Source organism: Affinundibacterium baiyunense, from assembly GCF_018139645.1.
GTDB classification, from domain to species: Bacteria; Pseudomonadota; Gammaproteobacteria; order Burkholderiales; family Burkholderiaceae_D; genus Undibacterium; species Undibacterium baiyunense.
On the sequence record NZ_JAGSPM010000007.1, the window covers coordinates 115344 to 169631 of the forward strand.

Annotated in this window: 67 protein-coding genes (2 of these 67 running past the window's edge); 40 read left to right on the forward strand and 27 right to left on the reverse strand. The window is 46.0% G+C overall.

What is annotated here, in order from left to right; all coding sequences use genetic code 11:
• Positions 1–385, reverse strand: partial view of a DUF2785 domain-containing protein gene (locus KDM92_RS12425; protein ID WP_212684782.1) — the 5' end (the start) only. The gene continues 524 nt to the left of window position 1, outside the view; the window shows 385 of its 909 coding nt (coding positions 1–385); it begins with the start codon at positions 383–385; its stop codon lies off the left edge, out of view.
• A 104-nt stretch (positions 386–489) separates the two neighbouring features.
• Entirely contained in the window at positions 490–1764 is a 1275-nt protein-coding gene (waaA, locus tag KDM92_RS12430) for a lipid IV(A) 3-deoxy-D-manno-octulosonic acid transferase (protein ID WP_212684783.1), read from the reverse strand.
• 627 nt (positions 1765–2391) lie between these two features.
• Here waaA and KDM92_RS12435 point away from each other — a divergent pair.
• From KDM92_RS12435 to KDM92_RS12470, 8 genes are all read left to right on the forward strand, one after another.
• Positions 2392–4050, forward strand: coding sequence for an AMP-binding protein (locus KDM92_RS12435; protein ID WP_212684784.1), 1659 nt, complete (start codon positions 2392–2394; stop codon positions 4048–4050).
• Positions 4051–4052: 2 nt separating this feature from the next.
• Entirely contained in the window at positions 4053–6446 is a 2394-nt protein-coding gene (locus KDM92_RS12440) for a bifunctional salicylyl-CoA 5-hydroxylase/oxidoreductase (RefSeq protein ID WP_212684785.1), read from the forward strand.
• 1 nt (position 6447) lies between these two features.
• Positions 6448–7233 (forward strand): SDR family NAD(P)-dependent oxidoreductase, encoded by a 786-nt coding sequence (locus tag KDM92_RS12445; protein ID WP_212684786.1) that lies wholly within the window; start codon positions 6448–6450, stop codon positions 7231–7233.
• A complete protein-coding gene (locus tag KDM92_RS12450; protein WP_212684787.1) occupies positions 7233–7754 on the forward strand; it encodes a MarR family winged helix-turn-helix transcriptional regulator in 522 nt (173 codons plus the stop codon). Before KDM92_RS12445 ends, KDM92_RS12450 begins: the two co-directional genes overlap by 1 nt.
• A 15-nt stretch (positions 7755–7769) precedes the next feature.
• A complete protein-coding gene (locus KDM92_RS12455) occupies positions 7770–8624 on the forward strand; it encodes an enoyl-CoA hydratase family protein (protein ID WP_212684788.1) in 855 nt (284 codons plus the stop codon).
• A gap of 437 nt (positions 8625–9061) precedes the next feature.
• Positions 9062–10249, forward strand: coding sequence for an acyl-CoA dehydrogenase family protein (locus KDM92_RS12460; RefSeq protein ID WP_212684789.1), 1188 nt, complete (start codon positions 9062–9064; stop codon positions 10247–10249).
• Positions 10246–10665: an acyl-CoA thioesterase gene (locus KDM92_RS12465; protein ID WP_212684790.1), complete on the forward strand. Its 420-nt coding sequence runs from the start codon at positions 10246–10248 to the stop codon at positions 10663–10665. The genes KDM92_RS12460 and KDM92_RS12465 overlap by 4 nt, the downstream gene beginning before the upstream one ends.
• A 39-nt stretch (positions 10666–10704) precedes the next feature.
• Positions 10705–11097, forward strand: coding sequence for a RidA family protein (locus tag KDM92_RS12470; RefSeq protein ID WP_212684791.1), 393 nt, complete (start codon positions 10705–10707; stop codon positions 11095–11097).
• A 60-nt stretch (positions 11098–11157) separates the two neighbouring features.
• Here KDM92_RS12470 and KDM92_RS12475 read toward each other — a convergent pair whose 3' ends face one another.
• Entirely contained in the window at positions 11158–12606 is a 1449-nt protein-coding gene (locus tag KDM92_RS12475; protein ID WP_212684792.1) for a pyridoxal phosphate-dependent decarboxylase family protein, read from the reverse strand.
• Positions 12607–12681: 75 nt separating this feature from the next.
• Positions 12682–12945: a DUF2164 domain-containing protein gene (locus KDM92_RS12480; protein WP_212684793.1), complete on the reverse strand. Its 264-nt coding sequence runs from the start codon at positions 12943–12945 to the stop codon at positions 12682–12684.
• 325 nt (positions 12946–13270) lie between these two features.
• Here KDM92_RS12480 and KDM92_RS12485 point away from each other — a divergent pair, with 325 nt between their 5' ends.
• The 4 genes from KDM92_RS12485 to KDM92_RS12500 all read left to right on the forward strand — a co-directional run bounded on the left by KDM92_RS12485 (position 13271) and on the right by KDM92_RS12500 (position 17182).
• Entirely contained in the window at positions 13271–13672 is a 402-nt protein-coding gene (locus tag KDM92_RS12485; RefSeq protein ID WP_189344579.1) for a GntR family transcriptional regulator, read from the forward strand.
• Positions 13673–13855: 183 nt separating this feature from the next.
• Positions 13856–14806, forward strand: coding sequence for a TraB/GumN family protein (locus tag KDM92_RS12490; RefSeq protein ID WP_212684794.1), 951 nt, complete (start codon positions 13856–13858; stop codon positions 14804–14806).
• A gap of 46 nt (positions 14807–14852) precedes the next feature.
• Positions 14853–15719: an ABC transporter ATP-binding protein gene (locus tag KDM92_RS12495; protein WP_212684795.1), complete on the forward strand. Its 867-nt coding sequence runs from the start codon at positions 14853–14855 to the stop codon at positions 15717–15719.
• On the forward strand, positions 15716–17182 hold the full coding sequence (locus KDM92_RS12500) for a hypothetical protein (RefSeq protein ID WP_212684796.1): 1467 nt from the start codon (positions 15716–15718) through the stop codon (positions 17180–17182). The genes KDM92_RS12495 and KDM92_RS12500 overlap by 4 nt, the downstream gene beginning before the upstream one ends.
• Before the next feature lie 26 nt (positions 17183–17208).
• Here KDM92_RS12500 and recQ read toward each other — a convergent pair whose 3' ends face one another.
• The 3 genes from recQ to KDM92_RS12515 all read right to left on the reverse strand — a co-directional run bounded on the left by recQ (position 17209) and on the right by KDM92_RS12515 (position 20288).
• Positions 17209–19041, reverse strand: coding sequence for a DNA helicase RecQ (gene recQ / locus KDM92_RS12505; protein ID WP_212684797.1), 1833 nt, complete (start codon positions 19039–19041; stop codon positions 17209–17211).
• A 14-nt stretch (positions 19042–19055) separates the two neighbouring features.
• Entirely contained in the window at positions 19056–19895 is an 840-nt protein-coding gene (locus KDM92_RS12510) for an undecaprenyl-diphosphate phosphatase (RefSeq protein ID WP_212684798.1), read from the reverse strand.
• A gap of 117 nt (positions 19896–20012) precedes the next feature.
• Entirely contained in the window at positions 20013–20288 is a 276-nt protein-coding gene (locus tag KDM92_RS12515) for a YkgJ family cysteine cluster protein (RefSeq protein ID WP_212684799.1), read from the reverse strand.
• 161 nt (positions 20289–20449) lie between these two features.
• Between KDM92_RS12515 and KDM92_RS12520 the strand changes: the two genes are divergently transcribed.
• From KDM92_RS12520 to KDM92_RS12535, 4 genes are all read left to right on the forward strand, one after another.
• A complete protein-coding gene (locus KDM92_RS12520; protein WP_329603158.1) occupies positions 20450–21094 on the forward strand; it encodes a TetR/AcrR family transcriptional regulator in 645 nt (214 codons plus the stop codon).
• A gap of 266 nt (positions 21095–21360) precedes the next feature.
• Positions 21361–22011 carry a protein-L-isoaspartate O-methyltransferase family protein gene (locus KDM92_RS12525; protein ID WP_212684800.1) on the forward strand — a complete coding sequence of 217 codons (651 nt, stop codon included), beginning with the start codon at positions 21361–21363 and terminating at the stop codon, positions 22009–22011.
• Positions 22012–22035: 24 nt separating this feature from the next.
• Entirely contained in the window at positions 22036–22359 is a 324-nt protein-coding gene (locus tag KDM92_RS12530; RefSeq protein WP_212684801.1) for a rhodanese-like domain-containing protein, read from the forward strand.
• A gap of 127 nt (positions 22360–22486) precedes the next feature.
• Positions 22487–23806 carry a TolC family outer membrane protein gene (locus KDM92_RS12535; RefSeq protein WP_212684802.1) on the forward strand — a complete coding sequence of 440 codons (1320 nt, stop codon included), beginning with the start codon at positions 22487–22489 and terminating at the stop codon, positions 23804–23806.
• A 103-nt stretch (positions 23807–23909) separates the two neighbouring features.
• Here the strand turns inward: KDM92_RS12535 and KDM92_RS12540 are convergent, their stop codons facing one another.
• A complete protein-coding gene (locus KDM92_RS12540) occupies positions 23910–26399 on the reverse strand; it encodes an adenosylcobalamin-dependent ribonucleoside-diphosphate reductase (RefSeq protein ID WP_212684803.1) in 2490 nt (829 codons plus the stop codon).
• Positions 26400–26746: 347 nt separating this feature from the next.
• Here KDM92_RS12540 and KDM92_RS12545 point away from each other — a divergent pair, with 347 nt between their 5' ends.
• Entirely contained in the window at positions 26747–27100 is a 354-nt protein-coding gene (locus KDM92_RS12545) for a FeoA family protein (protein WP_212684804.1), read from the forward strand.
• Complete coding sequence (feoB, locus tag KDM92_RS12550; protein ID WP_212684805.1) at positions 27097–29004, forward strand: ferrous iron transporter B; 1908 nt, start codon at positions 27097–27099, stop codon at positions 29002–29004. Before KDM92_RS12545 ends, feoB begins: the two co-directional genes overlap by 4 nt.
• Before the next feature lie 251 nt (positions 29005–29255).
• On the opposite strand, the gene KDM92_RS12555 is transcribed toward feoB, so the two are convergent.
• The 18 genes from KDM92_RS12555 to KDM92_RS12640 all read right to left on the reverse strand — a co-directional run bounded on the left by KDM92_RS12555 (position 29256) and on the right by KDM92_RS12640 (position 41657).
• A complete protein-coding gene (locus tag KDM92_RS12555; RefSeq protein WP_212684806.1) occupies positions 29256–30464 on the reverse strand; it encodes an Arm DNA-binding domain-containing protein in 1209 nt (402 codons plus the stop codon).
• Positions 30421–30642, reverse strand: a complete 222-nt coding sequence (locus KDM92_RS12560; protein WP_212684807.1) for an excisionase — start codon at positions 30640–30642, stop codon at positions 30421–30423. Before KDM92_RS12560 ends, KDM92_RS12555 begins: the two co-directional genes overlap by 44 nt.
• 422 nt (positions 30643–31064) lie before the next feature.
• Positions 31065–31325: a hypothetical protein gene (locus KDM92_RS12565; RefSeq protein WP_212684808.1), complete on the reverse strand. Its 261-nt coding sequence runs from the start codon at positions 31323–31325 to the stop codon at positions 31065–31067.
• Complete coding sequence (locus KDM92_RS12570) at positions 31322–31651, reverse strand: hypothetical protein (RefSeq protein ID WP_212684809.1); 330 nt, start codon at positions 31649–31651, stop codon at positions 31322–31324. Before KDM92_RS12570 ends, KDM92_RS12565 begins: the two co-directional genes overlap by 4 nt.
• Positions 31644–32582, reverse strand: coding sequence for a hypothetical protein (locus tag KDM92_RS12575; protein WP_212684810.1), 939 nt, complete (start codon positions 32580–32582; stop codon positions 31644–31646). The genes KDM92_RS12570 and KDM92_RS12575 overlap by 8 nt, the downstream gene beginning before the upstream one ends.
• Positions 32579–32848 carry a hypothetical protein gene (locus KDM92_RS12580; protein WP_212684811.1) on the reverse strand — a complete coding sequence of 90 codons (270 nt, stop codon included), beginning with the start codon at positions 32846–32848 and terminating at the stop codon, positions 32579–32581. Before KDM92_RS12580 ends, KDM92_RS12575 begins: the two co-directional genes overlap by 4 nt.
• Positions 32845–33000, reverse strand: coding sequence for a hypothetical protein (locus KDM92_RS12585; RefSeq protein WP_212684812.1), 156 nt, complete (start codon positions 32998–33000; stop codon positions 32845–32847). The genes KDM92_RS12580 and KDM92_RS12585 overlap by 4 nt, the downstream gene beginning before the upstream one ends.
• Positions 32997–33611, reverse strand: coding sequence for an ASCH domain-containing protein (locus tag KDM92_RS12590; protein WP_212684813.1), 615 nt, complete (start codon positions 33609–33611; stop codon positions 32997–32999). The genes KDM92_RS12585 and KDM92_RS12590 overlap by 4 nt, the downstream gene beginning before the upstream one ends.
• Entirely contained in the window at positions 33608–34543 is a 936-nt protein-coding gene (locus tag KDM92_RS12595) for a recombination-associated protein RdgC (RefSeq protein ID WP_212684814.1), read from the reverse strand. The genes KDM92_RS12590 and KDM92_RS12595 overlap by 4 nt, the downstream gene beginning before the upstream one ends.
• Before the next feature lie 33 nt (positions 34544–34576).
• Positions 34577–36112, reverse strand: coding sequence for a YqaJ viral recombinase family protein (locus KDM92_RS12600; RefSeq protein ID WP_212684815.1), 1536 nt, complete (start codon positions 36110–36112; stop codon positions 34577–34579).
• 1 nt (position 36113) lies between these two features.
• On the reverse strand, positions 36114–37007 hold the full coding sequence (locus tag KDM92_RS12605) for a RecT family recombinase (protein WP_230408336.1): 894 nt from the start codon (positions 37005–37007) through the stop codon (positions 36114–36116).
• 100 nt (positions 37008–37107) lie between these two features.
• Complete coding sequence (locus KDM92_RS12610; RefSeq protein ID WP_212684816.1) at positions 37108–37245, reverse strand: hypothetical protein; 138 nt, start codon at positions 37243–37245, stop codon at positions 37108–37110.
• A 736-nt stretch (positions 37246–37981) separates the two neighbouring features.
• The gene (locus KDM92_RS12615; protein WP_212684817.1) at positions 37982–38662 is read right to left on the reverse strand and encodes a hypothetical protein; all 681 of its coding nucleotides are present in this window, start codon (positions 38660–38662) and stop codon (positions 37982–37984) included.
• On the reverse strand, positions 38652–39089 hold the full coding sequence (locus KDM92_RS12620) for a hypothetical protein (protein ID WP_212684818.1): 438 nt from the start codon (positions 39087–39089) through the stop codon (positions 38652–38654). The genes KDM92_RS12615 and KDM92_RS12620 overlap by 11 nt, the downstream gene beginning before the upstream one ends.
• 37 nt (positions 39090–39126) lie before the next feature.
• Positions 39127–39495, reverse strand: coding sequence for a thermonuclease family protein (locus KDM92_RS12625; RefSeq protein WP_230408337.1), 369 nt, complete (start codon positions 39493–39495; stop codon positions 39127–39129).
• 77 nt (positions 39496–39572) lie between these two features.
• Positions 39573–40415, reverse strand: a complete 843-nt coding sequence (locus tag KDM92_RS12630) for a DUF6414 family protein (RefSeq protein WP_212684820.1) — start codon at positions 40413–40415, stop codon at positions 39573–39575.
• Positions 40416–40682: 267 nt separating this feature from the next.
• The gene (locus tag KDM92_RS12635) at positions 40683–40892 is read right to left on the reverse strand and encodes a hypothetical protein (protein WP_212684821.1); all 210 of its coding nucleotides are present in this window, start codon (positions 40890–40892) and stop codon (positions 40683–40685) included.
• Between the two features lie 87 nt (positions 40893–40979).
• Positions 40980–41657: a LexA family protein gene (locus KDM92_RS12640; RefSeq protein ID WP_212684822.1), complete on the reverse strand. Its 678-nt coding sequence runs from the start codon at positions 41655–41657 to the stop codon at positions 40980–40982.
• Between the two features lie 72 nt (positions 41658–41729).
• On the opposite strand from KDM92_RS12640, the gene KDM92_RS12645 reads away from it, so the two are divergent.
• The 17 genes from KDM92_RS12645 (at position 41730) to KDM92_RS12725 (ending at position 49537) form a co-directional block, all read left to right on the forward strand.
• Positions 41730–41945 (forward strand): helix-turn-helix domain-containing protein, encoded by a 216-nt coding sequence (locus KDM92_RS12645; protein ID WP_212684823.1) that lies wholly within the window; start codon positions 41730–41732, stop codon positions 41943–41945.
• 124 nt (positions 41946–42069) lie between these two features.
• Positions 42070–42516, forward strand: a complete 447-nt coding sequence (locus KDM92_RS12650; RefSeq protein WP_212684824.1) for a phage regulatory CII family protein — start codon at positions 42070–42072, stop codon at positions 42514–42516.
• Entirely contained in the window at positions 42513–42824 is a 312-nt protein-coding gene (locus KDM92_RS12655; protein ID WP_212684825.1) for a hypothetical protein, read from the forward strand. Before KDM92_RS12650 ends, KDM92_RS12655 begins: the two co-directional genes overlap by 4 nt.
• The gene (locus KDM92_RS12660; RefSeq protein WP_212684826.1) at positions 42821–43360 is read left to right on the forward strand and encodes a hypothetical protein; all 540 of its coding nucleotides are present in this window, start codon (positions 42821–42823) and stop codon (positions 43358–43360) included. The genes KDM92_RS12655 and KDM92_RS12660 overlap by 4 nt, the downstream gene beginning before the upstream one ends.
• On the forward strand, positions 43357–44559 hold the full coding sequence (locus tag KDM92_RS12665) for a DNA cytosine methyltransferase (RefSeq protein WP_212684827.1): 1203 nt from the start codon (positions 43357–43359) through the stop codon (positions 44557–44559). Before KDM92_RS12660 ends, KDM92_RS12665 begins: the two co-directional genes overlap by 4 nt.
• On the forward strand, positions 44556–44852 hold the full coding sequence (locus tag KDM92_RS12670) for a Ref family recombination enhancement nuclease (protein WP_212684828.1): 297 nt from the start codon (positions 44556–44558) through the stop codon (positions 44850–44852). The genes KDM92_RS12665 and KDM92_RS12670 overlap by 4 nt, the downstream gene beginning before the upstream one ends.
• 65 nt (positions 44853–44917) lie before the next feature.
• Positions 44918–45601, forward strand: a complete 684-nt coding sequence (locus tag KDM92_RS12675; RefSeq protein WP_212684829.1) for a hypothetical protein — start codon at positions 44918–44920, stop codon at positions 45599–45601.
• Complete coding sequence (locus KDM92_RS12680; protein ID WP_212684830.1) at positions 45591–46232, forward strand: DUF6475 domain-containing protein; 642 nt, start codon at positions 45591–45593, stop codon at positions 46230–46232. The genes KDM92_RS12675 and KDM92_RS12680 overlap by 11 nt, the downstream gene beginning before the upstream one ends.
• 186 nt (positions 46233–46418) lie before the next feature.
• Complete coding sequence (locus KDM92_RS12685; RefSeq protein ID WP_212684831.1) at positions 46419–46715, forward strand: hypothetical protein; 297 nt, start codon at positions 46419–46421, stop codon at positions 46713–46715.
• Complete coding sequence (locus KDM92_RS12690; protein WP_212684832.1) at positions 46715–47038, forward strand: hypothetical protein; 324 nt, start codon at positions 46715–46717, stop codon at positions 47036–47038. Before KDM92_RS12685 ends, KDM92_RS12690 begins: the two co-directional genes overlap by 1 nt.
• 8 nt (positions 47039–47046) lie before the next feature.
• Positions 47047–47232: a hypothetical protein gene (locus tag KDM92_RS12695; RefSeq protein ID WP_212684833.1), complete on the forward strand. Its 186-nt coding sequence runs from the start codon at positions 47047–47049 to the stop codon at positions 47230–47232.
• Positions 47233–47236: 4 nt separating this feature from the next.
• A complete protein-coding gene (locus KDM92_RS12700) occupies positions 47237–47428 on the forward strand; it encodes a hypothetical protein (protein ID WP_212684834.1) in 192 nt (63 codons plus the stop codon).
• A gap of 179 nt (positions 47429–47607) precedes the next feature.
• The gene (locus KDM92_RS12705) at positions 47608–47919 is read left to right on the forward strand and encodes a hypothetical protein (RefSeq protein WP_212684835.1); all 312 of its coding nucleotides are present in this window, start codon (positions 47608–47610) and stop codon (positions 47917–47919) included.
• Positions 47916–48335, forward strand: a complete 420-nt coding sequence (locus KDM92_RS12710; protein ID WP_212684836.1) for a hypothetical protein — start codon at positions 47916–47918, stop codon at positions 48333–48335. Before KDM92_RS12705 ends, KDM92_RS12710 begins: the two co-directional genes overlap by 4 nt.
• Positions 48336–48345: 10 nt before the next feature.
• Complete coding sequence (locus KDM92_RS12715) at positions 48346–48522, forward strand: hypothetical protein (RefSeq protein WP_212684837.1); 177 nt, start codon at positions 48346–48348, stop codon at positions 48520–48522.
• The gene (locus tag KDM92_RS12720; protein ID WP_212684838.1) at positions 48519–48866 is read left to right on the forward strand and encodes a hypothetical protein; all 348 of its coding nucleotides are present in this window, start codon (positions 48519–48521) and stop codon (positions 48864–48866) included. The genes KDM92_RS12715 and KDM92_RS12720 overlap by 4 nt, the downstream gene beginning before the upstream one ends.
• 344 nt (positions 48867–49210) lie before the next feature.
• Entirely contained in the window at positions 49211–49537 is a 327-nt protein-coding gene (locus tag KDM92_RS12725; RefSeq protein WP_212684839.1) for an HNH endonuclease, read from the forward strand.
• A gap of 223 nt (positions 49538–49760) precedes the next feature.
• Here the strand turns inward: KDM92_RS12725 and KDM92_RS18970 are convergent, their stop codons facing one another.
• Positions 49761–49850, reverse strand: coding sequence for an SWIM zinc finger family protein (locus KDM92_RS18970; protein WP_212684942.1), 90 nt, complete (start codon positions 49848–49850; stop codon positions 49761–49763).
• On the opposite strand from KDM92_RS18970, the gene KDM92_RS12735 reads away from it, so the two are divergent.
• The 5 genes in view from KDM92_RS12735 to KDM92_RS12755 are tightly spaced (at most 11 nt apart) and all read left to right on the forward strand, a layout consistent with a single transcriptional unit that may run on beyond the window.
• Complete coding sequence (locus KDM92_RS12735) at positions 49814–50488, forward strand: HNH endonuclease (RefSeq protein ID WP_212684840.1); 675 nt, start codon at positions 49814–49816, stop codon at positions 50486–50488. The two genes, KDM92_RS18970 and KDM92_RS12735, sit on opposite strands and share 37 nt — an antisense overlap.
• A gap of 11 nt (positions 50489–50499) precedes the next feature.
• Positions 50500–50919, forward strand: coding sequence for a hypothetical protein (locus tag KDM92_RS12740; RefSeq protein WP_212684841.1), 420 nt, complete (start codon positions 50500–50502; stop codon positions 50917–50919).
• A complete protein-coding gene (locus tag KDM92_RS12745) occupies positions 50919–52574 on the forward strand; it encodes a terminase large subunit (protein ID WP_212684842.1) in 1656 nt (551 codons plus the stop codon). Before KDM92_RS12740 ends, KDM92_RS12745 begins: the two co-directional genes overlap by 1 nt.
• Before the next feature lies 1 nt (position 52575).
• Positions 52576–53808 (forward strand): phage portal protein, encoded by a 1233-nt coding sequence (locus tag KDM92_RS12750; RefSeq protein ID WP_212684843.1) that lies wholly within the window; start codon positions 52576–52578, stop codon positions 53806–53808.
• Positions 53774–54288: the 5' portion of an HK97 family phage prohead protease gene (locus KDM92_RS12755; RefSeq protein ID WP_230408338.1), read on the forward strand. 277 nt of this gene lie beyond the right edge of the window; only the first 515 of its 792 coding nucleotides appear in the window; its start codon is at positions 53774–53776; its stop codon lies beyond the right edge, outside the window. Before KDM92_RS12750 ends, KDM92_RS12755 begins: the two co-directional genes overlap by 35 nt.

Here is a 54288-nt window from a genome sequence, read left to right on the forward strand (position 1 = left end):
CTTCGGCAAGAGTCAAGGCCGCAAAAGGTTTAGCGAAACCATCCTCGTCAACGACGCTTTTGTCAACTATGCGCTTGAGCAGCTGTTCGCGAATTTGATGCACCGTTTCAAGCGAGAGAAGTTCGCTGCGCATCCAAAACGACAAAGCTTCAAACGCAATTTCATCACGAAGTTGTGGATGAGGATCGCTGAGGCAAGCGAGTAGTGCTAAGGCAGTTTGTTGGCGTTGAGTCGCTGCGTCGATTTGCCATTTTGCAGCTTTTAGATGTTCTAATGTGCTAAGAGATATGCCATTGGGCGGGCAGGCAGCGAAGCTATTGGCGCTAAGTAAGAAGGCGAGGCAAAGCAGAAATTTTTTGGTGATAATTTGATAGACCATTCGCATTTTTTCTCTCCTCGGTATAAATTGATGCCGCATGTGCTGTTGCCGATATTCAGAGCCGACATTCATAGTCGACATTCGCACCTGATCGATAAATTCACGCCAGACTAAGCGATGAATTTTTCAATAGCTCGCATGGTTCGATCCGTTGCCCCTTGATGTTGTAAGAAGAATGCGTGAGCTTGCGTGCCCATCGCTTGACGTTTGGCACTGTCGTCGAGCAACGCTTGTGCTCTTTGCATCACGTTATCTGCATCGCTCGCACGTTGGGCGCAATCAGCATCGATTGCTTGTTCCGTAATTTCAGAAAAATTAAATGTATGCGGTCCGGTGATGACAGGGCGGCTCATGGCAAAAGCCTCAATCAAATTATGGCCTCCTAGTGGAACCAAGCTACCACCGACAAACGCCAGATCACTAGCCGCGTAATACATATACATTTCTCCCATGCTGTCGCCTAAGAATACTTGGGTGTCAGGTGGAATAGGTAATTCTTCTTGGTTTAAATCTAGCGTAGAGCGGCGCACGAAACGCAATTGCTGCTGACTCAATAGTGAGGCAACTTGTTCAAAGCGTTGTGGGTGGCGGGGTGTAATGATTAACAAAGCGCGTGGCAGTTGCAGACGCATAAATGCATCGACAATCAAAGCTTCTTCGCCTTCACGCGTGCTGGCGCAAATAAAGACTGGTCGTTGTCCAAAATAAGCACGTAATTTCGCACCGCGTTCTGCCATTAATGGTGGTGGCGTGACATCAAATTTCATATTGCCAGTGACACATAACTCACGCACACCCAAAGCACGTAAACGCTCGGCATCGGGGCCCGACTGCGCAGCGACATAATCGATTGCTTGCGCGGCAGGTAAGATTAAGTGAGATAAGCGCAATGCTTTTTTTAGTGATCGATCCGATAAACGAGCATTCACCAGAGTGACAGGGATATTTGCCGCTTTACACTGCGCGATTAAATTCGGCCAGACTTCGGTCTCAATCAATACACAAATTGTCGGCTTAAAGTGACGAAGAAATCGCCGTATCATCCAATTGATATCGTAAGGAATAAAAGCTTGCGTGACACGATCAGCGACGTTAACAAACAAACTTTGGCCGGTGCTGCGACCAATTGGTGTCATGTGGGTCAGCAAAATATGATGTTGCGGATAGGCTTGTAATAGTGCTCGAATAATTGGTTCGGCAGCACGTGTTTCGCCAGCAGAAACCGCGTGAACCCAAATAAATTTTCGTGTATCGATCGCTTGATACCAACCAAGGCGCTCGCTGATATGTTGGCGGTAGCCGGGTTCTTGTTTGCCGCGTAGCCATAAACGCAGAATCACGAAGGGAAGTGCAAGAGACCAGGCAAGGGAGTATAAAAATCGCATTAAGGCAGGAAATGCAGCGCTTTTTATGCGTCTGCTGAATGATTAGTTAAATAGGTGCTGAATATACCTGAAAACTCCAAGTATGTTGGCTGCTAATTTCTGAAAATTGTAGTCTTCTAAGGCTAGGCTTGATAGGTTTATTAAATATCAAATCACTAAATAGTTTGAAAGTTGATAGCGAATAATAAATTGATAGTCGCTTTAGCGGACTTATTCCTTATCTGGTGGCTAGATGCTAATCTTCACAGCTTCGGTCTGTAGCTTGATTCTATTATTCTCACTAACGGCATTATAGAGTCCAAGGATATTAAGTAAGTTGCCATGAAGACGCCAACAAAAATACGTCGAATATGAGTTAATGCGGTTGGATTCGGTGGAAGTGCCGCAAGTATCCTCTTTACGGACGAATCATCCTTATAATTTGTTTAATGCCTAGACTCAGGTCTAGCCCACTTGCTCGGCTCAATGACGTGATTCGCGGCATAAAAATTTGAATTCAGTCATTTTACTTTACCTTTAAATAGTTTAGGTTTAAAGTAATTATTCAGCTATGCATTGTCTCTGCGATCTTCCTAAGAAAAGCATAAAAATAGAGAAATGCGCGAACTACCGTATGGAGACCGACTGATGTCCAAGCACTTCTTTCAATCTGCGCATGTCGACGCCTTCGCCGTTCAGCATCTGCCACCGCCAGATCAGTGGCCAGAACTTATATTCGATTTACCTGAGTTGCAGTATCCAGAACGTTTGAATTGCGCGAATGCTTTTTTAGAAGATATCGTCGCTCAAGGATTTGCCGACAAAGTCGCAATTCGAAGTTCCAGTGCTAGCGCTAGTGTGACGTGGACCTATGCCGAGCTGTGCGTCAAAGTTAATCAAATTGCCCACGTCATCGTAGATGAGATGGGACTAGTACCAGGCAATCGCGTGTTATTGCGTGGTGCAAATAATCCTATGATGGCCGCCTGCATTTTGGCGGTGTGGAAAGTCGGTTGTGTCGCAGTACCGACCATGCCTTTGCTGCGTGCGAAAGAGTTGAGTGTGATTATCGATAAAGCGCAAATTTCTGCTGCTTTGTGTTCGTCTGCTTTGCATGAAGAATTAGACTCAGCGCAGAAATTAAGCCCGGTCTTGCAGCAGATAAAATTTTTTAATTCTGAGGAGGTGGATTCTGTCGATCAATTAATGCAGGTTAAACCAACGAGCTTTACTGCCGTCGATACGCATGCTGAAGACGTTTGTCTGATTAGCTTTACCTCAGGCACAACAGGGATGCCTAAAGGCACCATGCATTTCCATCGCGATGTGTTGGCGATTTGTGATTGCTTTCCTCGTTCGATCTTGCAATCGCAGCCTAGCGATACGTTTATTGGCACACCACCATTAGCATTTACTTTTGGTCTAGGCGGCTTATTGTTGTTCCCTTTACGGATTGGCGCGACAGCGGTGTTATTAGAAAAACTCACGCCAGAAACGCTGCTCAAATCTATCGACGAATATCAAGCGACAGTCTGTTTTACGGCACCTACTTTCTATCGTCAAATGCTACCTATGGTACCGAATTTCTCTTTAAAGTCGCTGCAAAAAACGGTGTCAGCGGGAGAGACTTTGCCAGCCGCCACTCGTGAAGCTTGGCAAGCTGCGACGGGGCTCATCATGATAGACGGTATAGGCGCTACCGAGATGTTGCATATCTTTATTTCCGCAGCAGGTGAGGAGGCGCGCTCGGGTGCGACGGGCAAAGCCGTGCCTGGTTATCGAGCTTGTGTGCTGGATGAACAGGGCAATCCTGCACCGGTTGGCGTCACTGGCCGACTCGCGGTTAAAGGCCCAACTGGTTGCCGCTATCTGGCAGATGACAGACAGAAGAATTACGTATTGAACGGATGGAATTTGACCGGTGACGCCTATGAAATGGATGCCGAAGGCTATTTCCATTACCGCGCGCGTACCGACGACATGATTATCACCGCAGGTTACAACGTTGCAGGTCCCGAAGTCGAAGAAATCATTTTAAAACATCCCGCTGTCGCCGAATGTGCGGTGGTGGGTTTGCCTGATGAAGAGCGCGGACAAATCGTCAAAGCCTTTGTGGTCTTGCGTGACGCCATTAAGGTCAGTGATCCTTTGGCGAGTGAGGCCTTGGTTAGCGAGATTCAGCAATTCGTTAAAGCCAATGTCGCGCCGTATAAATATCCTCGCTGTATAGAATTCAAAGACGCTTTGCCGCGCACGGAGACCGGTAAAGTGCAGCGCTTTAAATTAAAAACGAATACGCCAAAATAATCATGAACATACTTTGCATAGGCGGCGGTCCCGCTGGTTTGTACTTTGCTTTGCTGATGAAGAAGCAAAATCCCGCACATCGTATCGTGGTGGTAGAACGTAATCGTCCTTACGATACTTTTGGTTGGGGCGTGGTGTTTTCGGATCAGACTTTAGGTAATTTGGTGAAAGCAGATGAACCCACTGCCAAGACCATACTGCAAGCTTTTAATCATTGGGATGACATTGACGTGCATTTCAAAGGCCAAGTCGTCACATCGGGCGGACATGGTTTTTGCGGTATTGGTCGCAAACGCTTACTGAATATTCTGCAAGAGCGCTGCGAACAGTTAGGTGTGGAATTGGTCTTTGAAACCGATGTACAAGATGATCAAGCTCTAGCGAAAACCTATGATGCTGATCTGGTGATTGCCAGCGATGGTTTAAATAGTCGAATTCGTACGCGTTATGAATCGACGTATCAGCCCGATATTGATACGCGAAAATGCCGTTTTGTTTGGCTAGGTACCAAAAAATTATTCTCCGCCTTCACCTTTGCATTTGAGGAAACCGAACATGGCTGGTTTCAAGCACACGCCTATCAATACGATGGTGACACCGCGACCTTCATCGTTGAAACACCGGAAGAGGTGTGGTTGAAAGCGGGTCTCGATCAAATGGATCAGGCGCAAGCGATCGCATTTTGCGAAAAGCTATTCGCCAAGTATTTGGATGGCAATGCCTTGATGAGCAATGCCAGCCATTTGCGGGGCTCAGCGAGTTGGATCAAATTTCCGCGCATTATTTGTCAGCGCTGGGTGCATCAGAATCAGATTAACGACAAAAATGTTCCGGTAGTCTTGATGGGTGACGCGGCACATACCGCGCATTTTTCTATCGGCTCGGGAACCAAGCTGGCACTGGAAGACGCGATAGAGCTTGCCAATTGTTTCGCGCAACATGGCGACAAGGGCATGCAAGCGGTGATGGACGCGTATCAAGACCTACGTGCGATTGAAGTGTTGAAGATACAAAGTGCAGCGCGTAATTCGATGGAGTGGTTTGAAAACGTGCAGCGATACACCGCAATGCAAGCACCGCAATTTGCCTATTCGATGTTGACGCGCAGTCAGCGTTTATCACACGAGAATTTGCGTCTGCGCGATGCAAATTATGTGTGTAGTTTTGAGGCTTGGATTGCCGAGCAAGCCTTTGCCAAAGCTGGCATTGACATGCCTAAAACCAAGCAAACGATTCCACCGATGTTCACACCATTTAAAGTGCGCGATGTGGTCTTAAAAAATCGTATCGTGGTGTCACCGATGGCGCAATATTCAGCAGTCGATGGCATCGCTGGCGATTATCATTTAGTGCATCTCGGCAGCCGTGCGATGGGTGGCGCTGGTCTGGTATTCGCCGAAATGACCTGCGTCTCGGCAGAAGGCAGAATTACACCCGCTTGCCCCGGTTTATATACACCAGAACATACGCAAGCATGGAAACGCATCGTTGATTTTGTACACGCCAATAGTGATGCCAAGATCGCTGTGCAACTCGGACATGCAGGTGCCAAAGGTTCTACCAAACGCGCTTGGGATGGTATCGATCAGCCTTTAGATGCTGGTAATTGGCCCTTGATCTCGGCGTCGGAACAACAATATTTGCCTGCGGTGTCGCAAGTCGCCCAAGCTGCGACGATAGCGCAAATGAGGCAAGTGTTGAATGAATTCGTCGCAGCGACCAATGCCGCCAATCAAGCGGGTTTTGATTGGTTGGAATTGCATTGTGCGCACGGTTATTTTCTGTCGAGTTTCATTTCTCCATTATCCAATCAGCGCAGTGATGAATACGGTGGTAGTTTGGAAAATCGTTGCCGATATCCTTTAGAAGTATTCGCAGCTATGCGCGCCGTTTGGCCAGCGCATAAGCCGATGTCCGTGCGTATTTCCGCCCACGATTGGGTGGAGGGCGGCATTACGCCAGATGATGCTGTGGTAATCGCTAAGCTGTTCAAACAGGCGGGTGCTGACATGATCGATTGCTCGTCAGGTCAAGTCAGTAAACAAGAAAAGCCCGTGTATGGCCGTATGTTTCAAACACCGTTCTCAGATCGTATCCGCAATGAAGCGCAGATTGCAACGATTGCGGTGGGTGCGATTTTTGAAGCCGATCACGTGAATAGCATTATCGCCGCAGGGCGTGCCGATCTGTGTGCTATTGCCAGACCGCACTTAGCTGATCCTGCGTGGACTTTGCATGAAGCAGCCAAGCTCGGTTTTACCGACATTAGTTGGCCGCAACAATACATCGCTGGCAAATTGCAATTGGAGCGTAATCTCGAACGCGAGCGCCAAGTGGCAGCGGCAAGTCGTGGCATGAGCCCACAAGAAATTGCAGAAAAATTATTGGAAGGTTGATATGAACTTCTTTCATCCAGCATTGGTTGGAAAACACGCTGTCGTGACTGGCGGTGCGACCGGCATAGGTTACGCGATTGCGCAGGCACTCTTAGCGCAAGGTGTGAAAGTCACGATCACCGGACGTACAGAAGCAAATCTATACACCGCGCAGCAGCAATTAAACGATGCTGGCGTGATCCAAACCGTTGTGATGGATGTCAGTGACAGCGCGTCTGTCAGCGCGGGTTTTGCGCAGGCTGTCGAGCGCTTTGGTACGGTCGATATCTTGATCAATAATGCGGGGCAAGCAAGTTCCGCTGCATTTTTAAAAACCAGCGAAGCGCAATGGCAGCAGATGTTGGCAGTTAATTTGACTGGCACTTTTCTGTGTACACAACAAGTCTTGCCCGCGATGCTGGCGCAATCTTGGGGACGTATCGTGAATGTGGCGAGTACGGCAGGGCTGAAAGCTTATGCGTATGTCGCAGCCTATGCCGCTGCTAAACATGGCGTAATCGGTTTAACCAAATCCCTCGCTTTAGAAGTGGCGCAAAAAGGTGTGACGGTGAACGCGGTGTGCCCGGGCTATACCGAAACAGACATTGTGCGCGATGCGATAGCTAATATCATGGCGAAGACCGGACGCAGCGAAGAACAAGCGCGCGCCGAACTCGCAGCGGCTAATCCACAACAACGCTTGATTCAACCCGAAGAAGTCGCCGATGCTGTGTTATGGCTGTGTTCGCCAGCGAGCGCATCGCAAAATGGTCAATCGATTGCAATCGCTGGTGGTGAGGTGATGTGATGCGTCAGCACGAAATCGCAAACGACACGATCGATCTGGAAACCCGCTTAACCCAAGATCATCATCAATCTTTAAAATTATGGCTGCGGATGTTATCGACCACAGTCATGATAGAAAATGAAATTCGCAATCGCTTGCGTGCCGAATTTGATATCACCTTACCGCGCTTTGATTTGATGGCACAGTTAGAACGTCATCCCGATGGTTTGCGTATGGGCGAGTTGTCCAAACGCATGATGGTCACCGGTGGCAATATTACGGGAATTACTGATCAGTTAGAGCAAGAAGGTTTGGTGATGCGTGTGACGGATAAACAAGACCGACGCGCCTACAGCGTGAAACTCACGCCAGCTGGACGTAAGGCGTTTAAGACCATGGCCAGCGTGCACGAAAGTTGGGTTGCTGAGCTATTTTCTGGATTAGATGCGGAGCAAAAAAGCCAAATGATTGGTTTGCTATCGAGCGTGAAATCAGACTTGAGCGCGAGTTTTAATGCTGGCAAACAGAATGAGCATGAATGAGAGAATAAAATTACTATGAATTACCTAACAGGAAAAACCAGTGACCTACCTGGCAATCATTTATCACTAGCGAATTATCAAGCCACACATTTTGCCTATCAAGTCAAAGATAAAGTCGCAACGATTACGCTGAATCGACCCGAGCGTAAGAATCCTTTGACCTTTGATTCTTATGCCGAGTTACGCGATCTGTTTCGTGCGATGTGCTATGCCGACGATATCAAAGCCATCGTGATGACAGGTGCAGGTGAGAATTTTTGTTCGGGTGGCGATGTGCATGAAATCATAGGCCCACTCACGCAACTCGACATGCCTGGCTTACTCCGCTTCACTCAAATGACGGGCGATTTAGTTAAAGCTATGCGAGCTTGTCCTCAACCGATTATTGCCGCTGTCGATGGGATTTGCGCAGGCGCAGGTGCAATCATTGCGATGGCATCGGATATTCGGATCGCTACTAGTCGCAGTAAAACAGCTTTCTTATTCACACGTGTCGGACTCGCCGGTTGCGATATGGGAGCCTGTGCAATCTTGCCTCGAATTATTGGACAAGGCCGCGCTTCTGATTTGTTATACAGCGGACGCAGCATGTCTGGCGAAGAGGGCGAGCGCTGGGGATTTTTTAATCAATTAGTCGAGTCAGATGAAGTGATTAGCGCGGCGCAAGCCTACGCCAGCAATCTCGCAAATGGCCCTACTTTTGCGCATGCGATGACCAAAAAAACGCTGCATGAAGAATGGGATATGAGTGTCGATCAAGCCATCGATGCAGAAGCCAAGGCGCAAGCGATTTGCATGATGACCAATGATTTTCATAGGGCTTATCATGCGTTTGTTAAAAAAGAGAAGCCAAAGTTTGAGGGTAATTAAAGATAAATCCAATTGCAGGGCGCATTCCGGCGTTGCAAATCCTTGGAATTGAATTTCTCTGCGCAGGTTGATGATGAACTTAAGATGTAGGGTGGGTGCAAGCCGCAACGCCTGAACGTAGAGCGCGACAGACTAATTTATATGCGGCGCGGGTTGCACCCGCCCTACGAAATTGCAATTGATTTTTATATTCGCGTTTTAAACTCCCTCTCTCGCAAGCGGGAGAGGGTTGGGGTGAGGGCGGTTCAGATTTGTAAGTTGAGCGTTTAGAATTAAAAAATGGATTATTGGAATTGAATGCACTTTGCGACTCGCTGAAGCACCCTCATCCCCGGCCCTTCTCCCGCTTGCGGGAGAAGGGAGATGAAAGCTAGAAACAGAATGAACGCGTAAATGATGTGAACTCATTGCTCGCTTAAACAAATAACAGGACACACATGTCAGATACTTCGTACCTAAGTTGGCCCTTCTTCAACGAAGAACACCGCCAATTACAAAGAAAATTAGACAACTGGGCGAGCCAGAATTTGCATCAAAGCCACGGTAAAGATGTCGATCAAGCTTGTCATGATTTAGTCAAACAACTAGGCGATGCCGGCTGGCTCAAACATGCAATCGGTGGCAAAGCCTACGGCGCGAGTCAAGACGTGATCGATACTCGTGCGATTTGCATCTTGCGTGAAACCTTAGCACGCTATTCTGGTTTAGCCGATTTTGCGTTTGCGATGCAGGGACTGGGAACGGGCGCGATTAGCTTATTTGGTAGCGAACAACAAAAAGCCACTTACTTAGAAAAAGTCGGACAAGGCAAATTAATCTCCGCCTTTGCCTTATCCGAACCGAACGCGGGTTCCGATGTCGCCGCCATGCAATGTAGCGCTACTTTGGTACACGATGCGCAAGGTGATTATTACGTATTGGAAGGTGAAAAAACTTGGATCTCTAACGGTGGTATCGCCGATTTTTATGTGGTGTTTGCGCGTACAGGCGAAGCGGCTGGCGCACGCGGTATCTCTGCATTCATCGTTGACGCGAACATCGAAGGATTTGAAATTGCTGAGCGTATTGATGTGATCGCACCGCATCCTTTAGCACGTTTGAAATTCAATCAATGTCGCGTGCCAGTCAATCAGCGCATCGGAGAGAGCGGACAAGGATTTAAAGTCGCGATGGCGACGCTTGATGTATTCCGCACCTCGGTTGCCGCTGCCGCTTTAGGCTTTGCGCGCCGTGCTTTGGACGAAGCGATGGAGCGAGCTACCAGTCGTCCAATGTTTGGACAAACGCTGGCAGATTTTCAATTAACGCAAGTCAAGTTGGCACAGATGGCAACTACGATTGATAGTGCGGCTTTGCTGGTGTATCGCGCTGCTTGGCAACGCGATCACGGACAGCGCGTCACTAAAGAAGCAGCGATGGCAAAAATGGTCGCGACCGAAGGTGCGCAACAAGTGATCGACGCCGCAGTACAAATGTTTGGCGGCATGGGCGTGATGAGCGAAGTACCAGTCGAAAGACTGTATCGCGAAATTCGTGCATTGCGCATTTACGAAGGCGCGACCGAAGTGCAGCAATTGATCATCGCCCGTGAAATGCTGAAAGACTATAAGGATGCCAAGATATGAGCTTAGTTTTTCGCACACCGATCAGCATACGATTTGCGCATTGTGATCCGGCCGGCATCGTGTTTTATCCGCGCTATTTTGAATTGATTAATGGCGTAGTCGAAGATTGGTGTGCGCAAGGCCTGGGCATGAGTTTTCATGAAATGCATATGGTGCAAGGCATAGGATTGCCGACCGTGCATATAGAAACGGACTTCGTTAAAACCAGCGTGATGGGTGATGAATTGATTGCTGAGTTACGCGTCATCAAACTAGGACGCGCATCAGCCACCGTAGAAATCCGTATGCTGGGGCAAGAACAAGATCTAAGACTCACAGCTCGGCTGGTATTGGTGATGGCGCAGGTACAAGAGCGCAAGGCGATTGCCTTACCCATCGCCTTACGTGAACAAATGCAAAACTATCTGGCGACTTAAATGCGCTAGCGCAAAGAATTTATTTTGAAAGGAATGACGATGGACTTTTTACAACCACCTGGCTGGGTTCGACCTCGCGGTTATTCGAATGGCGTTGCGGCTAAAGGTCGAACCATTTGTGTGGGCGGCATGATAGGTTGGGATGGACAGGAGCAATTTCATTGTGACGATATCGCTGGGCAAACGCGCCAAGCATTACAAAATATTGTCGAAGTCTTGGCCGAAGGTGGCGCCAAACCTGAGCATATCGTGCGTATGACGTGGTATGTGATTGATAAAAAAGAATATGTCGCTGCGTATAAAGAAATCGGTGCAGCTTATCGCGAGGTAATAGGAAAGCACTTTCCAGCGATGGCGGCGGTGCAAGTGGCGGGATTAATAGAAGATAGAGCGCGAGTAGAAATTGAAGTCACGGCGATAGTGCCAGACTAAAGCGCAGCCGTATTGTGGTCTGCGCTTTGGTTTTTGTTTCTGCTTATGCGCTGTGTCTATTTATTCCATCGATATTTTTTGCGCAACATCACGGATGACGTCTAGCAGGTAGTCGATGGAATCGGTAGTTTTTCGATGATTAATAATACAGGCTCGCAGCACAAATTCTCCGCGCAAGCGTGTGCCAGTGATGAAAACGCGACCATCTTTTTCTAAAGCTGGAATTAAAGCTTGATTGATATTGACCACCTGTTCGTCGCTGAGTTGCTCACCTGTGTAGCGGAAACAAGCAATCGCCAAATCACTTTGCGACATTAATTCAAAGTCAGGTGCAGATGTGATTCTCTTTTCTAAGTAACGGGTGAGCTCCAAGTCTTTTTTCATCATTGCCTGAATTTGTTTAAATCCATAGGCTTTCAACGACATCCACACTTTAAATGCTTTAGCGCTACGAGAGAGCTGAAAGTAATGTTCGTTAAATTCGAGTCGATCAGTTTTGCTCTCTAATGCCGTGTCTAAATAATCCGCTTGTTTAAAATACGATTCTCTTAACACATCCCAATTTCGTACCAAGGTGCAACCTATTTCAAATGGTTGATACAACCACTTGTGAAAATCGAGTGCAATCGAATCAGCCAATTCCATCCCCGCATACTTTGCTTTTAGCTCCGGTAAAGATGAGACCAACCCGCCATACGCACCATCAACATGAAACCACATATCAAATTGCTTTGCGATATCTGCTAGTGCGGCTAAATCATCAATCGCACCGGTGTTGACGGTGCCTGCGTTACCAACGATACAAAAAGGGGTAAAGCCAGCGGCAAGGTCTGCTTCAATTTGTGCGCGTAATTGTTGTAGATCGATTTTGAATTGCTCGTCAGTTGCAATGCGGCGCAACTGTTTGGTACCTATCCCTAAAAGTGAAATACTTTTGTCGGTGCTGCTGTGAGTCTCGGTGCTGCAATAGACTGTTAATGGCTTCATGCCAAACAAGCCTTGCTGGTTCACATTGAATTTGCGACAAAACACGTTGCGTGCCACCGTCAATCCCGTCAATGTTGCCGCCGAACCACCACTGACCATGACCCCGCCTGCCTCTGGCGTATAGTTGATCATGTCGGCAGTCCATTTAATCACGCGTTTTTCTATTTCTGTCATGGCAGGCCCAAGATGCCATTTGGTCGCGTTTTGATTAATCGTTGATGTTAAAAAGTCGGCGATACTAGAAATCTGATTGCCACCCGCCATCACATAGGCATACATATTCGGCCCTAGATTACCGGTTGCAGTATCGAGCACACGCTGTTTGACGTGATCTAATAGTGCAATCGCATTACAACCTTCGGTCGGCAATGGCTCATCAAACCACGACGCGACTTCTGCTTGTGGATAATCATGAAACCCGTCTTGACGATCGATATTGGCATATTGCTGCATCACCAGATCGGTGGTTTTTTGTAAGATGCCTTGCAGTTCTTGCTGGCTATAGTCGAGACTGTTTTTCATAGTTAGATGCGCTGGAATGTTTGGATACGGTACTTAGTTTAAATTCTCTATATTCGCTATATTAGTGGTCATCGTTTATTTCGATTTCTTTTGACGCGACCAATAAGAGAATTCTTCAGCGTGCACGTCAATATCTAATTCTTGCACGCGTGTCTGCATATGGTTTTGTGCATCATTCACGGCTTGATTATAAATACTTGGTCCAATTTCTTCGAGTATGAAATCGAGTAAGGCGTTCGCTTGTAAATTGCCTAAACGTTCTTCCATGTTGAGGTCAAAATAACGTTGCAATGATTCTGTTGCTTGTTTACGTACTTCAGTTTTGAGTTGTATCGCCATGGTGAAATCAATGAGAGGGTGACTGATGTCTTAGTGTAGCTGAAGAAGACGGTTTTTTCAGTTCTAAACTGAGCAGATCTTTATACATGCTATTGAGATATCTAGATATTGAGAGCCGTTGCTTCTTATTTGTACGTATGATTCTTCAAGTTTTGCTGGTCGGAGGGGGCGATGGATGGTGTCGACTTAAAAGTAAAGCAAGCTTAAGTACCTACAAAGCAAAGCTCAACAATGTGACAAAAAAACGATAAAGAAAAATAAATCTTGAAAATACAATCCCACTGTATTAGTATATTCATACAGTAAATTTTTAGAAAATTTTTCTATGAGCGCAGATCGGGATTTGCCGGCCGATATTTTTCAGATCGTTACAGGTAGTAGCGAGCCCATTTATCGGCAAATGGTGGAGCAGCTTCGTCGCCAAATATTGGGCGGGCAGATACGCGCCGGCGATGCGATGCCGTCCGTGCGTGAAGTTGCCAGTCAATTGGGTGTTAATCCGATGACGGTATCGAAGGCATACAGCTTATTAGAAAGTGATGGTTGGTTAACACGTCGTCGCGGAATGGGCATGGTGGTGGCAGAACCTGCGGAAGAGTTTGATCAAGCAGAGAATCGATTAGAGTTAATTCGACCTAGTTTAGAGCGGGTAGTCTTAGAGTCGCAGCAATTAAAACTGGCACCGAGCGCAGTCATCAAAATGTTGAAAGAACTGATGAGTTCTTAAATCAATGTAAGCATTTAAAAATTTTAAATTCGATATGAGAAATCAGAGAGTGGAAATGCAAAAGCCGTTTCTCGGTTTGCTGCAATGCTTTGCTTGTAAATAAGTATTTTTAAATTTTATTTTTAAGAGTTACTTTAAAAAATTGTTTTTGAATTTTGTAGTTAAACATTGAATGGAGTTCTTATGAATGTAATCCAACAACTGTCAGCTGTATTTTATAAAGTGTTAATGAGCTGCATTTTGATCGTATTGTCTTGCTTCTCTAGCTTAAGTCATGCACAAGTAACGAGCGACAAGCCAGCGCAAGCCAAGGCACCAAGCGCTGAAGCAACTCGCGGATTGCTGTTCGAAATTAAATCTGGTCCGAAGACTGCCTATCTTTTTGGCTCTATTCACATTGCAAAAGCTGATTTCTATCCTATGTCACCTAAGGTTGAAGCAGCATATATGCAAGCGGATACGGTCGCGGTTGAAGCGGATACTTCTGATCCTGCTGCTACCCAAGCGATGATGCCAAAGTTGATGTACACAGCGCCTGATAAGTTAGAGAAGCATTTGAGTGCAGCAACTTGGAATGACTTCAAAGCGGTGTTTGGCCCTGGTGCAGAACAAATGCAAGCCTTAAAACCATTCATGATTAGTTCTGCGATTGCGATGCAGATCGGTATGCAATTGGGTTTTGATCCTATGCAAGGTATCGACATGCACTTCATTAAACGTGCCAAAGCCGATAAAAAAGCATTGGTAGAACTTGAGAGTTTGGGATTTCAAGCGGATATCGTTAGTAATCTAACAGATGAAGAAAGCGACGCTTTAATTGCTTCTTTGATTGATTCGATAAAAAAACGTGAAATGGCGAGCGAGTTGCAAAAGATTGTGGATGCATGGAAGGCTGCGGATACAGAAGCTGTCGCAAAATTATTCGTTGACTCAGCGAATAAAAATCCTGGTTCCAAGCGTTTGATGAAAATGTTGATGGATGATCGCAATGAAGGCATGGTCAACAAAATTAATCAAATGATGAAGGAAGATAAAAAGCTGTTCGTCGTAGTCGGCGCTGGTCATTTAGCAGGTGAAAAAAGTGTGGTCGATCTGCTGAAAAAGCAAGGATTAGAAGTACAGCAAATTCGTTAATCGATAAATAGATATTTTTTTGCGATAGAAATAGTTAGGACGCATCATGCAAGCACCTATTCGTATTAAAGGCTTGAGTAAGCAATTTAAACCTCAGCGTGTTTTGAAAAATTTAGATTGGGAAATTGAAGCAGGTAGCATCGTTGGATTACTCGGTCGAAATGGTGCCGGTAAATCGACTTTGATTGAATGTCTGCTAGGCTTGCGTAATGTGGAACCCGAGAGTGAAGTGTATCTATTTGGTGAAGACGTTCGTCACATGTCGGATGCGACTAAGGCGAAAATTGCCTATGTTCCTCAAAATAGTGATTTGTTTGAATGGCTAACACCGCGACAAATGCTGAATTATTTTAAAGCGTTTTATCCGCGTTGGAACGATGCCAAAGTGGACGCCTTGATGCAGCGTTGGAATTTGCCTTATGACAAAGTGATCAGTCAGTTTTCGGGAGGGCAAAAGCAACGCTTGTCGATTATTCGTGCCTTGGCTTATGAACCTGAATTATTAATTTTAGATGAGCCTGTAGCGAGCCTCGATCCGGCTGGGCGACGCGATTTTCTGCGAGAGATCGTCGATAGTGTGATCGATAAAAATACCACCATCGTATTTTCCACCCACATCTTGTCTGATCTAGAACGTGTCGCAATGACGGTCGCCTTTTTAGCAAACGGGCGCATCGTGCATCAGCAGCAGCTTGATGATTTGATGGAAATCAGTTTGCAAGTGACGGGTAGCACGGACCTAGTGAATCAGTTGTCACCACAAAAAAATCTGCGTTCTTATCGTATTGATGAGACGCATTCGCGGCTATTGGGACAGTGGAGTGCGACGCAATCAGCCGAGTTGTTGGCACGAACGGATTTGCGGGTCGAACGTTTGAGCTTGGAAGACCTTTTTATCGAGATGACCAAATGAAAATTATCCTAAACATTTGGATGCAGCCTTTGTATGCGAGGATGAATGTTGATAGCAAAAAGACCTTGCTGATGGCTTTATTGTTTGTGCCTGCGGTAGCGCAATTGATTGCAGCGATTCTTTATGTTTCTCGCCCAGATAAAGTCGATGCGAATATTTTTCTGTATAGTTTGTTGATTGGTATTGCTGCGAATATCGCTATTCTGTGTTTCATGTGGTTTGTCTCGCTGGTGCAAAATGTAGGCCTACAGTTTTCGCCTGCGAATGCTGGATTGTTACCTAGGCAGGATTTCTATTTGAAGATTGCCTTGGCTTTGCCTGTGATGTTCTTTGCGGCGATTGCCGCGCTACTGTCTTTTCTTTTTGAAAAACAGTTCTCAATGTGGCCAGCTTTCATCACAACGACGGTCTTGATGTTTTTGATTTTAATTGTGCGATCACAATGGCTAGTACTTCCCATGATTTTGTTTTCTCAAGCACCAGTCTATATTAAGCGTGCCGGCTATAAAAATACGGAGGATTTGATCGTACGAGAGTTTGCTTTGTCTGTCACGATAACCCTGTTGATCGCTTCGGTTTTGCTGATTATCGGTGGTGTGCATTGGGTATTCTCGATGCGAAATGATAGCTTGTTTGATCGTCATAAAAAGCTATTAGCTTATCGTGCGAATTTGTTGGGGCAAGGTATGGCTGATAATCGTTTTACCTTAAGTTTCTCCGTCCTATTTTTTTGGTGGATGTCGATTAGCATTCAGCGTGTACGAAAGCAGTTGAATCCCGATATGAGCAAATTGCTTGGCTTTTTGTTTGGACCGAAATTGCACTGGACCACGATTTTTTTTCAAATGATCTCGATGGCGCTGGGTGGTGTATTGGCGGTGTCACTGCTTGAATTTTTTTCAGTGCGTCAGTCAAAAGATTTTTTAATGGGATTTGGGGTTGGCTTTGTTAGCGTATTGATTTTATCTATCCCACTATTTTTCTGTTTGATGTTGTTTTACAGCTTATATCAAACTCGTGGGGAACAGGGATTGCTAAGTCTGACGCCGGGTACGGGGAATGCGAGACAGCGAGATCGGTCTATCGTGGCTTTTTTTCTTCGGCAATTTGCCATCATGTATGGCATTAGTGTGTTTGCCGCATTGATGATTTTGATGTATGTCGATTTGAGCGAGACGAAGCAACTAGCATTGATTTTGTTTGTGACTTGCTTATTTCCCTTGATTCTCAATTTAGCCACGCCGGTTGCGAAAATGAAGAATGCGAATGATCATCCATTATTAAAGAATTTGTTGTTATGTGTCGCCCTGTTCATACTCGGTGTTGTCCTCGTGCTGATCGTGAATTCGGCCTGGATTAGGATATACGCGCCACTCATTTTTATCGGCACGACTTATGTGTTGTGGAAACGGCTGCGCGGTCATTTGCAGACGAGTGTTTTTCCAGTTGGTCGCGCCGTGTAGTTGTGTAGTCGGATAGATTGCTGGGTTTATAAAAACTCAGCAATCAGCTTCACAATTTCTGCTCCATAACTTTCGAGCTTCTTTGCGCCGACGCCGGTGACACCGCGCAAATCTTCCATGGAGCGCGGTTTGGCTTTGGCGATTTCTCTCAATGTACTGTCGTGAAAAATAATAAAGGCAGCAGTGTTGTGGGCTTTCGCAGTTTCCACGCGCCACCAGCGCAATCGTTCGAAGATAGCTTGTTCACTTTCTGATAAATTCGCTTCAGAAAAGTCTTTGGCCGATTGGCGCTTATGTTTGACGGCTTTTTCGGCTTTCTTATACTGACGTAATTGAATCGTAATTTCGCTGCGAAGTACGGCACGCGAATGTTCAGTTAGTTTGAGCGCGCTATAGTTTTCGTAATCAACCGATACCAGACCCAGAGCAATCATTTGGCGTAGTATTGCGCGCCATTCCGCTTCGCTCTTATCCGAACCGATGCCGTAGGTGGATAATTGATCATGCCTCCATTGTTTGACGCGCTCGGTGTCGATGCCGCGCAATACTTCAATCACGTGACCAGCGGCAAAGCGTTGATCAACTCGATAGATAGTAGAAAGAATTTTCTGTGCGGCGACGGTGCCGTCAAAAGAACTTGGTGGCGATAAACAAGTATCGCAATTACCGCAGGCTTGTGAGCTTTGACCAAAGTAGTCAAGGATATGCACGCGTCGGCAATTGAGCGTTTCACATAAACCTAACATCGCATCGAGCTTGACCCCTTGCACGCGTTTAAAGGTTTCGTTTGCCTCTGATTCATCAATCATGCGGCGTTGTTGAACCACATCTTGTAGACCATAGGCCATCCAAGCATTGGCGCTGGCGCCATCGCGTCCTGCGCGCCCAGTTTCTTGATAATAACCTTCAATGCTTTTGGGTAAATCAAGGTGGGCGACGAAGCGCACATCCGGTTTATCGATCCCCATCCCAAACGCGATGGTGGCGGTCATCACGATGCCATCTTCGCGTAAAAATCGAGCTTGATTTCGTGCGCGCTCAGATTGTTCCATGCCTGCATGATAGGGTAGTGCGGTGATGCCATTTTCGTTTAAAAATTCTGCCGTTTCTTCAACTTTTTTACGCGACAAACAATATACGATGCCAGCATCACCAGAGTGTTGTGCATTGATAAAGTCGAGTAGTTGTTTGCGTCCATTGGCTTTTTCGACGATTTGATAGCGTATGTTAGGTCTATCAAATGACGACACAAATTGCATCGCATTTTCTAACTGCAAACGATGGATAATTTCGTCGCGAGTTTGTTGGTCGGCAGTCGCTGTTAAGGCAATTCGTGGTACTTCAGGAAAGCGTTCATGTAGCACCGAGAGTTTGATGTATTCTGGACGGAAATCGTGTCCCCATTGCGAGACGCAATGTGCTTCATCAATCGCAAATAAGGCGATCGGCGTGACGCTAAGTAATTCAAGACAACGCTGTGTCATTAATCGTTCTGGTGCGATATACACAAGATCGATTTCGCCCTCGCGCATCATGCGCTCGATTTTGAGTGCCTCGTCAAAACTCTGGGTCGAGTTCAAAAAAGCTGCGCGCACCCCGACTTCCGCAAGCGCATCGACTTGATCCTGCATCAATGCGATCAACGGTGACACAACAATTCCAACGCCATGGCGAATTAAGGCTGGAATTTGATAGCACAAAGATTTGCCGCCACCGGTTGGCATCAGTACGAGCGCATCACCGCCTTTCACCACATGATCGACAATTTGCCCTTGCTGTGAGCGAAAAGCAGGATAACCAAATACCGTCTGCAATAAATGCAGCGCTTGATCTTGTTCTGGCGTAGATATCAATTGCATTGAGTGGAACTGCCTTATTCCGCCCAATTGATAACGCCAGTGTAAGCGGTAATCAAGATCATGCAGCCGAACGCAATCCGATACCACGCAAACGCGTTGAAGCTGTGTGAACTGACATAGCGCAACAACCAACGCACACAGAAGAATGCGGAAATGAATGCAGCAATCGTACCTAGGCCGAACATCGGAATATCAGCGCTCGATAATTCGTTACGTGCTTTGTATAAAGAGTAGACGGTTGCGCCGAGTAAGGTTGGGATTGCTAGAAAAAATGAAAATTCAGTTGCTGCTTTTCGAGACATACCAAACCACATGCCACCAATAATCGAGGCGCCAGAGCGGCTGGTGCCGGGAATCAAAGCAAAGGCCTGCGCTAAGCCAATTTTAAGTGCATCGACTAGGCGCATATCATCCAGATTATCAATGTGTGGTGCGCGGTGTTGGCTGTTGAGGTGATGACGGCGTTCAGTCCAAAGAATAAAAATGCCACCGAGAATAAAAGCCATCGCAACTGGCACCGGTTTAAATAAATATGCCTTGATGTATTTACTAAACATTAGACCCAAGATTGCTGCAGGCAAGAATGCGACGATGACGTGCAGAGCAAAGCGTTGTGCCTTGATATCACTTCCCAAACCGCTCACAACATTGATAATTCGTTGGCGGTATTCCCAGCACACGGCAAAAATCGCACCAGCTTGAATCACAATTTCAAAGACTTTGACTTTTTCTCCCGTAAAGTCAAGCAAGCTACCAGCAAGGATCAGGTGGCCGGTTGAGGAAATGGGCAAAAATTCCGTCAGTCCTTCGACGATGCCCATAATGATGACTTTAAGTGCGAGAGATAAATCCATGTTTGGTGCTGATTAATTAAAAAACGAAGGGACGAAGCTTATCATGTGGGAGCGTGATTTGAGCTGTAATGAGCTGCAAATTACCGACCTTGATGTCGCTAATGGTGTTTAGCTAACTTACTTTGCAGTCGATGGTGATGTTGTTAGTTCCAACTTGGTCAGCCAAGCAATCGCATATTCACGGTTATCACCGCACATCTCCGCAGAAGCCTGTAACCCAGAACAACATGCTGGGCGCCCAGCTTGTCCGAAAATGGCACAGCGTAAATCAGCTGTGAGTTGTATGCACGGCACGCCAGCTGGCTTGCCATTTGGCATTCCGGGGATAGGACTACTGATGGACGGTGCTGTGCAACAAGCGGCACAGCTAGGGCGGCAATGAAATGCGCTCATATCATTCGACGAAATCAAAACGCTATTTTATCTGATTCATTTTATTGAAAGTATGTGGCAGCGATTGTTAGAGAGCGGGAGTAGAGCTGAGCTTGACCATTTTGCGCTGAAGGCTTACATTACTGACTCTTGAGTAAGTTAAATTTAGAGTGTTTTTTGTCATGATGTCATGTCCATTTAAGCCACGCTGGGAAAGACGAAAAGATGCGCGTCCGCAAGAACTGCTGGATGCGGCTTTGGATCATTTTGTTGCTAGGGGATTCGCAGCGACCCGTTTAGATGATGTTGCAAAATCTGCAGGGGTATCAAAAGGGACCTTGTATTTGTATTTCTGTAGCAAAGAAGAATTGTTCAAGGCGGTTGTGCGTGAATCGATAGTCCCCTTGCTAGGCGAAGCAGAAGGGCTAATTGATCAATTTGATGGAACAAGCGAGGAGCTGTTTCGTATCATCACCAAAACTTGGTGGGACAATATGGGCGCCTCTAAACTTTCTGGTTTGCCGAAGTTGATGACGGCAGAAGCGGGTAATTTCCCAGAACTTGCTAAGTTTTATCAGGAAGAAGTCGTTGATCGCGGAGAAAAACTGGTTACGACCTTGCTCAAGCGCGGTATGGAACGTGGTGAGATTCGTGCGATGGACTTAGAAGTTGCGCCAAAAATTTTAATGTCGCCCATGATTATGATGATGATGTGGAAGCATTCGAACGGTGTGTGCCAAGTGGAGCCAGAAAAGCTGGGCGCATATTTGGATTTTTATATTGATATGGCCTTACGCAGCATTTTGATTGATCAAAATCGCACTTAATTTCTTGTCGAGATAATCACGGAAATATTGATCTATTTTAGGTTTTGAATAAATACGCAAATAATCTGCATAGAAAATGTGAAAACCAGCGCGAAAACGATCATTTACAGACACGCTTTGATAAAATGGCGAATTTGGTTGAATCTTGAGCGAAGCTAATTGATTGTAAGCCAAGCTTTTCGACCTCATCGTCAGTTCAGATGGAGATGCGTAGTTTTGTCACTTCTGAAAACTGACTTTTTAATTTAATGCCACGAGAAATGAACATGAATATCGAACAAGCCCGTTTTAATATGATTGAGCAGCAAATTCGTCCAACCAACGTCAGCGCGCCTGAAGTATTGGAATTATTGGGAATTGTGAAGCGTGAAAATTTCTTCCCTAAAGAACAACAAAGTTTGGCGTTTTTTGATACAGGTTTGCCGTTAGCTGCTGGTGTGACTTCTTTAAGTCCCAAATTAGAAGCAAGAATCGTTCAAGAAGTGGCAGCAAAGAAGACCGATTCTGTGTTGGTGATTGGCGCTGATAGTGGTTATTTGGCAGCCTTGTTGGCGCATCAAGCACGTCATGTGACGGTGATGGAAGCGGTACCTGAAGTCAAGAGTTTAGCTCAAGCTAACATTAGCAAAAACGGCATTACAAATGTTGATGTTCAGTGGGGCGACGCGTTAAAAAACACCAATTTCGCAAATTTTGACGTGATTGTTGTGACTGGCTCACTTGAATCTGTGCCGGAGAATTTGCAGCAACAATTGAATGTCGGTGGACGTTTGTTCGTGATCATTGGTAAGGCACCTGTAATGACCGCAACTTTAGTTGCTCGTGAGTCAGAATTGTTTTTTAATACCAAGGCATTGTTTGAGACTTCGGTGCCAGCGTTGACGCAAGCTATTCCTGCGCCTACTTTCACTTTATAATTTGTTGTAAATTAAATTTTATTTATGGAACATATCTCTGCGTCTGAATTAGCAAATTGGCTGTCTGATTCATCAAAAAAAATGCCATTCCTACTCGATGTTAGGGAACCTTGGGAGTATGAAACTTGTCATATCGCGCAATCGCAATTGATGCCTATGTCGGTTTTGCCCTTAAGGTTAGAAGAGTTAGACCGTGATGCCGAAATTGTTTGTATTTGTCATCACGGCGGACGTAGTATGCAGGTTGCACATTTCCTAGAGAGAAATGGTTTTAATCGAATCATCAATTTGACCGGTGGAGTACATGCGTGGGCATTGCAAGTTGATACTTCTATGCCCACATATTAAGAGTTGTCTTTAGTGGTGCTAAAGACATTCGGTGTAGGTGGTTTATTGTCGTTTTTGCTTAGATTTTGCTTGGAATTTCAGAAGAGTAAATTAAGCGAGCGGCTTTTAATTTTTTTCGGAGCATTTTATGCGTAAATCTATTATCGCTACTTTTATTGCGACCGCGTTTATTTCTTTAAACGCTGGTGCTAGCGATTTGCTACAAATTTACAAGGAAGCTTTAGTCAATGATGCACAGTTCAGTGCAGCTCGTGCTTCAAAATTAGCTGGTCAAGAGCGTTCTGTTCAAGGACGTGCGGGATTGTTACCTCGCGTGAATTTGACCGCAAATGCAAATCGCACACGTAGTGAGTTTGATCCAGACGTTGGATCAACAGTTAAGTCGACAAATAACGGCAATACAATGAGTTTATCATTGACGCAACCCTTGTTTAACTGGGGTTCGTGGGAAACTTATGAACAGTCAAAGTTATCGGTAATCTCAACTGACTTGCAATTCGCAGCTGCACAGCAAGATTTGATGTTGCGAGTGAGTCAGGCCTATTTTGATGTGTTGGCTGCTGAAAATACCCTCAAGACACTGCAAGCGCAAAAAGTGGCAGTTGCCGAGCAATTAGCTTCAGCAAAACGTAATTTCGAGGTAGGAACGCAAACGATTACGGATACTCATGAAGCACAATCGCAATTCGATTTGATCACTGCACAAGAGTTGGCTGGACAAGGTGATTTGGATGTAAAGCGCGCTGCATTACGGCAAATTATCGGTAAAGACGCAGGTGATTTAGCGAAGTTAAAAGATGGCGTGCAATTGACCGCACCTGTTCCAGCACAGTTGAATGATTGGGTCACGACTGCAGAGAAACAAAACTTTGTGGTTGCTACTTCTCAGATTGGTTTAGAGGTAGCACAGCGTGAGATCAAGAAGAATCGTGCAGGTCATTTGCCAACCTTAGATTTGACTGCGACGACAGGGCGCAACTCTGTTAATGCTGGTGCTACAACACCATCTGGTTACGCCAAACCAACTACAATTGGTGTGACATTAAATGTCCCAATTTTTGCAGGGTTTTCCACCGACAGTCGCGTGCGTGAATCCATCGCTTTAGAAGACAAAGCGCGCAATGATTTGGAAACGGCGCGTCGTAATGCCGCCCAAGCTGCACGTCAATCGTACATTGGTGTGGTGAGTGGTTTAGCGCAAATTAAGGCATTTGAAGCAGCAGAAATTTCAAGCCAATCTGCGTTAGATTCCACTAAGCTCGGCTATCAAGTTGGTGTGCGTATCAATATTGATGTTTTGAATGCACAACAAAAACTGTCGAACACGCGTCAAAGTTTAGCAAAAGCGCGTTACGATTCGATCATGAGTGGCTTGCGTTTAAAAGCCGCGGCTGGATCCTTGAAAGAAGCTGATTTGGCTGAAGTAAATGCTTTATTGACGCAATAAATATAGCTATACGAAGTCACAAAAAACCCGCTAAATCTAGCGGGTTTTTTATTGCACTCAGATCCTATTGTGAATCTGAAACTTTTCGTGCTTGAGGGAAAAATTAGCCGCAGGCACCGACATAGCCGCAAGAAATGCAGCGTGAGCAACCATCGATTTTTTGTAAAGCGTAAGCGCCACAATCAGGGCACTTCTTGCCTGTTGCTGTGTAGCTGATAGGTGCGGATTCTACTTCATAGGCTAAGTCATCCATGCTGTAGGCAAGTTGCTTATTCTTGAATTTTTCTGCTAACACGACGATAGGCACTTGATTGCCGCTGGCATCTAGGAAGCCGCGTTTCATCAAAATGCGCTGCAGCGAATAGCCAATTGCCGCGACTTCTGATTCGTGAAAGAGAGGTGCTTGTGAGCCATCGTCTTTGGTGATCATGCCGCAGCGTACTGTTCCTTTATCCCACACAACTTCGCGCATGTCTGCTAGTGCTTTCGCGATCGAACCACCAGATCGTGCTGCCATCGATAATAGACGCATGCTAGCGGAAATCCATTGTTGACCATCGTTTTTTTGTCCAGCAGGCATGAAAAACTCGAATGGTCGTTCGATTGTTGCTGGCTCTCCACCGACGATACCCTGAACATGTATGAAGCTAACGGTGAGATAAACCGTCTTCTTGCCTTCATAAGTCATGTACTGGACTTTAGATGTGACTGATTCTAGGTCGCCAAATGGGCGCCCATCAAATTGTTTGCGTAATAAATCATCGTCGGGAATGACTTTGGTAGCGGGGGCTGTGTTTTCAGTGCTAACCGATAAAACACTTCCAAGCACATTGTTTGGTCGGTAGGTGGCAAGTCCCTTGAGACCAGCGCGCCAAGCATCCATGTAGAGATTTTGGAAATCTTCATAAGGATAATCTGCAGGGACATTAACAGTTTTTGAAATAGCAGAATCTACATAGGGTTGTACCGCTTGTAGCATCAGCATGTGGTCATTGGCAGACATATTGAGTGCAGTGACAAATGCATGCGGTAATTTAGTATCGTCAGAGACGTCATTGCCTAAATGACGATATAAGCGCCACGCATGATCAGCCACTTCGTAAATTTTGCTATCGCCAACTGCCATACGCTTTTTACGATTGTAAACCCATGAAAATGCGGGTTCGATCCCGTTTGACGCATTATCAGCAAATGCCAAAGTAATCGTTCCAGTTGGTGCAATCGAGAGTAAGTGTGAGTTACGCAGGCCATGCTGTGCAATTTGTTGGCGCAAATGATTTGGTAAGCGTTGTGCAAAAGCACCTTGCAGATAGAGTTCGCTATCGAACAGTGAGAATGCGCCTTTTTCTTTGGCAAGTTCAACCGAGGATTGGTAGGCTGTATCGCGCATAACTTCAGAAATGCGTTGGGCAAATGTACGTCCTTCGGCGGAATCATAGCGCAAGCCAAGCATCACTAGAACGCTACCCAAGCCTAAAAAGCCTAAACCGACGCGGCGCTTCGACATCGCTTCATCTTGCTGTTGTTGTAGTGGCCATGCAGTTGCATCGAGCACGTTGTCGAGCATACGCGTTGCCACGCTCACAACAGCTTGGAAGGCCTCAAAATCAAAACTAGCTTGTTCAGTAAATGCCGATTTTGCGAAGCGCGTCAGATTAATCGAACCAAGGCAGCAGCAGCCATAGTCTGGCAATGGTTGTTCACCACATGGGTTGGTGGCTTCAATTGTTTCGCAATAGTACAAATTATTTTCGGCATTAATGCGCGATAAAAACAAAATTCCAGGCTCTGCATGATCGTAGGTTGAGGTCATTACCGCATCCCATAAATCACGCGCTCTAACCGTTTCATAAACCCACAATCCAGAATCATTTTGGTAGGCGCCAGCCTCTTTTTTATCTTTGCTTGGTTCAGCTTTATGCGTCAACGCAAACTCAGAATCGCTGGCAACCGCGCTCATAAACTCATCGGTAACGCCAATCGAAATATTGAAGTTCGTTAAGCCACCTTGATCTTTTGCGTGAATAAATTCGAGGATATCTGGATGATCGCAACGAAGTACGCCCATTTGAGCACCGCGACGTGCGCCCGCTGATTCCACAGTGGAGCATGAGGCGTTAAACACTTGCATAAAGGAAACTGGGCCCGAAGCGCGGGAGCGAGTTCCTTTTACCAAGGCATCTTTTGGTCGTATGGTGGAGAAATCATAACCAACCCCGCCGCCACGTCGCATGGTTTCAGCTGCATCAGATAGTGCTGTGTAGATTCCAGGTTTGCCATCGGTTGTACTAGAAACGGAGTCGCCAACAGGTTGAACAAAGCAATTAATCAAAGTTGCATGTAAATCCATGCCAGCCGCTGAGTTGATTCGACCAGCTGGAACGAAGCCATTTTTTTGCGCCCATAGAAACTTCTCTTCGTAATAGGCCTGATAATCGGGCGCCTCGACAGTGGCAAGTGCCTTAGCAACGCGCGCTTGCACATCGTGGATTGTCGCCTCATCGCCTTTTGCGTATTTTTCAAGAAGTACGTCTAGGGATATTTCTTGTGGGGACATTTCAGTTAATCCTAGGATTTTATCGTTCGCATTCATATGGTTTTTTTCTTGGAGGAGGTAATGCTTTACAGCGGAAAGGAATACCTCATTATAGACCTCTATCGTGGTTTTTCCTTGATTGGACTCAATTTAGGGTTGCTATCTATTTTTGATTTAATTGCATTTATTTTGCGTCGCCGATGAAGGGCATATTTAAGATTTTTGTTTTGCAAAAGCATTCTTGGATAATCAAATTGAGCTTAATGCTGATCTTGCGCGCGTATTTTCTGAACTATTGATCTTGCGTAAGAAATTTGCCCCTACTTGTCTACTGCCTTTGATTTACATAAGAATGATTCTCGTTTATAGTTTTGCTTCAAGAAAATCTTTAAGAGTGCAAGTCTATGAACTCAGTAAATATCAAGTTGGCAACGCATGAGGAAGTTGATACTCCTAACTATGCTTCGTCGATCGTAGCGAAGTATGTCAGTTCTGAAAGGGTGAAGAGTCTGTCAGACATCATGATTGGTGAGAGATGTGTAGTTCGTCAATTGATTACGCCTTCTGATATGCCAGAGTGGCAAACGCAGCTTGAAGATATTGGTTTTATTGCCGGAGAACCAGTCACATTAATGGCACGCGGCGCATTGGGCGGCGACCCAATGGTAATTCGAATTGGTTTATCGACTTTTGCTTTACGCAAGGCAGAGGCGGCCTGTGTTATGGTCGATGTATTGCAAGATAAGGCTGCTGCATGAAACAAGTAAAACCGTCAGTCGTTCATTTTCATGCAAGTGGTCCTTTGGTTGCGTTGGTTGGGAACCCTAACTGCGGTAAGACCGCACTGTTCAATTTACTAACTGATAGTAAGCAAAAGGTGGCGAACTATGCGGGCGTCACCGTCGAGAGAAAAGAAGGGCGATTTAAGACAGCAACTGATAAAACCATACGAGTATTAGATTTGCCAGGTACTTATAGTTTGCATCCGCGCTCGCCAGATGAACGGGTGACACATGATGTTTTATATGGAAATGCTGTTGGTGAAAAGCGTCCGGATTATGTTGTGTGTGTGGTCGATGCGACCAATTTACGACGTAGCCTTCGTTTAGTGATAGCCGTACAGCGACTTGGTATTCCCTGCATGGTCGCGTTGAATATGACCGATATGGCGGAGCAACGCGGTGTTCATGTCGACGAGCAAGCTTTAGCGCGTGAGCTGGGCGTTCCAGTGGTTCGCACTGTCGGGGTTCGGCAGGGCGGTGAAGCTGAACTGAGAGCGATGTTAGAAAATGTGGGCACCTTGAATCAAGTTAGTGTTGGCGCGCATTTGAGTGACGCCGATCCCGCAGTGCAATCGCATACCGATCTTGACCATGAGCGTGTGAGACAGATTTTAGCTAAGCTGGGTTTGGATGACATTATTCCGCACATCGTTAGCGACAAAATTGATCGAGTGGTATTGCATCCGGTTGTTGGGCCATCCCTATTGGCGCTAATTTTGTTTTTGGTGTTCCAGGCAGTGTTTGCATGGGCAAATGTCCCGATGGACATGATCAAAGATGGTACCGAATGGCTTGGCGAGACAGTTACGGGATTGCTGCCCGAAGGATGGCTGCAAAGCTTAATTGTGAATGGAATTATCGCTGGTGCGGGCGGGGTCGTGGTTTTCTTACCGCAGATTTTAATTTTATTCTTCTTCATTTTAATTCTGGAAGAGTCAGGTTATTTGCCTCGTGCAGCATTTTTGCTAGACCGATTGATGGGTGGTGTGGGTTTGTCTGGACGCTCTTTTATTCCGCTGCTATCAAGTTTTGCCTGTGCAATTCCAGGGATTATGGCGGCTCGTACGATTGCTAATCCCCGTGATCGTATGGTAACTATTTTGATTGCGCCATTAATGACTTGTTCTGCGCGTTTGCCGGTGTATGCTTTGCTGATTGGCGCTTTTATTCCACAGCGCGAGGTGTGGGGATTTTTGGAGCTACAAGGTTTGGTCTTATTTGCGTTGTACGCAGCGGGAATTATTGGTGCTCTCGCTGTTGCTTGGGTTCTCAAACGGTTCACCGCCAAAAGTCAGATTCGTACTTTAATGATGGAATTACCTAGTTATCATTTGCCGACCATCAGAAATGTGTTAACCGGTCTCAAACAAAGAGTTGTGATCTTTATGAGTCGAGTTGGCGGGATCATCATGATCATGACCATCGCATTATGGTTCCTCGCAAGCTATCCCGGTGCTCCAGAAGGTGCGACAGGGGCTGCGATTGAATATAGTTTTGCTGGCTATATCGGCAAAGCATTAGCCGTGGTATTTGAACCGATTGGTTTTAACTGGCAAATTAGTATCGCCTTGGTGCCTGGTATGGCTGCCCGTGAAGTTGCTGTCAGCGCCTTGGGAACAGTTTATGCACTTGCCGCGTCGAATAGTGACACCGCTGAAGCTTTAGCGCCCTTGATCGCACAACAATGGAGTTTGGCAACTGCATTGTCATTATTGGCTTGGTACGTATTTGCACCGCAATGCCTTTCAACTTTAGCGACAGTCAAGCGCGAGACAGGTGGTTGGAAAATGCCTGTGATTATGCTGACATATTTATTTGGCTTGGCTTATTTAGCGTCATTTATAACCTACAGAGTGGCGCTTGCTTGCGGATTGGGTTGAGTAAGTTAAACGCTCGTATTTGAGGGTTCATAATTCGAGCGTAGTTTTCGAGGGTGCTCTTACTTCATCCTCGAATTGCATTTTGTGAGTTCTCTTTTTGTTATTAAGGCGTTTGTAAACGCTAAATTTAGACCTTGATTTTTGAGACTAGAAATAAAAATGGCTACCGAGAGGGTAGCCATTTTTATTTATTCTGGTGGAGTCGGCGGGAATCGAACCCGCGTTCATGTCGTCTTAAAACCTTTGATTGACTAGCTTTTAGCTTTCTTGGGTTTGCTTGTGGGCGAAATTTGGGCGAAAAATTCAGAAAGTTTGAGATTGCTGTTTTCGGCTCCGTGATTTTCAACCGGTTCGATTCCTTGCTCAATCCATCGTCCATAGTTGCGGGTAATCATTTCAGTGTCGCGGTGCCCCATCTGCTTTGCAACGTAAAGTGGATTGCTTCCGGTGCTTAATAACGTACTGGCGAACGTGTGCCGTGTCTGGTACGGGTTTCGGTACCGGACTCCGGCGTTTCTCAAAATAATCATCCAGCGTTTTTTCAGCGGATCATCACTAGCCCATGGCAATCCATAGCGCGGATCATGAAACACAAACTTACCTTGCAATTGCGTAAACTCTTTCTGAGCGACTAGGGCATCATGCGCGGCTTGCAGCATGTTTATTTGCCTTGCTCCAGCAAGTGTCTTGGTTTCATCCTTAATTATTCCTTCGACCATTGCACGACGCACTTGTATTTTTGCTCCAATCCAATCGATCGATTTCCAATCCAGCGCGATAAATTCTGATGTTCTCATTCCAGTGGCGAAGGCAAACTGCCACAAATTGCGTTCTTGCCCTGTGCACGCGCCAAGAATTGCAGTGATTTCATCGAAAGAAAACGGGTCAACGATATAAGCACTTTTGCGCTGTTCTCGCGGAATGATCTTGTCTAACTTCACGCGCTCAAGCGGGTTTGAAGGTATCAAGTCATCATTAACTGCTTGCTCTAGTGCGTTGCGCAATGGCGTGATGATGTTGCGAATCGTCTTAATCTTGCAATCAAGCGTTGCGATCCAAGCGCGAATGGCTGGCGGTGTTAGATCGACCAAAAGCGTTTTATCCCACTGTTTTTCCAGGTGCGAGTGATATACCTGCTTATAGCCTCTGGTGGTACTTGGCGAGAGAGTCTTTTCGGCGATTCTCAGTTGCTCTCGCAGTAATTCACCAATAGTCACCCGCGATGGCACGTTTCCAAATTTCGCTGCATTGTTTGAGCCTGGGAAGTAGTCGATATACCGGAAAGTATTTTTCTCGATCGCATTCAGAATCTCGCCACGCAATCGAACAGCATAGTTTATGTTCGCTTTTGTGTGCGCAAGCTTTAACGACTCTCTGCACTCCATGCCGCGATACATAAACTTGATGCGGATTGATTCACTGTTGACTCCCTTGCGCAGCTCGATTCCCTTGTGATCCATGATTTTCTATCCGTTCTTCGACTTTTCGTAGGTTGACCCAGATATGGCCTTCATAAATTTTTGTCTCGACCCCATCTAGCCATTTTCCAACTTTTCGGCGGTTTCGGACAGATTCTTTGGTATCGCCTGATAGTTCAATGTACTTTTCGAGCTTAACCCATGTAAGTGGGTGATTCATGGCTTTATCTCCGGATCTACATATTTTTCAACTAGAGCGTATTCGCCCATGCTTGTCATTCGACATTTGTCAGAATTGATGCGAGTCATATTTTTCTGCAATTCAAGTCTGTCTGAATCTGGCATTTCGTTTAAAGCATGCCAGTTTGCATCATGAAGGCACGATCGGCATTTATCGTGCGTATATCCAAGACAGTAGGTTTTCATTTCTTGATACACTGGTTTTATTTCACTCATGACTAAATCCCTTCCAATAATCTTTCAAGTTGCGAAGCGGCACAGCGTATTGGTCAAAACCTTGTCTGCAATGCTTCCCCGCCCATACTCGGCTGTCATGTTTTAAAAAATCAATCAGGTAGCCTGAGTGCTTTCCGACATACCATCCCTCGCGCTGATTGCGGCTCTTTAGTGTGCGTGTGTTAGTCATGATTGACCTTGCAAAAGTGCTGTATCAACTGATTTTCGGCTGTCCAAGTTAAGCGTCTCACTGCGACCAAAGCATGTAATGCCGTCTGTAAAACCTGCTGAAATTGGCTTTGCATACTCGCGCCGCCAATTCCTGCCGCCTGTCTTAATGTAAGAGAGAACTTCGGCAAATTCATTGTGGTCAATGTTGGTCGGGAAAATGTAGATTTCTTCTGGGTTGTCGCCGCGTTTGACGACTACATATTTCATCTTGCTCACTTGTCGCCTCCCTCTGGTGCTGGCGGTTTGAACTGTTCGGGATTTCCTAATAGTTCGCTTGAAAGTTTTCTGGCATCAACAGCCCACTCTCGCATAAGTCCATGCCCGTGGCTATGAGCAATCTCTAGTCTTGCTATTGCCCTAGTAACTAGCTCTAAAAGTTCGGGTGCTGCACACATCAATTTTGCGTTTGCTTGACACTCGGAATCACTTTTTTGTGTAGCCATTACTCCTTCAAACGTGTTTCCGATTCTTTGCCCAAACTTATCGTAAATTGTGCATTTGTCTTTGCCTCCAACATGCCAAGGTGCTTTTGTGTTATTCATCTTTATCTCCCTCTGGTGCTGGTGGTAGTGCCGACTCTATTTCTTTAGCCCATACTTTATGAATAAATTTACCTTTATATTCGTCGGCTTCTGGAATATACGTTTTCAACTCCTTTGCGATCCGCTTTAGAGCTGATATGTCGGGCAATTGTGACTCTTGCTGTGATGCATAAAGCGGTATTGCGCCTTCTGGCAATGGGTTGTTGTACTTGGTGAAGTAGATTGCATAGGCTAACTCTGTGCCGTCTTTTGTCGGCACGTCATACGCATAAGGCTCTTCTTCCTTCGTGCAGAATTGACATTCCCCAAGATATTCGCCTGTCGGTGAATGAATGTATGTTTGCCCGTCGCATTCTTTGCAGCCTTGCTTGCTCTCTTGCTGTGCCTGTGATTGCATGCCAAACTCAGCAAATATTTCAGCACTTAGAATTGGGTGTGTTTCTTTGCAATCTTCCGCATATCCGCGCATCGCTGCTGGCGCATGTTTATCATGGTCAAGATCAAGAACCCAATATCTGCAACCGTGATGCTTTCCACCTTTTGCGCTACTACCGTCCACACGCTCAACATGGAATTTGCTGAACATACCTTGCTGCTCGGCTGGCTTTGTCAAATCGCGTGGCGGGAATGCTGGCTGCTGTGCCTGTGATTGCATGGCAGCGTAAAGCGGGACAATCTCCAAGTCGCAGCTTTTACGAACAACTTTTTCATCTAATTCAGACATGCGCGTAAATTCCAATGAATCGCGCACAACTTCACCATTCGCTGATGCAATTACTCGGTAGGCTGTTGGCTGCTGTGCCTGTGATGCTAGGGCTGCTTGGTAGCCAGCGTTAAAAACGCGCTCAGTCATATTGCAGCCATCTGGAAACTTTTCATCGTTTGCCATGAATGCTTCAAACGCTTTCTGTATCGCTTCTTTGTTATTCATTGCTGCTCCTTAATTGCTGCGTCAATTTGTTTATCAAGTAAATCTAAACTTGGACAATATGCGCCTAGCTTTACGTTTAATTTTGGCTTTACAACCACACACAAATTCGATTGATTACAATTTTGTGATCTAATCCACTGATACCGCGCTTGATCTTTTCTCGCCTCTGCTAGCTCTGCCTCTAGCTGTGCAATGCGAGACTGCAACTGTTCAACATCTGGCAAGTGCGGGTAAGTCGTGTCGCCCAAGAATAAGTTTTCACTCACGCTTCCACCTCGATCTGATAAATAACCTGCACAACTGCATCAGTGCTTACGCCAAGCATTTTTGAAACTGCTGCGATACGTTCGGCATCGTTCTTATGAAGTCCGTAGATGTCCTCATACGTTTCTTGGATTCTTTGTTTGCTTACGATCATTGTTCTACTCGCTTAAATTCTAAAACCCATACCCATGGATTTGCTTCCCATGACTCTGCGCCGTTGATGGATTCCCAAATATGCTTGAAGTGCTCGACTGGTGTTGCCGCATACTGATAGTTTGGAATCGCACCATGGCCGCCAATTGCTCCCTCTGACATTGCGTCTTCCTCGCTGATGTCCTGCAGGCGCTCAACACGAACACCGGTGATTTCGAGCGTGATCCTGCTTGCCCAGCGTGGCATGTGGATTGATGTCCGAGTCTTTCCTTTAGTATTCCCATGAAAAGCGCCATGGGTAAGAACTTTTCCGTCTGCTTCGTACTTCACTGGCCAGCTAGCGAATGTCGAAGGTGCTTTGCTGTCTAGGCTGTCGTCGGTTCGCCATGTTTCGCGAACCCATAGTTGATCGCCAACTTGACCATAGGGGCATTCTTTGCCTGATTGCTTTAGCAATTGCGCAAGCACTTTCGCGTCGCCTTCCCAATCTATGATCTTGTTTTCTGAAACCGCTTGAGGTTGTGGCGTAATGATCCTACGCGTCTGAGTTTTGCTACCATCAAGCAAAGCGCGCACCATCGGGGCACTGAATAGAATAGGGCGCTGTTTCATGCTGTCACCTTCGCAGTTTCATTAACCAAATCCATCTGATAATCCAGCTCGCCACCAAGCGAATAAACGATGTCGTCCAACATCTTGTTTAGCTCGGCTGTCATCAGCAAAAAGTCAGCATCGAAACGCTCTTGCTCATCTTGGACGTCCTGTTTTGACTCTGCCAAAATATCCAATGGCTTGATACGCTTGATTACTAGGCTATCGGTCAAAATAAACGAGATACGATCATCCCAAGTCATAGCCAGTTTCGTGCATTGCTTGCCTGCTGCGATGTGGCGCTGTACATCGTCAGGATCGATAGAGTGACGAACGTAGCGAACCGTGGCTTTATCTTCGGTATGTGCTCGCAAATCGGCGTCTTGGTCAATCGTGAAACCTTTAGGTGCTTCGTTGCCAGCTAGCCAATCGGTCATTGCGGTTTGAGGTGCAGTCTTGGAGCGCAGCGACTCAATAGGGAACGTATCGATAGACTTGAGCAGGTGCTTAAGAATGTCATCTGCCTTGCTTTGGCTGCTTGTGTCCATCACTAGCCAGCCGTTAACCGGATCGATCCAGATTCCTACCGCGCTTTGAACTGTGAATGCACGCGGCAACAGTTCGTCAATAATGCGTTCCTTCAAATCCTTTTGGGCTTTGCGTCCTGGTCGGAATCCTTGCTGTTCTTCCAATTCATCGACGCGAGCTTTCAAGACTTGGCTAACCACTGATGACGGAAGCAATTTCTTCGCAGTCATGAACTTGAGCAAGAATTGATGATTGACGCAGTGTGCAAGCAAGCCTTTTTCAATCGGTGGCACAAAGCCAGAACTAGAATCATCAGACGATCCGCAGTCGGAAAACTGCATGCGGGTCAAAAATGCGTGCAGGGCTTCTACCGTGATCGCGTAATTCTTTGGCAAGCGGAATACTGTTAGATTTTTGAACCACATGGTTTCTCTCTGAGTTTTGGTTAATGTTGGCTATTAAGCCGCTTTTGCGGATTCAAAGAATGTGGATTCGATCCACCCAGCCGCTGTTCGTGCATCCGTTTTAAAGTGCATTGCTACAGCAAAGATGATTTGATCTCGCGTTGGTTTCATTGATACGACTTCCGCGACAGGGGAATCTTGCTGAACTTGCGCGGTCGATTTCAAAATAGCCTTCTCGGCTTCGAGTTGTGCAGCTTCTTGTGCCTTTGCTTGCTCTTCGACTTTGGCTGCATCTTCGGCTTTTTTCGCTTCGGCTGCTTTGTGCGCATCAATGCGGCTGTTCACTAGCAATTGAAAGTCATCCGCTGGTTTGAATACGATTTGCTGCAGGTCATGGAACAAGAATTTATGTTCTGCTGCGACTGACTCATACCAGGTGATCTGTTCGCGCAATGCGTTGGCTACAGCGTTGGCCGCTGCCTTGCCTTGTGCCACAGTCGTATCAACAGCATCGTTTAGGCTCGCCAATGTGCGTTTGTTTTTAATTGCTGTTGCTAAATCGATAGCAGGCAACACCAGCTTGATCGGCGCGAATGGCTTTTCCAGTGCGTCAACGTATGATTGATATTCCTGCTTGCCGCGATTCAAAATATCCAGTTTGATCGACTCTTTCTTGGATTTGACCAGCTTCTCAAGCATTAGGCGCTTACTACGCAATTGCTCCTGAATGTAATCAACGGTGCGCATCAATTTGTCAATGCTAGACGTTTGAGCGATTGCGGCGGCCTTTGCTAGTTCTAAGTCTTTTTCGGCCTTTTCGCAAAACTTCACTGTTGCGTCAGCATCTGCAAAGTCTTGATCTGTTTCAAGGTCTGTCTTTATGTTGTTAATGAATGCTTCAGCTTGAGCCTTGAACTCTGGCATATTGCTTACAACGACTTCGCCGCGAATCTGTACGGCGAGGGCGGGTAAGCGCATGATTGACTCTGCCTTTGGCGCTTCGACTATTTCTGCGATGACGTGGTTTTCCAAGTCTTCTGCAAACTGGCACCAGCCTTGAATTATTGCATCGCGAATTTCTTGATCTGATTCGTACCAGTGATGTACTTCCTCAACCAGTGTTTCGCCTTCCCACTTTGACGCCATAAAGAGGCACTTTGTGGCATTGGCAATCATCAACTGCTGTTCCATTTGAACGCGTAAATGTGCGCCTAGATCCGCCGCGCATGTGGCTGCACGGATTTCGTCATTGATCGTTTTATGTTCAAAACAAATGGTTTCATCCATAGTCAAACCGTCGAATGAAGCGCTTAACTTACCCTCTGAGCCTGTCACAGGATAAAGATCTTGACCAATGATTTCTTCTGCCAGTGGACGTGCCAAAGCTTCGAAGCGGTGACCGTCATCAAAACGGCGCTGTGTTTCTGCGTCGATCTCTGGCGCAATACCGGATTTCATTTCATTCAGCAATTGAGTGCGCGTTTTGTAAGGTGATAAGCCAAGCATTGCTGGCGCATCAGAGGCATTAAAATGCGTTGCGCGATAGGCTTTCCATTCTGGCGAGCCTTGAACCAAGTTTTGATATTCCATGTTATGCCTCAACTGTCATGTTGATTATTGATTTGAGTTCTGCTTTTTGTTTCTCGGACAGAACAGCTTTTGATGAAACGGTGCTGATGATTTGATCTGCGGTTTTCTTGCCGTCTTTGATCAGCTTTTCCCATGCGCCAATGTTCTTGTCGAAATCAGCATCAGAGTAGGGCGGCAAAACTTTTTCTTGTTCTTGTGATGGCTTTGGAGTGATGTCTATTTCTTTTGGAATTGAGAACTCTTCGAGTTCATCACCGGTATAAACGCCAAGAATTACATCAGGGCAGTACATGCGAGACCAGCGCTTAACCGCTAAATATGAAAGCTGCAGTTTCGGGTCGGTAGCCCAAAGAGGAGAATTTCTAACGCTAGCTTGAACCAAAAGAAGTTCAAGAACGCGAGGCTCATTTTCGCCTTTTAGCGTTGCGGAAATGCGCACGCCCAGCCCAGCTTCGTCAGCCATGCCGTAATCAGGCACGCGGAATTCATACGCTTTTTTGTCTTCTTTGGCTGGAACAGAAATCACCTTTGTCTTGCCGATGATCTTTTCCCATGCTCCGAAGAACTCATAATTGAAACGATCTTTTGTTACGCCGCTGGACTGAATAGCGGCATTTACCAATTGGGCTTCATAGCCTAAGGTTCCATTGACCAGATGTGTTTTTTGAGCGACCGCAAAAGGATTCATTTGCCACTGCATTGCTTGCATGATCACAGCCAAGCAATCGCCTTCATTGCGCTGAAGGTGCTTCGGAACTGTGCAGCTACCACCCGCCATAATTTTAGAAAGGGCGATCATACTAGTCATGCTAGCTTGGTCTAATATCAGGGAGGCTGTATTTGTCACCAGCTTCATATCCTCTGATTTATCGCTTACTTGTACTATTTCGTTCATTTGTAATACTCCTTGTGAATAGTGTTCTTTGCTAACTTGAATGCGTTTTTAAACGTGTGGCCAATGCTCCGGTACCACATAAAATCTTTAATGAAATTGATCATATTTCTGTCACCGTTAAACCGAATGCTTCCTCTGGTAAATCAATGTTTTCACCAGCCGCTTTAGCGCTTGGAGCAATCGCGAAAACCTGCGTTGTGCCAGTCGCTGTTCTGATTTTTATTGAGTAGGTTTTCATGCTCGCTCCTGTTAAATTGATGTGGTGGAAGGACTCGAACCTTCTCGCGTTTCGCTGTGCTAGGCACATTACTAGCGCTGCCATTCACCACATGACTGACGACTGATACCTGCCGTCACAGAGCGATCTAACGGAATCGCATCTCTCAATCATCAGTCATGTGGTTCCTGCACACTTGCGCGGTGCAGGTTACGCAAAACAAATTCCTATTAATCTCTACGTATTCAGTTCGTCGCATTTCAGCGAGGCTTACCCAAGCCCGTAAGCAAGGCGGCGTTTTACATGATTGCCTCCATATCGTTAGCGCATCGGTTTCGGCGTATGCGCAGCGCCATCGAAATTTTTACGGCTCCTAACGCAGAGCAAGCGGGTCATCATCGGCAAGACCATCGAGGCATTTTGGGGCACTGCCAACGCTGCATAAGAACACTGGCTTATGCGCCTGAACTGGTCGGTTTGCTGCTTTGCCGATTCACTGGCTGCTTTCGGTGATTCGATGAAGATAATTATCACATACGTGTTTAACTGAAGTCAAACACATTTGTGTTTATTTTCCAAATATTTTTTTCTTGGCTGAAAATTTGTGCAAAAGAGACGACTTTAAGGGTGACGGGTAAAATTATTTACACGTAATTTGCATGTAAATTACGTGTAAGTGTTGCGGAAATGGGAAAGTGAAGCGGGTTAGGGCGTAAAAAAACCCGCCGTAGCGGGTTTAGTTGGGTGTTTTCAGTAGCTACTTTGGCGCAGTCTGCTTTGGTTGATTAAGTTTTTCCAATAACGCACGGGTAGCTTCATTTTGCTTTTGAATGGCTAGCTGTATTTCGTCACTTTGTTTCTTAATCTGCTCGCTTTGTTGCTTTAACTCAGCTTGACTCTGCGATAAATTTTTCCCAGACTCAAATGCCGCCAGCATTGTTTGTAGCGTCGCAATATTTGCGCCAAACAACCCAATTACTGTAGCTATGGCAGTAACAATTATTGTAGTTTTTAAGGATGAAATATCTTTCTTGCGCTCGCGCTTGTCTTCTTCAAGTCCTAATTCAATTTTGTCAAATGTCTTTTCGATTCTTTCGAAGCGAAAGGTGGCACTTTTTTCTCTTTCTTCTGATCTTGCCATTGCCTCATCAATTTTGCCTATCGCAGACGCAATTCGGCCGTCCATTCTTGCTTCAATGGCTTCAAGTTTTGCATTAAGTTCATCTTTTGACGGTGTATTCATGACGCCATCTTCACCAATTTTCTTTGTGGTGTCAACGCCTAACGTTTTTTTTAGTTTTGGTATGTTCGTATAATAATGGATGGTCTGCTTGGATCCCCCTGTAGAAGTTCTTATTTCTTGTTCTACTTGTTTTGGATGCAAACTATATTTTCTAAGAAGTTCGCTCGCCTCTTTGGTGCCTAATTCACGGCTCATTTTTTGAAATCTCCTTAAGAGTGCTTTCGAAAAAAGATTTCATGCTTTCACTAGATATTTTCCCGATAATTTTGTTTAAAAATTCCGGGTTATGCGCCCAAGCAAGCCTTGGCTCTTCAAAAGGATTCTCGATAATATTTTCGAATTCCTCAACAGAAAGATCCCACCATGAAATATGTCCACATGATTTACAAATGCTCGTGAACGCTAATAATTGAAGCTCATCAAGTGGCACAGTTGCTTGTGTACGAATTGAGTTTCTTGTCTCACGATTTACGTCCAAAAGCCATCTAATAAAATACTGCTCAATCGGCATTGAAAATGCAGACATCTGGAGCGCCGTAACAGGCTCTTTGCACGCAGGGCAGTTTCGTTTCCGTTGCCTAAATGGCTTCGATTCTTCTTTGTTTTCGGTTTCTTTCGTCATATATTCGTATCTCGATTCCAATTTATGTATGCGCAAATTACCTTGTTCGAAGTTGCCTCCTAAACTCCCAAGGCGCAACCGGCTCCCGATCACTCCAAAGTCCAATCTTCTTATCTCGCGCATCTGCCTCAATCGCTGGCAGCATCGAATCCTTGTTGTATTTCGGATAAACCCAAGCCATGCCTCGGCGAACTTGCTCTGTATTGGCTTCAACGTCATTGCAAAACACTACCGCAACAGTGCGCCCATATCGATCGACAGTCTGAGCCTCATAAGTCGCATCAGTTCCCCAGCAAATATCCGATAGTGACTCTTTGGACTTTTGCCCGAATGCTTGCTTCCTCTCTGGTGCGTCGATGTTGGCTAAGCGTATTTTCAGCGGCTTTCCTTCGACAAGCAGCGTCATTGTGTCTCCATCGCTGATTCCTACAACTTTGTGCGCATAAGCAGTGGGAATGCAAAGTGTCAAAAGTATTGAAAATATCAGCTTTTGCATTTGCGAATCACGCTCAATATTAATATTGGCGTAATCCCGTATTGATTTATCGGTCTGCCTAGTGATTGCCGTATGCCGGCTTTCATTGGGTCTAGATGCGCAGCTACTGATCCAATTTGCGAAAGATCAATTGCCGAATTATTTGCATCTGGTTTCGCATCAAGAACACCCATTACGTACCAGTTTCCTTGAATTTTCCCACCATGCTTCAACATCAGATCCCCGCTTGAAATAAGCATAGAGTCGGGCTTTAATGTGTACCAGCATTGAATGTCGTCTTCAGTTTTTATACTGCCTTGTATCAAGTGTGGCACGTGCTTGACCAGCTCCAAGATCATTTTAGAATCTCTTCTTGCGTTGTCAGTAAATGCTTTTCTGTCTTTTGGCGACTTCAGTTCGGCCTCATTCTTAATATTCATTTCTAGAATTGCTGGCCACATCTCTTTGAGCATTGAGAAATCCATCAGCGTGAGACTGCCATTAACCAACACCATCGACCCAAGGTCGGCATTTTTTATCTTCTCTTCTAGGAAGCCATTTTCCCACAGCGAATTCAGAACATCAGATGGGCGTGAATAGCTGGTATCAATCTGGTGCTCGATACCAGATTCGGCGCCACTCTCTCCAGTGTAGTCGCCTTTTAATACGCCAATGCTTGCGCCTCCTTTAAAGACATCTTTATCCGAATGCCTTTGGGTTTTTTTGGAGCTTGAAATTAAGCCATCGTTTGATAGCTGCGCATAAATGTGAGAAAGTCGTAACTGATCAATGTATAAAAAATTAAAGATCGATTCGACGTTTTGTGAGTTTTGTTCCGCGCTTGATGTCATCTTTTACTTTCGCAATGTGAGCACTTGTCTGAGCATGCGATTGTTTCAATGACTTGATGAGGGGATTTACAGCAACAGCAATATCTCTCTCAGCATTTTGCTGTGAGATAACTAGTTTCTTTAGCGAATCAAAGAATGTGCCGTTCATGACTCCATCTTAATCATTGATATTGAAAACCGCAAGTATTGTTATTTGTTAAGCAAAATCGCCCAGGAGTAGGGCGATTCTCAAAGCTAAATATTTTCTTATCGATCGAATTGGCAGTTTTAAGGCTTGACTCCATATTTCTTTATGAAGTTTTCTTCCATCATTTCACAAGCGCCTGCTATAAACCTTGCTTCTTCAGGTGTGTTTGACTTCTTTGCTTGATTTTCCCAGCAAAGACTTATCGCATCTCGATTGTTCGCCTTTTCTTTATCTTCAGGGCTTTGATTTAATCCCGCTATTATTAAAATAAAAATTACAGCGCCAATCATGATAAATACAGTCCTCATCTAACAACCTTTATAAAAATTTTAAAAACGCGCAGATGAGCTTTATGGCAATAACTGTGCCAGAAAGAATTATTTCTTACGATAACGACGATGCTCAACCATGGTTCCAATAATTTTCAACGGAACTATGTCAGAGTGCATAGGAGGGTAGTCGGGATTTAGGGGCAGCAAATCAAATACTGGATTGCCGTTTTCGTCGTATTTACCACGGGGGCGAAACTTTTTGAATGTCGCTTCCTCATGACCATTTTTTGCGACAACAAAATCGCCTGGCATAGGCTCTATCAATGGATCAACAATAATTCGATCACCTTCCTTGAAGTCAGGCAGCATTGATTCGCCACGAATTTCAAGCGCAAAAGCATTTGCACTCAAATCAATAAGGTCTGTTTGTAGGTACTCCGAAGCGTCCCCGATTTGATACGGGTCAACGATCTCAGCCATACCACCAGCCTGTACGTAGCTTATTAATGGAATGCGCCTAACACCCATGGATATGATTAATTGACCTTTAGAGTCAAGGGTTTGCGTATCGGCAGCTTCTGCAATTCCTTTTCCCTCTGCGAGCCATACCGGATTAACGCCTAATGCGGTTGCTATGGCTGTAATGCTTCTAGCGGTTAGACGAATCCCTGCCTCAAGGTTTCCAATTGTTGATTGCGAAACGCCAGATTTCTTGGCCAATTCAGCCTGAGATAAATTTTTTTGCTCCCTAGCCCATGCTAGGCGCGTTGCTAATGTTTTCATAACACGAATGTATTACATAACTAACTCACGTAGGTGTTGACATGAGAAACACGAACGTGTTTAAATGTGGCTATGGATACCCAAAAAATCACATCAGAACTACTCGCCTCCGGCTTGACTCAGCAGGAACTTGCGTCAATGGCTAAGTGCAGCCAATCGCTTATCAGCGCATTACTTCGCGGTGAGCGCGGCACTCGGCTTTCTTTTGAAATTGGCAATCGTTTGATTCGCTTGCATAAGCGTCGATGCGCTAAACGAAAAGACGAGGCCGAAGTAATCGCAGCATAAATAAAAATGTTTTTTCAATTTTTAAACCTTGTCTCTTTATTGAATTTGCAGTGAAAGACCCCTGATTTTTCACAGTATCAACTTAAAACTTTAGCTTGTCACATTTAAAAGAAAGAAAAAACAAATGACTACTCCACAAGACGCTTTTTACCAAACCTGCAAAAAATATCCGGGCGGATTTGAATCTCTCGCCCCACGCATGGGCATGAGCGGCCAAGTTTTGCGCAACAAAGCAAACCCAAACTGCGCACAGAATCACATCAATCTGTCTGATGTTGAGCAGATCATGACCTTGACCGGCGACTTATCCATTCTTCACGCGCTTGCAGAAGAGCAGGGGTGCGCGTTGGTAAAAGTAGATGCCAGCGGCAATGCTTCTGACCTTGCAGTTTTGGAGCTAGTGACAAAGGTATGGATGCATAACGGGAATGTCGGCGCGGAAGTCAGTCGCACATTGGAGGATGGTCGCGTTGAGGCATGTGAGGTTGAAAAGGTCGCGGAGGCTGTTTTCCGCACCACAGAAGCTTTGATGACTATGTTGGGGCGTTTGCGTGGGATGGCTGAAAAATGAGAACCCAAGTGCGCGATACATCAATTGATGCTTATCACGGCATTGGCAATGCTTACAAAGCGACTGTTTGCGATTCGATTTACTCAATCGTAGCTGAATCAAAATCTGCTTTGTCTCTGCGTGAAATCCAATCACGTTATAACGATCTATTCGAGGCGAATATTGACGTGTCAACGGTAAGCGCACGAGTAAATGAATTAATTACAGCGGGGCGGCTCGAGCGCACGGCGCCAATGCGCAAATGCAATTTCAGCGGCAAGACTGTTCATCCTGTTTCTGTTGTACCTGTTCAGTTGAGGCTTGTATGAAAGCCTTGGTCATGCGCAATCGTGCGATTCAAATGTCATCCATTGAGAAAGAGGCTGCAACTAAAGCGCTTCAAGAATGCATTCATGGCGTTGACGAAAAAAATCAGAAATCTTGGATGCGATTCTTACGCAATTTGTTTTCTCTCGAAGATGGGGAGATCGCTGAAATAGGCACACGCATTCCGCGCTCGGGACCTTTTCATCGTTTTCACATGGCGATGGAACAAGCTTTATTTGATGCGCAAGACCGCTTCAATGAATTCGAGCAGTTCCGCAACTGGCTCAAGATCGGCTCTGGTCATGTTGTTTGGGTACCAGGTGCCAAAGGTGGCATCGTTCCTTTGCCGAAATCAATCAGCTACATTGATTTAGAAGAATCTGCGATGCGCGAGTTTCATCAAAACATGCTGGCTTTCTTGCGTGGCGCACATGCAGCGCCTTACCTTTGGAAGCACTTAGGCGAAAAGTCTCACGACATGATGGCTTCGGTGCTTGTCGAGTTTGAAGATCGCTCTGTCGCGCGGAGGGCTGCATGAGATACCTATCAGTATGCAGCGGCATCGAAGCCGCGACGGTAGCTTGGCACTCACTAGGATGGACACCGGTAGCATTTAGTGAAATTGAGAAATTCCCTTCTCAGGTGCTTTCTCATCACTACCCAACAGTGCCTAACCTGGGCGACATGACGAAATTTAAGGAGTGGAATCTTGGAGCAATTGACCTTCTTGTCGGCGGAACCCCATGTCAATCATTCTCAGTTGCAGGACTTAGAAAAGGATTGGATGACCCGCGTGGCAACCTCATGCTTACCTACCTTGCCATTGCTGAACAATTTAAGCCCAAGTGGCTGGTATGGGAAAACGTCCCCGGTGTTCTGTCATCAAACGGAGGAAAAGACTTTGGTTCCTTGCTCGGAGGGTTGGCAGAACTCGGGTATGGGTTCGCCTACCGCATTCTTGACGCTCAATACTTCGGAGTTCCACAGCGCCGCCGCCGTGTGTTCGTTGTCGGATGTCTTGGAGACTGGCGAGCTGCCGCAGCGGTACTTTTTGAGCGCCACAGCTTGCAGGGGAATTCTGCGCCGCAGCGTGAAGCGGGGAAAGGCGTTGCCGGCACAATTAGCAAGTGCTCTTTCGATGGCGGCGCAGGAGGAAGACCAGAAGGCGCTGCCGCAGGGCATTTCCAAGTAGTTGGCACGCTAGGCGCAAGAACAGGCTTATCAATCGGTGCACAAGATGCTGCATGTGGTCACATGATAGCAACTTTCGATCGTCAATCATCAGGTGAATATGGGACTGCAAAAATCGCATCTACGGTAAGCGCGCGCGATTATAAAGGCGCTGCCGATTTAGTTACTTATGAAACTGTGCCAACCCTCACCAGCAACGGCGATGCACATTCTGGCTTCCGTGATGAACATGGCTTGGGGGTTGGCTGGTCAGAAGAATTAACGGCTTCAGTTGATCTAGCAGGAACCTTGCAACGCGGTGGTAATGGTGGTCGCCATGATGGCGTGATGGTTCACTCACAAGTGCGCAGATTAACCCCACGAGAGTGCGAAAGATTACAAGGCTTTCCCGATGACTACACGCTGATTCCAGTTGGCAAAAGGATTGCGGCTGATGGCCCGCGTTACAAAGCACTTGGAAACAGCATGGCTGTGCCGGTCATGCATTGGATCGGCGATCGTATTGCTCAAGTAGAGCAGATTTCTGACGCAAAGGTGGCCGCATGAAACGCTCAAGCACAGTAGCAGAAAAACGCCACATGCAGCGCGTAGCAGAGATGGGCTGCATCGTATGTTCGCACATCTACGATCACAAAGACACGCCAGCACAAGTGCACCACGTTCGCGTAAATCATGGTTGGGGTCGATCAAGTCACTTCATGACGATCCCTTTGTGCGTCGAACATCACACAGGAAAAACAGGCGTTCATTCAATGGGGCGCGATGAATTCGAATCGCTGCACGGGTACAGCGAATTGCGCTTGCTTGAAATCGTACAAGATAAATTAGGGGTTAATTGATGGAATGGTTCCGCATGTATTCAGAGTTCTGCTCTGATCCAAAAGTTCAATCAATGAGTGAAGCCATGCAGCGTCGTTTAGTCATGCTGTTATGCCTTCGTTGCAGTAACACCCTTGTAACGTTACATGATGATGAGATTGCATTTGCATTGCGTATTGATGAAACAGAGTTAGCGCAAACAAAGGAACTATTTCTGCGCAAAGGCTTCATTGATTCAACGTGGGAAATTCAGAATTGGGATAAACGCCAATTCGTCTCAGACTCAAGCGCACCAAGGGTTGCAAAGCACAGAGCGGCAAAAAAAGAGGCTCAAAATCAAGCAGAAAATGAATGTAACGTTACTGTAACGCCCCAGATACAGAACAGAACAGATACAGAACAGATACAGAACAAAGAAGAAATAAAACCTAGCGCCAAGGCGCAAAAGTTTGATTTTACTGCCAAGTTGATTGAGCTTGGTGCTGACGAAAAATCTGTTCGTGATTGGCTAGCTGTTCGCAAATTGAAGCGAGCAGCTAACACAGAAACCGTGATTGAAAACCTTGTTCGTGAGGCCGCAAAGGCGCAAGTATCCGTCGCAGATGCTGTCCTAATTTGCGCTACCCGCAGTTGGCAGGGGTTTGAGGCTGAGTGGCTAAAGCCAAAGGCCCAAGCGTCGCCAGTTCGTGATGGATCAAAACTCGGTGTACATGGGCAAGCCACAGCAAACGCAGCACAAAAATGGTTGGAGAGCAAAAATGCAGGATAACGATCAAGTGAAATTTGTAACGATTTTGACCGGCATTGCCGACTACTACGGCAAAACTTTGGCGCAAGGCGTTATCGAGTTGTACTGGCAGGGATTGCGCCAATACGACATTGAAGCCGTGGAAAAGGCGCTTTGGGAGCATACGCAAAATCCAGACAACGGCCAATTCATGCCGAAAATCGCAGATGTGACGCGAACACTGCAAGGCAGAACTCAAGATCAGGCGTCAATTGCCTGGTCAAAAGTTGATGCCGCAGTTCGAAAGATTGGCACCTATCGCGATGTCGTTTTCGATGACGGAATTATTCATCGCGTTCTGTCAGATATGGGCGGGTGGATCGGTCTTGGCATGAAAACAGAGGACGACTGGCCATTCGTAGCGCGTGAGTTTGAGAATCGGTATCGAGGCTACAAGCTGCGTGGCGAAGTCCCTGAATATCCTCCCTTAATGCTTGGAATTGCGAATGCTCAGAATGCAATGAGCGGCATGCAGGGGCAAGAGCCAGTGCTGATTGGTAAAGCTGAAAAAGCACAACAGGTTCTTCTTGGCGGAACAGATAAACCAATGATTGCGATGACCGATGCATCTGAAAAGCTTCCTGAATTTAAACCAAGGTTGATCGCCGCATGACCGAATGCATCAAATGCCAAAACCTAGACCTAAAAGCAGATGAGCGCATGACTAAGGTCGGATTTAGTCGGTGCAAGAAGCTGTCAGCGTATGAGTTTGTGAGTATCAAGCGCGACATTCATTGCAGCGATTACAAAGAGGATAAGCCTGAAGTGATCGAAAAGCGGATTGCATGGAGGGCTCAACGTGAGGCATGCAAAACGTACTGATGAAAACCATGCAGAAGTAAGAGACGGTTTGAGAGCGCAAGGTTACGAGGTGTACGACTTTAGCGCGGTAGGCGGTGGAGTGGCAGATTTGGCGGTAAAGATCAGCACAACGATGTCGGTATGGCTTGAAGTTAAGCGCGACAAAAAAGAAAAGCTGACCGACAAAGAAGTGATTTTCAAAATGCTGTGGTTTGACTGTTACCGAGTGGTGACAAGTGTCGATGAAGCCGTGGCAGCGATAGAACAAACGAAGATCAAATTTAAGGAGTTGTGATGGCAAAGCGAGGTGAAGTTAAAAAGCCAGAAGACAAGGCAATCGCAACTGCAAAAGCAATGCGAATTTATGGACGCGCACGCGCACGAATAGCCTTCTTCTTTATCGGCGGAAAACTGTTTGGGTGTCAGGCCGATAAGCCAGTATTTGAAAAGCGCGTAAACCAATATTCATCAACCTTAGTCGGCATTTACGACATAAATCGCGACTATCGGGAAATTCTCGATGATTTAGACGCTTATTACGCAACGTTTTTAGATGTGGTTCAGGTGCCGAAGTTCACGGGTTTGACGAATAGCGGCGATTTTAAATCTATTTCTTGAGGTGAATTATGGGCATTGATACTTATTTGACGGTTGCTTTCTGGCTTGGAATTCTTGGGTTATTAATTAGAAGTAGTCAAGTAATTGGAAAACACCCGCGAAAAGTTGAGCATGAGGTTGGCGGCGATGTGTTTGGTTTACTTATCGCAATAGCCTTCTTTGTTTGGGTTTGCTTTCTCAAGTTCGGAGGGTGAGCGCGTGAACAAAGCCGAAAAGAAGCTAGTAAAGCACCTAAAGGAAATGGCAGAGGGAATCGAGCGCGGTGAAATCAAAGTGCATACGGTAAGTGCAACCATTGGTGATCCGATTTCAATTGGCGAAAAAGGCTCGGTAAATATGCAGATTCTGAGCTTTGAGTTTTATCGCAAACCTAAAGGCAAAGCCACATGACCATCTACCCACAAGGACGCTACAAAGACCCGCTAGAGCAGATGATCAAGCGCGAGTCTGTGACCTGTAAAGGCTGTATTTATTCGCGGTCTGAGCAGGTATTCGACAAGGTAATCATGATTTGCAGCAAGGGACGAAAGCACGGTAAGAAGTGCGTTAATTATAAGGAGCGGGAATAAATGAACAAAGAAAACGCAAAAGACTACCTACCACTAGTGCAGGCATTAGCAGAGGGTAAGACGATCCAAAGGATTTACGGGCGCGATTATGAATGGACTGATGTTGGCGAAATCAACTTTGAAATACCTGTTTCTTGGCATCGAATCAAGCCAGAGCAAAAGAAACAATGGTATCGAGTGGCGCTATTTAAAGACGGGTTAACAGATACGGCAGATAATTTGATGCATGAAGTTATTTTTAAGGATCATAAAAATTTCGTTCGCTGGCTAACAGACCGCATTGAATACACTCTGCCAGAAGGTGACGCATGAAAACAATTGACCAGTTAGAGCAAGAAGCCAAGCAAGCGCGAGAAGTAGCTCAGGATGAATTTATTGACAATTTTGTGTTTTCAGAAGAGTCATCAAGAAAGCTTGTTGATAAGCTCATAGAAGCATCGGTCGCAATGGTCACATATCAATTTGCGCTAGGTATGCAGGAAGTATCAGGCGATGGCAGCGGTGAGGCTTTGCCGGAAGCACACCAAGAAGAGCGCGATAGTGATGGGTGGGTTGAATGGAATGGTGGTGATTGTCCGGTTCAGTCATTTGAAAAGGTCGAGGTAATGTTTAAGGGGCAAACCATAGAAAATAAAATAGATTTTGCTGGAAAACTAAGCTGGCAACATCATTCAAACCCATGGCCTGTGTTTAGCAGAAATATCATTGCTTATCGTATTTCAAAGTAGAGGGGCTGAAATGACATCAGAAAAGAAAAGCGTTCAATTGGCTATTTTAGTAGGCGAGCTTAAAGAGAACTTGATTGCGCATATTGAGATCGAGCAACTTCAAGCGCGACTAATTCGTGAGAAGTATTTAGCCTTAGTCAAGAATGGATTTACTGAAACCCAAGCATTGGAGCTATGCAAACGATGAGCCAATCACCAATAGACCGAATCAAAGACGACCTGCGATTTTGGGCGGCGATCACGGAGGAGCGATCTAACCTCGGTTATCCAAAGTCGTACTCAATCAATGAGCGAGTGCAGGCTAACCGAAGCACAGATACTTACGTTGCCGAGGAATTGCCAGAAGAAGTGCAGCGCTTAATGATGCACTTACACAGCTTTGCGCCAGCATTCGTCGCAGTAGTCACGCTGGAATACAAAGATAAGCGCCCACAGAAGACCAAGGCGCAACTGCTAAATCTCACACGTGAGCGCTATTCGCAACGACTAGCTTTCATGCATGAGAATTTGGCTCATTGTATGTATGGATAACACAACACTTTGTGACACAAAATAGATGTTGATGAGCTGTGTCACAAGTTGTACCATGTTTTCGCTAGTGTTGAGTTTTGCGCACTAAAGAAATACAAAGCCTCGGTTCTTAATTGAATCGGGGCTTTTTTACATCTAAGCCAGTAAGGATTGCGGGTTCGCGGTCGCTGGTATAGCCGACTATTAGTTGCGTGTGGCAAGCGCTTAACGGATCAATTAGCCTAGAAAACTCCTTCCACTGTCACGGTGGTTTATAGCTTGCTTCGGCAGGCTTTTTTATTTGTGGTTACGCAACTCAGATACAAGAGCTTTGATTAGCGAATCGATCTAGACAATCGAGTCTGATGTTTGCGTATTACGGTATGGCGCTCACGACACTCAAGACAAGACTTAAAGCTGCTTCACTAGGCCGTGTAAGCGTGCTTGCGACAAAGGCAGGTGCAACCAAACGCGAGACAGGTAGAACGTGGCAGCGTAAGCGCGAGAGCGTATTACTTGGTTCTGATTGCATGTGTGCATTGTGTAAGACGGCAGCAGCTACTGAGGTTGATCACATTGTTCCACTTGAGCAAGGTGGAAGTAATGACGAAATAAATTTACAACCGCTCTGTAAAGAGTGTCATCAGGCAAAGACTAAGCAAGAGATGCGAGCGAGACTCGGGAAGATGTAGCAAGTAATAGGCTCACTTAGGTGGGCTTTTTTTACGTCCCAAATAAACAAAGCCCAGTAACGCGTCAACGCTACTGAGCCTCTAATCAACTGCAATATCTGAGGTATCACAGTGACTGAAAATAATTATACATCACGCTTGTGTAGCGTAGCCAACTGCACATCTGCGATTAAAGGTTTGGGCTACTGTTCAAAGCATTACATGCAGCACAAGCGCGGCGGTGTCAAGGAGCCAGCAAGTGTATGCAAGGTATGCGGCGCAAGTCTGCAAGGTCGCATGAGCAATACTGTTTATTGCAGCAAGCTTTGTGGATTGAGGCAGTTTAAAGGGATAACACTGGCATCCATAAAGACATATCTCGATAACAGGCTGGAAGCTCGGCAAGTTAAGGCGCAGCAACGAGAACAGAAGAAAGTTGCGAGAGAAGAGGCGCAAAGAATAGTGGCCTTGAATAAGCAGCTTAAAGATGCTCATTCAAGGATAAGGGCTAGCAAACCATGTTTAGGTTGTGGTAATCCGGTAGGCACTTCGATTGGAAGACCAAAGGATTATTGCTGCGATAAGTGTAAGCCAATAACAGAAGCGCACAAGGCTTCCAAGCTAAAGCAAAAGATTATTAGAGCATACAAGAAAAGAGTAACAGCAGTTGAAGCAGTATCTCCAATGAAAGTATTTAAGCAGGCTAACTGGAAGTGCCAATGGTGTGGAGTTGATACGCCAAGAGAGAAGCGCGGAACATATGAAGATTGCGCTCCTGAATTGGATCACATCATTCCATTGAGTAGAGGTGGATCGCACACATACGCAAACGTTCAATGCTTGTGTAGGAAGTGCAACGGACTTAAGGGAAACAAAGACACTCCCCCGCCGCACCTTCAGTCTCTGGAAGGTATTGAGACTGAAAACCGACTGTTTCCTCACGCAGAGAATAAATCCCCTTTTTTAATATAGGAAATCAGCAAATGGTAGGCGTTGCAGGAAGGAGCGGAGGTGCGCGCGCAAATTCTGGCGGGGCTAGACCTGGTGCGGGGCGCAAGCCAAAAGCAGTTGTTGAGAAATCAGCAAATAAGCGAGGTGCCAGTGTAGAAACAAAGCTTGAGCCTCAAGCGCATGGCGGCGCATTAAAGCGCGAAAAGTCAGTTCCGGTGGAATTGCCAGAGCGCGACATGCTTACTTTGCTGAAGGATATTGCTCTTGGTAGGGTGGAAGCCTCGGCAGGGCAGATTAGAGCGGCGATTGCTGCGGTTCAGTACACTCATGTTAAGCGTGCTGATGGTGGCAAGAAAGAAGAAGGTCAAGAGGCTGCGAAAAAAGCAGCAGCTGGAAAATTCGCGGCAGCTTCCGCCCCTAGATTGGTAGCTAACGGTGGGCGCAAGGTCTAATGGTTGAATGGTCAACGGCGTGTCCTGATTGGGCTGACCGAATTAGGCGTGGTGATTCAATAATTCCACCGCCAATTTTCGAAGATCAGGCAGAGCAAGCACTTGCCATTTTCAAAGAGCTGAAGATTGTAGATGCACCTGGTAGCCCGACGTTTGGCGATTCATGCGCTGAATGGGTTTTTGATTTGGTGCGCAGCATCTTTGGCGCATACGAGGAAGAAACTGGACGGCGACTCATTGTTGAATGGTTCATTCTGATTCCAAAGAAGAACAGTAAATCAACAATTGCTGCGGGAATAATGCTTACGGCTGTAATCCTGAATTGGAGACAGTCGGCAGAGTTTTCGGTATTAGCCCCAACGGTTGAAGTGGCGAACAATGCGTATGCACCAGCGCGTGACATGGTGCAAAAAGATGATGAATTAGATGTCTTAATGCATGTGCAATCGCATGTTAAGACGATCACGCACCGGGAAAGTGGCGCCACATTAAAAGTATTGGCGGCAGATCAGAACACGGTCGGCGGCAAAAAATCTGTTGGAACCCTTGTTGATGAGTTGCATTTATTTGGCAAAATCAGCAGCGCAGAAAATATGTTTCGCGAGGCATTGGGGGGTAGGGCTTCGCGCCCGGAAGGGTTTGTAATTTGGCTATCCACTCAATCAGATGAGCCGCCTGCAGGAATATTTAAGCAAAAGCTTGATTATGCACGCAAGGTTCGTGACGGTGAAATAGTTGACCCGGGCTTTGTGCCTATCATTTTCGAGCATCCACCTGAAATGGTGAAAAATGGCGATTGTCTGAAGCTCGAAAATCTAGCAATGGTCAATCCCAACATAGGGTTTTCTGTTGATAACAATTTCCTAGAGCGCGAATACAAGATTGCTCATGATGCTGGCGGCGATTCGTTCCGTGGCTTCATGGCGAAGCATGGCAACGTAGAAATAGGAATCAATCTGCGCTCGGATCGCTGGGCTGGCGCAGATTTCTGGCTACAGCAAGAAGACAAAACGATCACGCTGCAATCGCTGATTGACCGGTGTGAAGTAATTTGCCCGGGCATCGATGGCGGCGGTCTTGATGACTTGCTAGGCGTAACAATTGGCGGTAGAGAGAAAGATACTCGGCGCTGGCTCACATGGTCACATGCTTGGGCGCATAAATCTGTTTTAGAGCGCAGGAAATCGGAGGCTTCAAAGTTCGATGATTTCGTGCGTGAAGGCTCTTTCACTATCGTTGAAAACGTTGGCGATGACATTGCCGAAGTCGCTGAAATTATGTCGATGGTGTACGAGTCGGGCAAGTTGGACAAAATCGGCACTGACCCGCACGGGCTAGGTGGCATTCTTGACGCGCTGGCAGAAGCAGGAATACCCGAAGACAAGATTATAGGTATTTCGCAGGGGTGGAAACTTGCGGGGGCCATTAAGACAGCAGAGCGAAAGCTTGCTGAAAAGGTTTTATGGCATGGCGGCACATTGCTAATGGCTTGGTGTGTTGGTAATGCAAAAGTTATCCCGCAAGGTAACGCAGTAAATATTACAAAACAGGTTTCAGGCTCGGCAAAGATCGATCCTTTGATGGCTTTATTCAACTCAATCACATTGTTATCGCTTAACCCCGAGGGGCAGGGCGGTTCATTCTGGGATAACTAAATTGAAATTTCTTGATCGTATATTGGGGCGTAAGTCTGCCCAGCTCAGTTACGACCAGGTCGCGGATTTAATCGGCGGTCATGGTGGAGTGACAATTGCTGGCGTATCGGTCAACGAAAAAACCGCTTTACAAGTATCTACTGTGCTGGCATGCGTGAAAGTTATTGCGGATGGGTGCGCAACTCCACCATTGCACGTTTATCGTGAAATCAAGGACGGTGATCGAGTAACGCGCCAAAAAGCAATGAATATTCCTGAATATCGTCTATTAAATCGACGTGCTAATGAGTGGCAAACGTCCTTTGAATGGCGCCGTTTGATGACTGTTCACGCTGCTTTGACTGGTACTGGTCTATCAATAAAGGTTCGCGGCGATAACGGGCGCGTCCGTGAATTAATTCCTGTTCCGCCAGATCAATGGACGATGCACAAAATATCTCGTTATGAGATCCGCTATCGCTGCTATGACGAATTTGGGTTGATTGGCGAGTTTAAGCCAGAAGACGTTTTCCTTATCCATGGTGTTCAGTGGGATTGGGCGTCAAGTATGGATGCCGTTGCTTTGGCTCGATCTGCAATTGGTCTTGCCATGGCTACAGAGCAAAGCCAAGCAGCGATGCATAAAAATGGCTTGCGTCCGAGTGGTACTTATTCAGTGGAAGGAACATTAAGCGCTGAGCAACACGAACGCTTAACGGCTTGGATTAAGAAGAATTCAGGCGTAAGCAATACAGGCAATCCACTTGTAATGGATCGCGGTGCAAAGTGGCTTAGTACATCAATTAGTGGCGTTGATGCTCAGCACGTAGAGACTCGCAGGCTCCAAATTGAAGAAGTATGCCGTGGCTACGGCGTGTTCCCGATCATGATCGGACACAGCGACAAGACAAGCACATTTGCAAGCTCTGAGGCTTTCTTTGCCGCGCATTTGATCCATTGCCTAGCACCTTGGCATCGTGCATGGACGCAAAGACTCGATGAAACCTTGTTGGATGGTTCGGGGCCATTGTTTGCAGAGTTTGACACTCGCTACATGCGTGCTGGCTCCATGAAAGACCGTGCTCAATGGGCTAGAACGATGGCTGAAATGGGCATTTATACCAGAAATGAAATCCGCGACGAAGAAGGAAAAGACCCATTAACCGGACTCGATGAGCCGCTTACGCCTTTAAATATGACGCAAGGCAAAGGAACAAATGATGCAAACACTGCCAATCAAGACGTTACCGCTTGATCAAAAAAATATGAAGAATCCAGCCAGTAAAATCAATGCGCCACATAAGAAGATGAGTGCGCCCGAGAAAAAAGATGTTTCTGGTGGCCGCGAAACTAGATCGTTTTCTTTGCAAATAAAGTCAACTGGTGAAGATGGCACGATTGAGGGTTACGGCTCCGTGTTTGGCGTTCGCGACAATTACGATGATGTGATCTTGAAAGGTGCGTTCACCCAAAGCCTAAAAGAACATAAGGCAGCAGGAACAATGCCGGCAATGCTTTGGCAGCATGATGCCGATGAGCCCATCGGTGTTTGGACTGATATGGTCGAGGATTCAAACGGCTTGCTCATCAAAGGAAAGCTTGAGCTGAACACTACAAAAGGCAAAGAAGCTCACGCCCTGTTAAAAATCGGCGCACTGAACGGTCTTTCAATCGGCTTTGTTTCAAAGTCTTGGGATTACGCTACCGTTGACGGCGCCGATGTTCGCCGCCTAAA

Excerpts from the sequence above, each read along its gene's own strand:
- KDM92_RS12715 (WP_212684837.1), top strand. The coding sequence starts at position 48,346 with ATGACATCAGAAAAGAAAAGCGTTCAATTGGCTATTTTAGTAGGCGAG.
- KDM92_RS12575 (WP_212684810.1), bottom strand. The coding sequence starts at position 32,582 with ATGAATAACAAAGAAGCGATACAGAAAGCGTTTGAAGCATTCATGGCA.
- KDM92_RS12490 (WP_212684794.1), top strand. The coding sequence starts at position 13,856 with ATGAATGTAATCCAACAACTGTCAGCTGTATTTTATAAAGTGTTAATG.
- waaA (WP_212684783.1), bottom strand. The coding sequence starts at position 1,764 with ATGCGATTTTTATACTCCCTTGCCTGGTCTCTTGCACTTCCCTTCGTG.
- KDM92_RS12535 (WP_212684802.1), top strand. The coding sequence starts at position 22,487 with ATGCGTAAATCTATTATCGCTACTTTTATTGCGACCGCGTTTATTTCT.
- KDM92_RS12465 (WP_212684790.1), top strand. The coding sequence starts at position 10,246 with ATGAGCTTAGTTTTTCGCACACCGATCAGCATACGATTTGCGCATTGT.
- KDM92_RS12455 (WP_212684788.1), top strand. The coding sequence starts at position 7,770 with ATGAATTACCTAACAGGAAAAACCAGTGACCTACCTGGCAATCATTTA.
- KDM92_RS12725 (WP_212684839.1), top strand. The coding sequence starts at position 49,211 with ATGTTTGCGTATTACGGTATGGCGCTCACGACACTCAAGACAAGACTT.
- KDM92_RS12545 (WP_212684804.1), top strand. The coding sequence starts at position 26,747 with ATGAACTCAGTAAATATCAAGTTGGCAACGCATGAGGAAGTTGATACT.
- KDM92_RS12705 (WP_212684835.1), top strand. The coding sequence starts at position 47,608 with ATGAACAAAGAAAACGCAAAAGACTACCTACCACTAGTGCAGGCATTA.
- KDM92_RS12460 (WP_212684789.1), top strand. The coding sequence starts at position 9,062 with ATGTCAGATACTTCGTACCTAAGTTGGCCCTTCTTCAACGAAGAACAC.
- KDM92_RS12595 (WP_212684814.1), bottom strand. The coding sequence starts at position 34,543 with ATGTGGTTCAAAAATCTAACAGTATTCCGCTTGCCAAAGAATTACGCG.
- KDM92_RS12470 (WP_212684791.1), top strand. The coding sequence starts at position 10,705 with ATGGACTTTTTACAACCACCTGGCTGGGTTCGACCTCGCGGTTATTCG.
- KDM92_RS12440 (WP_212684785.1), top strand. The coding sequence starts at position 4,053 with ATGAACATACTTTGCATAGGCGGCGGTCCCGCTGGTTTGTACTTTGCT.
- KDM92_RS12585 (WP_212684812.1), bottom strand. The coding sequence starts at position 33,000 with ATGATCGTAAGCAAACAAAGAATCCAAGAAACGTATGAGGACATCTAC.
- KDM92_RS12500 (WP_212684796.1), top strand. The coding sequence starts at position 15,716 with ATGAAAATTATCCTAAACATTTGGATGCAGCCTTTGTATGCGAGGATG.
- KDM92_RS12570 (WP_212684809.1), bottom strand. The coding sequence starts at position 31,651 with ATGAATAACACAAAAGCACCTTGGCATGTTGGAGGCAAAGACAAATGC.
- KDM92_RS12630 (WP_212684820.1), bottom strand. The coding sequence starts at position 40,415 with ATGACATCAAGCGCGGAACAAAACTCACAAAACGTCGAATCGATCTTT.
- KDM92_RS12620 (WP_212684818.1), bottom strand. The coding sequence starts at position 39,089 with ATGACGAAAGAAACCGAAAACAAAGAAGAATCGAAGCCATTTAGGCAA.
- KDM92_RS12530 (WP_212684801.1), top strand. The coding sequence starts at position 22,036 with ATGGAACATATCTCTGCGTCTGAATTAGCAAATTGGCTGTCTGATTCA.
- KDM92_RS12625 (WP_230408337.1), bottom strand. The coding sequence starts at position 39,495 with ATGACGCTGCTTGTCGAAGGAAAGCCGCTGAAAATACGCTTAGCCAAC.
- KDM92_RS12480 (WP_212684793.1), bottom strand. The coding sequence starts at position 12,945 with ATGGCGATACAACTCAAAACTGAAGTACGTAAACAAGCAACAGAATCA.
- KDM92_RS12540 (WP_212684803.1), bottom strand. The coding sequence starts at position 26,399 with ATGAATGCGAACGATAAAATCCTAGGATTAACTGAAATGTCCCCACAA.
- KDM92_RS12675 (WP_212684829.1), top strand. The coding sequence starts at position 44,918 with ATGCAGCGTCGTTTAGTCATGCTGTTATGCCTTCGTTGCAGTAACACC.
- KDM92_RS12710 (WP_212684836.1), top strand. The coding sequence starts at position 47,916 with ATGAAAACAATTGACCAGTTAGAGCAAGAAGCCAAGCAAGCGCGAGAA.
- KDM92_RS12650 (WP_212684824.1), top strand. The coding sequence starts at position 42,070 with ATGACTACTCCACAAGACGCTTTTTACCAAACCTGCAAAAAATATCCG.
- KDM92_RS12660 (WP_212684826.1), top strand. The coding sequence starts at position 42,821 with ATGAAAGCCTTGGTCATGCGCAATCGTGCGATTCAAATGTCATCCATT.
- KDM92_RS12665 (WP_212684827.1), top strand. The coding sequence starts at position 43,357 with ATGAGATACCTATCAGTATGCAGCGGCATCGAAGCCGCGACGGTAGCT.
- feoB (WP_212684805.1), top strand. The coding sequence starts at position 27,097 with ATGAAACAAGTAAAACCGTCAGTCGTTCATTTTCATGCAAGTGGTCCT.
- KDM92_RS12510 (WP_212684798.1), bottom strand. The coding sequence starts at position 19,895 with ATGGATTTATCTCTCGCACTTAAAGTCATCATTATGGGCATCGTCGAA.
- KDM92_RS12690 (WP_212684832.1), top strand. The coding sequence starts at position 46,715 with ATGGCAAAGCGAGGTGAAGTTAAAAAGCCAGAAGACAAGGCAATCGCA.
- KDM92_RS12525 (WP_212684800.1), top strand. The coding sequence starts at position 21,361 with ATGAATATCGAACAAGCCCGTTTTAATATGATTGAGCAGCAAATTCGT.
- KDM92_RS12445 (WP_212684786.1), top strand. The coding sequence starts at position 6,448 with ATGAACTTCTTTCATCCAGCATTGGTTGGAAAACACGCTGTCGTGACT.
- KDM92_RS12745 (WP_212684842.1), top strand. The coding sequence starts at position 50,919 with ATGGTTGAATGGTCAACGGCGTGTCCTGATTGGGCTGACCGAATTAGG.
- KDM92_RS12515 (WP_212684799.1), bottom strand. The coding sequence starts at position 20,288 with ATGAGCGCATTTCATTGCCGCCCTAGCTGTGCCGCTTGTTGCACAGCA.
- KDM92_RS12670 (WP_212684828.1), top strand. The coding sequence starts at position 44,556 with ATGAAACGCTCAAGCACAGTAGCAGAAAAACGCCACATGCAGCGCGTA.
- KDM92_RS12495 (WP_212684795.1), top strand. The coding sequence starts at position 14,853 with ATGCAAGCACCTATTCGTATTAAAGGCTTGAGTAAGCAATTTAAACCT.
- KDM92_RS12735 (WP_212684840.1), top strand. The coding sequence starts at position 49,814 with ATGAGCAATACTGTTTATTGCAGCAAGCTTTGTGGATTGAGGCAGTTT.
- KDM92_RS12740 (WP_212684841.1), top strand. The coding sequence starts at position 50,500 with ATGGTAGGCGTTGCAGGAAGGAGCGGAGGTGCGCGCGCAAATTCTGGC.
- KDM92_RS12695 (WP_212684833.1), top strand. The coding sequence starts at position 47,047 with ATGGGCATTGATACTTATTTGACGGTTGCTTTCTGGCTTGGAATTCTT.
- KDM92_RS12600 (WP_212684815.1), bottom strand. The coding sequence starts at position 36,112 with ATGGAATATCAAAACTTGGTTCAAGGCTCGCCAGAATGGAAAGCCTAT.
- KDM92_RS12590 (WP_212684813.1), bottom strand. The coding sequence starts at position 33,611 with ATGAAACAGCGCCCTATTCTATTCAGTGCCCCGATGGTGCGCGCTTTG.
- KDM92_RS12615 (WP_212684817.1), bottom strand. The coding sequence starts at position 38,662 with ATGAGCCGTGAATTAGGCACCAAAGAGGCGAGCGAACTTCTTAGAAAA.
- KDM92_RS12450 (WP_212684787.1), top strand. The coding sequence starts at position 7,233 with ATGCGTCAGCACGAAATCGCAAACGACACGATCGATCTGGAAACCCGC.
- KDM92_RS12655 (WP_212684825.1), top strand. The coding sequence starts at position 42,513 with ATGAGAACCCAAGTGCGCGATACATCAATTGATGCTTATCACGGCATT.
- KDM92_RS12605 (WP_230408336.1), bottom strand. The coding sequence starts at position 37,007 with ATGAACGAAATAGTACAAGTAAGCGATAAATCAGAGGATATGAAGCTG.
- KDM92_RS12680 (WP_212684830.1), top strand. The coding sequence starts at position 45,591 with ATGCAGGATAACGATCAAGTGAAATTTGTAACGATTTTGACCGGCATT.
- KDM92_RS12635 (WP_212684821.1), bottom strand. The coding sequence starts at position 40,892 with ATGATTGGCGCTGTAATTTTTATTTTAATAATAGCGGGATTAAATCAA.
- KDM92_RS12520 (WP_329603158.1), top strand. The coding sequence starts at position 20,450 with ATGATGTCATGTCCATTTAAGCCACGCTGGGAAAGACGAAAAGATGCG.
- KDM92_RS12610 (WP_212684816.1), bottom strand. The coding sequence starts at position 37,245 with ATGAAAACCTACTCAATAAAAATCAGAACAGCGACTGGCACAACGCAG.
- KDM92_RS12720 (WP_212684838.1), top strand. The coding sequence starts at position 48,519 with ATGAGCCAATCACCAATAGACCGAATCAAAGACGACCTGCGATTTTGG.
- KDM92_RS12435 (WP_212684784.1), top strand. The coding sequence starts at position 2,392 with ATGTCCAAGCACTTCTTTCAATCTGCGCATGTCGACGCCTTCGCCGTT.
- KDM92_RS12645 (WP_212684823.1), top strand. The coding sequence starts at position 41,730 with ATGGATACCCAAAAAATCACATCAGAACTACTCGCCTCCGGCTTGACT.
- KDM92_RS12475 (WP_212684792.1), bottom strand. The coding sequence starts at position 12,606 with ATGAAAAACAGTCTCGACTATAGCCAGCAAGAACTGCAAGGCATCTTA.
- KDM92_RS12485 (WP_189344579.1), top strand. The coding sequence starts at position 13,271 with ATGAGCGCAGATCGGGATTTGCCGGCCGATATTTTTCAGATCGTTACA.
- KDM92_RS12640 (WP_212684822.1), bottom strand. The coding sequence starts at position 41,657 with ATGAAAACATTAGCAACGCGCCTAGCATGGGCTAGGGAGCAAAAAAAT.
- recQ (WP_212684797.1), bottom strand. The coding sequence starts at position 19,041 with ATGCAATTGATATCTACGCCAGAACAAGATCAAGCGCTGCATTTATTG.
- KDM92_RS12555 (WP_212684806.1), bottom strand. The coding sequence starts at position 30,464 with ATGGATCACAAGGGAATCGAGCTGCGCAAGGGAGTCAACAGTGAATCA.
- KDM92_RS12560 (WP_212684807.1), bottom strand. The coding sequence starts at position 30,642 with ATGAATCACCCACTTACATGGGTTAAGCTCGAAAAGTACATTGAACTA.